This is a genomic window from Pseudoalteromonas maricaloris, assembly GCF_024746855.1.
Classification (GTDB): Bacteria; Pseudomonadota; Gammaproteobacteria; order Enterobacterales; family Alteromonadaceae; genus Pseudoalteromonas; species Pseudoalteromonas maricaloris.
In genome coordinates this window covers 3,599,867-3,657,537 of the sequence record NZ_CP024625.1, presented here as the reverse complement: position 1 = coordinate 3,657,537, position 57,671 = coordinate 3,599,867, and the positions used below count along the sequence as shown (strand labels likewise).

The 57,671-nt window shown below is 43.2% G+C and carries 42 protein-coding genes, 1 other RNA gene and 1 pseudogene (1 of these 44 cut by a window edge); 30 read left to right on the top strand and 14 right to left on the bottom strand.

The genetic code is table 11. The annotated features are described in order from the left end of the window. From rsmI to CTT31_RS16165, 13 genes are all read left to right on the top strand, one after another. Positions 1-151, top strand: the final stretch of a protein-coding gene (rsmI, locus tag CTT31_RS16225) for a 16S rRNA (cytidine(1402)-2'-O)-methyltransferase (protein WP_211858750.1). 710 nt of this gene lie to the left of the window's left edge; only the last 151 of its 861 coding nucleotides appear in the window; its start codon lies off the left edge, out of view; the stop codon is at positions 149-151. Positions 152-205: 54 nt separating this feature from the next. Next, positions 206-576: RNase P RNA component class A (rnpB, locus tag CTT31_RS16220), an RNA gene on the top strand. Between the two features lie 267 nt (positions 577-843). After that, the gene (locus tag CTT31_RS16215; RefSeq protein WP_260491596.1) at positions 844-2,046 is read left to right on the top strand and encodes a ComEC/Rec2 family competence protein; all 1,203 of its coding nucleotides are present in this window, start codon (positions 844-846) and stop codon (positions 2,044-2,046) included. Positions 2,047-2,182: 136 nt separating this feature from the next. Continuing rightward, the gene (locus CTT31_RS16210) at positions 2,183-3,586 is read left to right on the top strand and encodes an MBL fold metallo-hydrolase RNA specificity domain-containing protein (protein ID WP_211858735.1); all 1,404 of its coding nucleotides are present in this window, start codon (positions 2,183-2,185) and stop codon (positions 3,584-3,586) included. Between the two features lie 342 nt (positions 3,587-3,928). Beyond that, positions 3,929-4,267, top strand: a complete 339-nt coding sequence (locus tag CTT31_RS16205; RefSeq protein ID WP_260491595.1) for a type 2 periplasmic-binding domain-containing protein — start codon at positions 3,929-3,931, stop codon at positions 4,265-4,267. 300 nt (positions 4,268-4,567) lie between these two features. Next, entirely contained in the window at positions 4,568-6,043 is a 1,476-nt protein-coding gene (locus CTT31_RS16200; RefSeq protein ID WP_211858733.1) for a serine hydrolase domain-containing protein, read from the top strand. 468 nt (positions 6,044-6,511) lie between these two features. After that, positions 6,512-7,531, top strand: coding sequence for a tRNA dihydrouridine(20/20a) synthase DusA (dusA, locus tag CTT31_RS16195; protein ID WP_211858732.1), 1,020 nt, complete (start codon positions 6,512-6,514; stop codon positions 7,529-7,531). A gap of 179 nt (positions 7,532-7,710) precedes the next feature. After that, complete coding sequence (locus tag CTT31_RS16190; RefSeq protein ID WP_211858731.1) at positions 7,711-8,367, top strand: PspA/IM30 family protein; 657 nt, start codon at positions 7,711-7,713, stop codon at positions 8,365-8,367. A gap of 48 nt (positions 8,368-8,415) precedes the next feature. Continuing rightward, a complete protein-coding gene (locus CTT31_RS16185; protein ID WP_010376716.1) occupies positions 8,416-8,625 on the top strand; it encodes a PspC domain-containing protein in 210 nt (69 codons plus the stop codon). A 23-nt stretch (positions 8,626-8,648) separates the two neighbouring features. Beyond that, positions 8,649-8,990: a hypothetical protein gene (locus CTT31_RS16180; protein ID WP_045987624.1), complete on the top strand. Its 342-nt coding sequence runs from the start codon at positions 8,649-8,651 to the stop codon at positions 8,988-8,990. Positions 8,991-9,085: 95 nt separating this feature from the next. Further along, positions 9,086-9,610 carry a copper chaperone PCu(A)C gene (locus CTT31_RS16175; RefSeq protein ID WP_211858730.1) on the top strand — a complete coding sequence of 175 codons (525 nt, stop codon included), beginning with the start codon at positions 9,086-9,088 and terminating at the stop codon, positions 9,608-9,610. Between the two features lie 17 nt (positions 9,611-9,627). Then, positions 9,628-10,614: a DUF2333 family protein gene (locus CTT31_RS16170; protein WP_211858729.1), complete on the top strand. Its 987-nt coding sequence runs from the start codon at positions 9,628-9,630 to the stop codon at positions 10,612-10,614. Positions 10,615-10,618: 4 nt separating this feature from the next. Continuing rightward, on the top strand, positions 10,619-11,380 hold the full coding sequence (locus CTT31_RS16165; protein ID WP_010376724.1) for a TIGR04219 family outer membrane beta-barrel protein: 762 nt from the start codon (positions 10,619-10,621) through the stop codon (positions 11,378-11,380). A gap of 286 nt (positions 11,381-11,666) precedes the next feature. On the opposite strand, the gene CTT31_RS16160 is transcribed toward CTT31_RS16165, so the two are convergent. Next, positions 11,667-12,545, bottom strand: coding sequence for a TIGR03899 family protein (locus CTT31_RS16160; protein WP_017219066.1), 879 nt, complete (start codon positions 12,543-12,545; stop codon positions 11,667-11,669). Position 12,546: 1 nt separating this feature from the next. Next, positions 12,547-13,029 (bottom strand): SRPBCC family protein, encoded by a 483-nt coding sequence (locus CTT31_RS16155; protein ID WP_260491594.1) that lies wholly within the window; start codon positions 13,027-13,029, stop codon positions 12,547-12,549. A gap of 220 nt (positions 13,030-13,249) precedes the next feature. Here CTT31_RS16155 and CTT31_RS16150 point away from each other — a divergent pair, with 220 nt between their 5' ends. Together CTT31_RS16150 and CTT31_RS16145 are read left to right on the top strand one after the other, a co-directional pair. Beyond that, positions 13,250-15,439, top strand: a complete 2,190-nt coding sequence (locus CTT31_RS16150; RefSeq protein ID WP_039492878.1) for a bifunctional diguanylate cyclase/phosphodiesterase — start codon at positions 13,250-13,252, stop codon at positions 15,437-15,439. A 123-nt stretch (positions 15,440-15,562) separates the two neighbouring features. Beyond that, positions 15,563-15,823 (top strand): hypothetical protein, encoded by a 261-nt coding sequence (locus CTT31_RS16145; RefSeq protein ID WP_010376734.1) that lies wholly within the window; start codon positions 15,563-15,565, stop codon positions 15,821-15,823. Between the two features lie 737 nt (positions 15,824-16,560). On the opposite strand, the gene CTT31_RS16140 is transcribed toward CTT31_RS16145, so the two are convergent. The 4 genes from CTT31_RS16140 to coaBC all read right to left on the bottom strand — a co-directional run bounded on the left by CTT31_RS16140 (position 16,561) and on the right by coaBC (position 24,560). Further along, positions 16,561-19,473: a TonB-dependent receptor plug domain-containing protein gene (locus CTT31_RS16140; protein ID WP_211858726.1), complete on the bottom strand. Its 2,913-nt coding sequence runs from the start codon at positions 19,471-19,473 to the stop codon at positions 16,561-16,563. A 267-nt stretch (positions 19,474-19,740) separates the two neighbouring features. Next, positions 19,741-22,512 (bottom strand): S9 family peptidase, encoded by a 2,772-nt coding sequence (locus tag CTT31_RS16135; RefSeq protein WP_260491593.1) that lies wholly within the window; start codon positions 22,510-22,512, stop codon positions 19,741-19,743. A gap of 106 nt (positions 22,513-22,618) precedes the next feature. After that, positions 22,619-23,206, bottom strand: coding sequence for a nucleoid occlusion factor SlmA (gene slmA, locus CTT31_RS16130; protein ID WP_010376740.1), 588 nt, complete (start codon positions 23,204-23,206; stop codon positions 22,619-22,621). 157 nt (positions 23,207-23,363) lie between these two features. Further along, positions 23,364-24,560, bottom strand: a complete 1,197-nt coding sequence (gene coaBC / locus CTT31_RS16125) for a bifunctional phosphopantothenoylcysteine decarboxylase/phosphopantothenate--cysteine ligase CoaBC (protein WP_260491592.1) — start codon at positions 24,558-24,560, stop codon at positions 23,364-23,366. A gap of 128 nt (positions 24,561-24,688) precedes the next feature. Here coaBC and radC point away from each other — a divergent pair, with 128 nt between their 5' ends. The 3 genes from radC to rpmG all read left to right on the top strand — a co-directional run bounded on the left by radC (position 24,689) and on the right by rpmG (position 26,226). Further along, positions 24,689-25,363, top strand: a complete 675-nt coding sequence (radC, locus tag CTT31_RS16120; RefSeq protein WP_010605891.1) for a RadC family protein — start codon at positions 24,689-24,691, stop codon at positions 25,361-25,363. 459 nt (positions 25,364-25,822) lie between these two features. After that, positions 25,823-26,059, top strand: coding sequence for a 50S ribosomal protein L28 (gene rpmB / locus CTT31_RS16115; protein ID WP_010376746.1), 237 nt, complete (start codon positions 25,823-25,825; stop codon positions 26,057-26,059). Positions 26,060-26,070: 11 nt separating this feature from the next. Further along, positions 26,071-26,226 carry a 50S ribosomal protein L33 gene (rpmG, locus tag CTT31_RS16110; RefSeq protein WP_010364212.1) on the top strand — a complete coding sequence of 52 codons (156 nt, stop codon included), beginning with the start codon at positions 26,071-26,073 and terminating at the stop codon, positions 26,224-26,226. Positions 26,227-26,282: 56 nt separating this feature from the next. Here rpmG and CTT31_RS16105 read toward each other — a convergent pair whose 3' ends face one another. Beyond that, positions 26,283-28,256 (bottom strand): winged helix-turn-helix domain-containing protein, encoded by a 1,974-nt coding sequence (locus tag CTT31_RS16105; protein ID WP_260491591.1) that lies wholly within the window; start codon positions 28,254-28,256, stop codon positions 26,283-26,285. Positions 28,257-28,387: 131 nt separating this feature from the next. On the opposite strand from CTT31_RS16105, the gene CTT31_RS16100 reads away from it, so the two are divergent. Then, positions 28,388-30,211 carry an alpha/beta hydrolase gene (locus tag CTT31_RS16100; RefSeq protein WP_260491590.1) on the top strand — a complete coding sequence of 608 codons (1,824 nt, stop codon included), beginning with the start codon at positions 28,388-28,390 and terminating at the stop codon, positions 30,209-30,211. 551 nt (positions 30,212-30,762) lie between these two features. Continuing rightward, positions 30,763-32,250, top strand: a complete 1,488-nt coding sequence (locus tag CTT31_RS16095) for a hypothetical protein (RefSeq protein ID WP_260491589.1) — start codon at positions 30,763-30,765, stop codon at positions 32,248-32,250. Positions 32,251-32,500: 250 nt separating this feature from the next. Here the strand turns inward: CTT31_RS16095 and gorA are convergent, their stop codons facing one another. Next, positions 32,501-33,859 (bottom strand): glutathione-disulfide reductase, encoded by a 1,359-nt coding sequence (gene gorA / locus CTT31_RS16090; RefSeq protein WP_010376766.1) that lies wholly within the window; start codon positions 33,857-33,859, stop codon positions 32,501-32,503. A gap of 177 nt (positions 33,860-34,036) precedes the next feature. Between gorA and prlC the strand changes: the two genes are divergently transcribed. The 4 genes from prlC to CTT31_RS16070 all read left to right on the top strand — a co-directional run bounded on the left by prlC (position 34,037) and on the right by CTT31_RS16070 (position 40,270). Continuing rightward, positions 34,037-36,076, top strand: a complete 2,040-nt coding sequence (gene prlC / locus CTT31_RS16085; protein WP_260491588.1) for an oligopeptidase A — start codon at positions 34,037-34,039, stop codon at positions 36,074-36,076. 127 nt (positions 36,077-36,203) lie between these two features. Further along, positions 36,204-37,355, top strand: coding sequence for a response regulator (locus CTT31_RS16080; protein ID WP_039492853.1), 1,152 nt, complete (start codon positions 36,204-36,206; stop codon positions 37,353-37,355). A gap of 74 nt (positions 37,356-37,429) precedes the next feature. Continuing rightward, entirely contained in the window at positions 37,430-38,185 is a 756-nt protein-coding gene (locus tag CTT31_RS16075; protein ID WP_370649625.1) for a class I SAM-dependent methyltransferase, read from the top strand. A 162-nt stretch (positions 38,186-38,347) separates the two neighbouring features. Beyond that, on the top strand, positions 38,348-40,270 hold the full coding sequence (locus tag CTT31_RS16070) for a methyl-accepting chemotaxis protein (protein WP_260491587.1): 1,923 nt from the start codon (positions 38,348-38,350) through the stop codon (positions 40,268-40,270). A gap of 549 nt (positions 40,271-40,819) precedes the next feature. On the opposite strand, the gene CTT31_RS16065 is transcribed toward CTT31_RS16070, so the two are convergent. Further along, a complete protein-coding gene (locus CTT31_RS16065; RefSeq protein ID WP_260491586.1) occupies positions 40,820-42,970 on the bottom strand; it encodes a S8 family peptidase in 2,151 nt (716 codons plus the stop codon). A 544-nt stretch (positions 42,971-43,514) separates the two neighbouring features. On the opposite strand from CTT31_RS16065, the gene CTT31_RS16060 reads away from it, so the two are divergent. Next, positions 43,515-44,702 (top strand): BaiN/RdsA family NAD(P)/FAD-dependent oxidoreductase, encoded by a 1,188-nt coding sequence (locus CTT31_RS16060; protein ID WP_260491585.1) that lies wholly within the window; start codon positions 43,515-43,517, stop codon positions 44,700-44,702. A 122-nt stretch (positions 44,703-44,824) separates the two neighbouring features. Further along, entirely contained in the window at positions 44,825-45,370 is a 546-nt protein-coding gene (locus tag CTT31_RS16055) for a TnsA endonuclease N-terminal domain-containing protein (RefSeq protein WP_260491584.1), read from the top strand. Here CTT31_RS16055 and CTT31_RS16050 read toward each other — a convergent pair. Then, positions 45,363-46,528 (bottom strand): annotated as a pseudogene (locus CTT31_RS16050) (IS3 family transposase). The gene CTT31_RS16055 and the pseudogene CTT31_RS16050 overlap by 8 nt on opposite strands. A 46-nt stretch (positions 46,529-46,574) precedes the next feature. Here CTT31_RS16050 and CTT31_RS16045 point away from each other — a divergent pair. The 4 genes from CTT31_RS16045 (at position 46,575) to CTT31_RS16030 (ending at position 51,044) form a co-directional block, all read left to right on the top strand. Continuing rightward, positions 46,575-47,954: a hypothetical protein gene (locus tag CTT31_RS16045; protein WP_260491583.1), complete on the top strand. Its 1,380-nt coding sequence runs from the start codon at positions 46,575-46,577 to the stop codon at positions 47,952-47,954. A 197-nt stretch (positions 47,955-48,151) separates the two neighbouring features. Next, the gene (locus CTT31_RS16040; protein ID WP_260491582.1) at positions 48,152-49,732 is read left to right on the top strand and encodes a hypothetical protein; all 1,581 of its coding nucleotides are present in this window, start codon (positions 48,152-48,154) and stop codon (positions 49,730-49,732) included. Between the two features lie 11 nt (positions 49,733-49,743). Continuing rightward, positions 49,744-50,583 carry a M4 family metallopeptidase gene (locus tag CTT31_RS16035; RefSeq protein ID WP_138523031.1) on the top strand — a complete coding sequence of 280 codons (840 nt, stop codon included), beginning with the start codon at positions 49,744-49,746 and terminating at the stop codon, positions 50,581-50,583. A 95-nt stretch (positions 50,584-50,678) separates the two neighbouring features. Next, complete coding sequence (locus CTT31_RS16030) at positions 50,679-51,044, top strand: hypothetical protein (RefSeq protein WP_017218393.1); 366 nt, start codon at positions 50,679-50,681, stop codon at positions 51,042-51,044. A 450-nt stretch (positions 51,045-51,494) separates the two neighbouring features. On the opposite strand, the gene CTT31_RS16025 is transcribed toward CTT31_RS16030, so the two are convergent. The 4 genes from CTT31_RS16025 to CTT31_RS16010 all read right to left on the bottom strand — a co-directional run bounded on the left by CTT31_RS16025 (position 51,495) and on the right by CTT31_RS16010 (position 57,313). Then, positions 51,495-54,602: an efflux RND transporter permease subunit gene (locus CTT31_RS16025; RefSeq protein ID WP_260491581.1), complete on the bottom strand. Its 3,108-nt coding sequence runs from the start codon at positions 54,600-54,602 to the stop codon at positions 51,495-51,497. After that, positions 54,602-55,702: an efflux RND transporter periplasmic adaptor subunit gene (locus CTT31_RS16020; protein ID WP_260491580.1), complete on the bottom strand. Its 1,101-nt coding sequence runs from the start codon at positions 55,700-55,702 to the stop codon at positions 54,602-54,604. The genes CTT31_RS16025 and CTT31_RS16020 overlap by 1 nt, the downstream gene beginning before the upstream one ends. A gap of 15 nt (positions 55,703-55,717) precedes the next feature. Continuing rightward, positions 55,718-56,443: a TetR/AcrR family transcriptional regulator gene (locus CTT31_RS16015; protein WP_010605871.1), complete on the bottom strand. Its 726-nt coding sequence runs from the start codon at positions 56,441-56,443 to the stop codon at positions 55,718-55,720. Between the two features lie 207 nt (positions 56,444-56,650). Beyond that, positions 56,651-57,313 (bottom strand): alpha/beta hydrolase, encoded by a 663-nt coding sequence (locus CTT31_RS16010; protein WP_260491579.1) that lies wholly within the window; start codon positions 57,311-57,313, stop codon positions 56,651-56,653. Between the last annotated feature and the right edge of the window lie 358 nt (positions 57,314-57,671).

The window sequence follows — 57,671 nt, the reverse complement described above, 5'->3', positions numbered from 1 at the left end:
TGAGCAAGCATTAACGCCAGAAGCGAAAAAGCTGATTGAGTTACTAGAGCCAGAAATGCCATTGAAAAAGGCCTGCGGCGTGGCAGCTGAATATTTAGGGCTAAAAAAGAACGCCTTGTATAAGGCTATCATTGCTGAGCGAGAAGCGTAATACACGCAATTTATCGCGTGCGTTATTGCATTAAAGTGCGTATAATCGCCCGCCTGAGTCAGCCGGATAATCGCTGCCTGTGACGAAAATGATCAGGGGGAGGAAAGTCCGGGCTCCAATGGGCAGGGTGCCAGCTAACGGCTGGGGGGCGTGAGCCTACGACAAGTGCAGCAGAGAGAAGACCGCCTAAGTCCTTCGGGACCGGTAAGGGTGAAAGGGTGCGGTAAGAGCGCACCGGGCCACTGGTAACAGTTGGTTGCAAGGTAAACTCCACCCGGAGCAAGACCAAATAGGGTTCCTTATGGTGTGGCCCGCATCGGAACCGGGTAGGTTGCTCGAGCCTAGGAGCGATCCTAGGCCTAGACGAATGATTATCGATCTCCTTCGGGAGTGAACAGAACCCGGCTTATAGGCTGACTCACCCTATTCAAGAGAACCGCTTGATTTGCTGAAGTAAATCGAGCGGTTCTCTCAAACTACCAACTTTTAGTATTAACTTCCTAACTGACTTTGTATCTTTAAACTTAATCACTTTCATCTAACTTTTTGATTTTTGCGTCAATGCACTATTTTGCTAGTATGTAATCATAGTAATAGCAGCGTTAGATTTTGCATAGGCTATTGAGTCGAGTAAGTTAGCTCAATTTTATAAAGTAGGCTTGCTCAATAAAATGGAATAAGAGAGAGAAGTTGTGAGCAGCAACCAAACTAAACAATCAGCCCGAAATATTGTGATTTATATAGAGAGCTATAGCAGGCCGGGTGAAGGTGACAAAGTAGAGTATATTATCGACTTTTGTTGCTATCAAGATGCTCAGGCGGTAGCTCGGTTGTTTGGGCAAGAGTTGATACCTGAAGTGGCAAGGTTTTACCGGCTGACTACTCCACATATGAGACATAGCCGTCTAGCTGCTGGTTCTTTCTATAGCATGCCGTATACCTTTTTTGAGGAGTTTGAATTAGAAAATGAGGAGTTTGAATTAGAAGACGGTGAGGGAAGTGCTTTTGTCGCATACTCACTACGCACACGCTCTCATTTTTCATTCAGTCAGTATCTCACCGATACGCAATTTATTTCTCCCTCTACTCCTACTCTCCCGTTTATTAAGTTAGAGCATCAGTGGAATAGTTTGACCGTTGTTAATTGTGGCCAAGGTAATTGGAATGAAGTGCACAGCTCCGAGTATGTCTTAGTTTATGATTTTGGAGCATCTCAACGATATAGTGACAGGCAAGTGAAAGATCTCATTTCTAGAAGAATGCGTGCAATGAATGGTCGTCGCTATACCGTTATCATCAGTCACTGGGATATGGATCATTTTCAAGCGTTAAAGTTTTGCAGCCCCACACAGCTCGCTGATTGTGACGCTGTATTTGGTCCAGATAATATTCCCGATACTTTAGTTTACAGAGATACCATAGAGCACTTAGAGAGTAATAATGTTGCTATTGTATGTTTACGTTCAACAATTTCGCGAAAAGGAAGAGAAATCACGCTCAGCTCGATTTACTCTTCAGCAACGATAGATGTCTACAGAGCTAGCGCCGGCAGCTCAAGAAATCAAACTGGTATCATGTTAGCGATTAAAGGTAAAAATAAAGTGGCTCTGCTTACAGGGGATCATCATTATCCGAAGATATTGGACGCGGTAAGTACCTCCTCATTTAGTGATAGGGGAGTGATCCTAGTGACCCCTCACCATGGTGGTGAAGCGGGTTATTTAAGTGTCTCTAGGTGGCAAACTGCTTTTCCAAATATTGAGTGCCCTATATCTGTTGGCGACAATAGTTATGGTCACCCTCAGCAAAACATATCTCGTCTACAGGCTTTAGAAGGGAAAATGCCAAAGCTAACCGTGATAGCTAATGACAATGACATTGAGTATCTACTTTAATTGGTTATACCAGCTAAAACTATAAAACTCACATCTGTAACTCTTTTGATGCAGCACATAAGCAACTCGGATTTTTGTAACTAAACTTACATAAACCCAAGGGGAACTACCCCGAGCGAAGAAATGAGTAAAAGCGATGGCAACAATTACCTTCCATGGGGCTGCGCAAGAAGTTACAGGGTCTTGCCACCTTATTAGCTCGCCTTCATTAGGTGATGTACTACTTGATTGCGGTATGCATCAAGGGATGAGAGCAAAGCACCTTATCTCGCGTGAGCAATTTGAATTTAATCCAAATAGTATTGATATGGTTATTCTCTCCCATGCGCACTTGGACCATTCGGGTAGGCTGCCTTGCTTATTACATGATGGCTTTACAGGCCCAATCTATTGCACAGAGGCGACGTCGCAATTGTTGCCCATTATGCTATTTGATGCGTTAAGTTTATACGAAAATGATTTGCGTAGAGAAAACAGAAAGCGTGCACGTAAGGGGCTCGATGATATTCCCGCACAGTACACGAAAGAAGATGTACTGGATGTATTGGACTGTCTCAAGCCTATTGCTTATCATCAAGAAGTAAAAATTGCAAAAGTCGCGAGTGTGCGCTTTCACGATGCTGGGCACATTCTTGGCTCGGCAATCACAGAGCTAACCTTTGATGAGCAAGGGAAACAGAAAAAGGTGGTTTTTTCGGGTGATCTTGGTAATAAAGATACACTGTTGATGAATGATCCTACGTTGCTAGAACAAGCTGATATTGTATTAATGGAAGGTACCTATGGGGACCGTGAACATAAGTCTTTAGGTGATACACAAACCCAACTAAAAGGCATTTTGGACGATGCGTTTGCACGCGGTGGTAATGTGATGATCCCCGCGTTTGCAGTGGGCAGAGCGCAGGAACTATTGCTTTATCTAGGTAAGTTACAGCACGCCGGTGAGCTTGATAATTGGCAAGTTTTTCTCGATAGTCCAATGGCTATTGAGGTCACTGAAGTATACGACCAGTGGCTCCCGACTTTGGATTGTGAAGGCGTTAAAAAACTTCATACCGGAGAGCAAAGCTTACTCAAGAATTTCTTATCTACATTGCATTTGATGGTAGATGCCGAAGACTCAATGGCAATCAACAAAATAAGCGGCGGGGCATTAATCATCGCGGGTAGTGGAATGTGCACAGGTGGGCGGATCACGCATCATTTTAAACATCGCATTTGGGATAGTCGCAATACCATCATCTTTGTCGGATATCAGGCTAAAGGCACCTTAGGAAGGATATTGGTTGACGGCGCCCAACACATCAAATTATTTGGCGATGATATTATAGTGAAAGCAAATATCGAAACACTAAACGGCTTTTCAGCACATGCCGGGCAAGCGGCATTGATTGAATGGGTTAGCCATTTTAAAAGTTGTCCTAAAGTGATACTTGTTCACGGTGAACCCGACGCATTGGAAGGACTAGCAGAAGCGCTTAAGCTGCAACATAACATTCAGGCTGAAATTCCCGTATTGGGGGAAACAATAGAGTTTTAGCGACTATCTGCTAAAAATAGTTATATAACTAACGACACAATAATAAGTGATAGCAAATAGTAGTATGTGTCATTGCAGTGCCAACTAATGAGATTTTGAGTTTGAGACTTTGCTTTATCTTATATTTATTCAGTGTTTTAGCTTGTACTCTTGGTAGTGCAAAAGCGCGCGCGTCAGATAAGCCATTAGCACCTTATCAGGAGTCTAACACTGGCCCCTAAAACAATGCTTAATACTGACGGTGAGCCGGATGGCTATGCGGTAAAGGTGTTGCAAACATAACTTCAGCGACTTGATTGGCCGATAAAGATTGAATATTTTCTGTGGCCCAGAGTGTCATATATGGCGCAAAAAGGGCTGTGTAATATTGTCTTGACGGTACTTATGCGGCAAGATTACGCAAGTTATATGGTTTTTCAAAATCAGCCCATCCTAAATCAAAAAAACGTGATCATAGTCAGAAAAGATAGCACCATCACATTTGACGGAAACAAAGCCATGTTTTTGCGTCAACACTTAGCGAAGCATATCCAATTAACCAATACGTCCCAAAGTAGTTTGCAAATGTTGCTATTAGGGCGGGTTGATGCTGTATTTGAAAATGATTTAACTGCAATTATGGAGTTAAAAGCCCTATATCACGTTACCCAAGTTTGGGCGTTTGGCCGAACGAGCAAATGAGTTTGATGCCGCGATGCTCTCTTTTAAACAAACAGCAGCGTTTAAACAAATACAGCAACAATACCTTGCCGTTGAAAGAGAATGATCGTGCTGTATGCCTCATTATTCAACTGTTCACCGAAATCCCCTGATGTGTTCGTCAAATTCACTATTTCTTTATCTTTTTCACTATTTTGTTTTTATGTAGGCTTAACTGGAAGCAATAATTTTTAATTAAACTATTGAAAATAAAGCAAATTTAGTTTTGGCATAAGACTTGAAACTAACCATCTCATAATGTAAATGAACGATGGAACAATCATGTACAAGAACAACAAAGTTTTACTATCAACCGTGTTATGGTTTGGCACGCTTTTATGGTCGGCATTATTTTCATCCTTGGTGAAGGCTGAGTCGGTAGACAAGCTGATCAAAACCCTCATGAAAGAAAGGCATATTCCCGGATTACAGTTAGCCGTGGTTAAAGACGATAAAATCATTAAGCAAGGAAGTTATGGTTTTGCAGACTTACAGCATCAAGTGCCTGTGACTGAGCAGACGGTATTTCCGATTAATTCGATGACAAAGGCGTTTACCGGTGTTGCGATTGTACAGCTTGCTGAACAAGGTTATCTAAACATTGACGATGAAATTGGTAAGCACTTACCCGATTTACCAAAGGCTTGGCAGCAACTTAAAATTAACCAATTAATGGGTCACACCACAGGCTTGCCACCGATCCTAGCATCAAATTATGCCCTAGAAACCATTGTACCGAATGATGCGGAAGCCTCATGGCAAGCTGTGCAAAAGCAGCCTCTTCAATTTACACCTAACTCGCGTTTTAGTTATAACCAAACCGGCTATGTGATTTTGGGTAAAGTCATTGATAAATATGCACCTGAAGGGTTTCCTGCTTTTATCACCAAGATGCAGTTAGCACGTGCCAATATGCCGCAAACCGCGCAGGCAGGTTTTGATTATCTTGAACTTATGGTGCCAAATCAGGCTCGCCAATATATTCATTTAGGTGAGGGAAATTACAAAAACTTTTACGGTGAATTCCCTTATATGTTGAGAACCGCAGCGGGAATGAGTTCAACCGCAACGGAGCTGGCTAACTATGTTGTATCACTGCAACAAGGCGAGCTGGTTAAAGAGTTAGATATGCTATGGACGCCAGTTAAGCTGAACAACGGGCGTACAGAAGCCTTTAACACCAAAGAAAACGGCTATGCAATGGGCTGGCAAGTGATTCAGCGTAAATATCACCCTGCAATCAGCGCAAGCGGTGGAAATGCGACTACAGTGATCACCTACCCTGAAGACAAGGTTTCGGTGATTGTGCTTACTAACCTGCTGGGTGGATTACCCATTGAGTTTGTTGATGATATTGCCGCTTACTATATTCCCAACTTTAACGACGCTAGTAAGCAAAAGGCTTATCAGCCAATGGCATACTTAAAGCAGCTTACAGATAAACATGGCTTTGCCGACTTCGCGACTACGTTTGCAAAAGCGCAGCAAGATACCGGTGTAATGTATGATTTAGAGATCTTGGTGGAGTGGGGCAATAAGCTTGTTGAAGATGGCCAAGTTAATAATGGTATCGAAATCTTTAAATTTGCGCTGACACAAAATAACGAGCAGCCATATTACCATAACAGCATCGCGCAAGCGTATGAGTTAAATAAGCAGTATGCACAAGCACTTGAGCATTATCAGCAGTTACTTGCGATAAACCCAAACAGTCAGTTCGCAAAAAATAAAGTAGCGGAAGTGAAGGAATATCTTTAACTCACCATAAGACTGTGACGGCAGCCTAAACAAATTGAAAGCCGCAAGTTCAATTACTTGCGGCTTTTTGGTATTTAATCTGAGGTTTGGATAAGGAATGAGCTAACTCATTGTTTTTAAAATTACATTAAATTACCTCCTTGTCTAGCCAGAAAGTTTTGGGGATAACTCCGCTCTCGCGTCCTGCTACCGCCTAGGTACCTACATCCTTGTAGGCAAGGCGAATTTACGCACCAATAGCTAGCTATTGGAAGTGAATTCAACGCAGTTAGCGCAAAAACTGGCTGCTAGAAAGGCACTGATTATCCGAAGCTCAGGTTATTTACTATTGGCAATAAATTGCTGTCTATACTTAACGAAGTATTAGAAGCTGCGGTATACTACGCAATCACCTATTTGAGCTATGTACTGCTATGGACATAACTAGTACAGGTCATTGATAGTAAACCTGATTGAGAAAGTCATACCATGAGCCAACAACCTACTCCACCCTTAGAGCCACAAACACCGAACCACTGCGTTGATGCCTTTCGCCGCTTTAGCGTTGCACCCATGCTGGATTGGACGGATCGCCATTGTAGAACCTTTCACCGTAAGTTGACTAAACATGCGGTGCTTTATACTGAGATGATCACTACAGGTGCGATTATTTTTGGTAAAGGGGATTATTTGGCATTTGGTGCGCATGAGTTACCGGTGGCGTTGCAGCTGGGGGGCTCTGATCCTAAGGCGTTGGCAGAGTGCGCTAAGCGTGCTGAGGAATATGGCTACAGTGAGGTAAACCTAAACGTGGGTTGCCCGTCAGATCGCGTGCAAAATGGTCGCTTTGGGGCGTGTTTAATGGCTGAGCCTCAGCTCGTTGCTGATTGTGTGGCGGCGATGAAGGCAGAAGTGAATATTCCGGTAACGGTAAAAACGCGTATTGGTATTGATGAACAAGATTCTTATGAGTTTCTTACGGCGTTGATTGAAGCCTCGCAGGCGGTGGGCTGTGATGACTTTATCATTCATGCTCGTAAAGCGTGGCTGCAAGGTTTAAGCCCGAAGGAAAACCGTGAGGTTCCACCGCTTGATTATCCTCGTGTATATCAATTGAAAAAAGATTATCCCGATCTACATATTAGTATTAACGGTGGGGTAAAAACCCTTGAGGAATGTCAGCATCATTTGGCTCACCTTGACGGCGTAATGGTTGGCCGTGAAGCCTACAGCAATCCGTTTATGTTGTCGCAGGTTGATGAACTGCTCTATGGTGAAGCTGCGTTTACGCAAACTCGCCACCAGGTGGTAAGAAGCATGTATGACTATTTCGAAAGCGAAATGTCGAATGGCGCTAACTTCTGGCATATTGCGCGTCATATGTTGGGGATTTTTCAAAATCAGCCAGGTGCCCGTGGTTTCCGTCGTCACTTATCAGAAAACGGTCACAAAAAAGAGGCTGGCATTGAGGTGATGGAAAAGGCGCTGTCTTTTGTACCTGAAGCGTAAAATATATTGCTCCAATCCTGTGTGTGAAAAAGACGATTTTATCGTCTTTTTCACTATTTAATGTATCTCAATAAATCTATTTTTCTTTTCAAAAAACCTTAACTCAATGATTTAATTTTGTTTTTATTTTTGGCACGGCTCTTGGAATAGTCTAACTATATTATAAAAGGAGCCGAACAATGACCATCATCAACAGAATTGAAGATCTTATCAAAGCAGAACTTAACGCGTTACTAGACAAAGCAGAAGACCCACAAAAAATGGCAACTCAGTTAGTGCGTGATTTAGAAGAAGCGCTATCCGATTGTCGTGCAACGGCAGCTGAGCTTATTTGCCAACAAAAAGTAGCGCAGCGTCAAGCTGAGCAAGCAAATAAAGCTGCGGCAACGTGGCAAAGCAAAGCCGAACATGCTCTTGAAAAAGGTCGTGAAGATCTTGCCCGCTCAGCCCTTGAACAAAAGCAGCGAGAAACCGAAAAAGTACAAGAAGCACAGCAAAAAATTGATGACCTAACGCCTGCCCTTGAAAAGCTCAGCGCAGATGCGGACAAGTTGCAAAGCAAAATTCAGCAATTAAAGGCAAAAGAAAAGGCCATGTTGCGCCGCTTGGAAGCTGGTAAGGCAACGTTAACCATCAAACAAACGCTGAATAGTGACGATATGCACTCTGCAACGCGCAAGTTCGACGAGTTAGAACGTAAGGTGGCGCGCCTTGAAGCTGAAGTCGAATCCTATGACTTAGGGCAGCCCGATGTATGGCAGCGCTTTGAAGATGAGCAAAAGCAACAACAAATCGACGATGAATTAGCCCAACTGAAGCAAAAAATGGCGAGCTAGGCTCGCCCACTGCAACGAACTGAGCAATCAAAGCGAAAGGAGATAAAGATGAAAAATAGATATCAATCAACACTGTCTCAAATGAATAGTTCAAAGAAAATTGGTGGCGTATGTGCGCAACTAGCACAACGTTTTGATATGCCAATTTGGTTAACGCGTTTACTAACGGTATTGCTGTTTTTTAAGTTTCCAATGTTGGTGTTATTGGCGTATGGCGTCGCTTGGTTTGCAATGCCAAAAGCGCAATACGAAAACTAAGTAACGGCGACGAGGTAGGTACTATGAAAGTCGTGGCCGGTATATTATTAGCGCTGGTATTTTTATTGGCGCTATCTTGGGTGTCGCTGCCACTAATATGGTTAGACATCAGCGATTTGCAACTCGATATGGGATTTGACCTAGGTTGGTTTGGCTTTGAAATACTCACGTTGCTATTTGCAATTGTAGCGCTGGTGGTGCTAGGAGCACTCTTGAGCGCAGGTGTTTTAGGGTTGCTCCTTATTGTGTTCATTGGGCTAGTAATGACATTGCTATTTAATTCGCTGATAGTGCTATTTCCACTCATCTGTATTATTGCAATTGTGTGGTTAGTGGTAGACAAATCTGCTCAAGCAAAAGTTTGAGCAGTGGGTTTTTGTTGGCGATAGGAGATAAAAAACACGCTAAATTGGGATCTGTGATATAGTTATTTGCAGTTATAAATCCAAGGAAAGCCAACATGAAATCAAGTGTAATCAAAACCTTAATTTTTGCTTTATCAACTTTTATCGGCTTTAACGCTTCAGCTCATCAAGGGCATGAACATGGTGAACATCATCATGGTTCGGAGCAACTTTCTGTTCACAATGCAACCGTGCGTGCATTTTTACCGGCAGCGCCATCTACTGCGGGTTATCTCGTTATTGAAAACCCAACGCAGCAAAATAAAACGTTGATTAAGGCTTCGCTTGAAGGCGTTAAGCGTGTTGAAATTCACGAGCATGTTCATAAAGAAGACATGATGAAAATGCAACGTGTCGACGAGCTCGCTATTCCTGCGGGTAAATCAGTGACATTCCAGCCAGGTGGTTATCACTTAATGGTGTTTGAACCAGTAGAAACATTAAAAGTCGGTGAGAAGCGTAAGCTTACGCTATATTTTGCTGATGGCGATAGGATCTTCACCATGGCGGAAGTCGTCGCACTTGCAGACATGTTTGGTGGCAAAGAAAAATCAAACGCCGGACATCACTCTCATCACTAAAAACAGTGAGGTATTAAATGGGAAATCATACGGGAAAAATCATCTCTGGCATTATCGCTGTCATACTTCTGGGTTATGTTATAGCTGTGTATTGGAGTGTGGAACCAGAGCAATTTGACGTCGTCGCGGCAGCAAAAGCGGATGCGCAGACAAATGGCAATACATTAGTCACTGGATATGTAACGACACATACCTTGATTAAAGTGACGGATACGCTTTTAAATAAGCCAGGTGGTTACTTGTCGAATGACATGATGCCACCAAGTGTAATGATGGATAACATGCCTGCTTGGGAATACGGCGTGCTTGAGATGACACGAGATCTTACACTTTCGATGCGTAAAGATTTTAGTCGTTCACAATCTCAATCGACTGAACACCCAAGTTTAAAGCTAGCACAACCACAGTTTAATATCAGTTCAACAGCGTGGATGTGGCCAAGTGCTGAAGGTGAATATCAAAAAGGCAATGACTTACTGCGTCAGTATTTGACTCAAATTTCTGATAACAGTAACCGCGACAGCCAGTTTTATGCGCGTGCTGATAACTTGAGAGCTTGGCTAAAAGAAGCTGAAAAGCGCATGGGCAGCCTAAGTCAAAGATTAAGTGCAAGCGTAGGTCAAGACAGATTAAATACCGATTTAGCTGGAGATTCGGCAGCCGATCAAGCAACCATGACGCCAAGCCATAATATGGTGAAAACCTCTTGGTGGCTGATTGATGATGTATTTTATGAAGCCAGAGGCGCCACGTGGGCGTTACTACACTATATGAAAGCGGTAGAGCATGACTTTAGACCTGTGCTTGAAAAGAAAAATGCACTTGTCAGCCTACAGCAGATCATCAGAGAGCTAGAGGCGACTCAAGAGACAGTGTGGAGCCCTATGGTATTAAATGGCAGTGGCTTTGGCTTGGTAGCGAATCATTCTCTGGTTATGGCAAATTATATTTCGCGAGCCAATGCGGCTCTCATCGAACTTAGTGAACTTTTAGCGCAAGGATAACATCATGAAAAAACACTTTTTAGCAGCGGCATTATCTCTCGCTTGCTTAGCACCTGCTGCACACGCAGACACGGTACTCGGGCTTTATGTCGGTGCAGAAGGGTGGGATACCGAAACTGAAGGTAGCTTTGCTGAAAAAGGCAATATGCAAACCTTTAACTTTGACGATGAAACTTTTACGAGTTTCTATGCTGCACTTGAGCACCCAGTACCGCTGGTACCAAATATCAAGTTACGCTATACCGAGCTTGAGCTAAATGGTCAAACGACGTTAACAGAGTCTTTTGACTTTGGTGGCCAAGTTTATACGGTAGGTACTGATGCGACAACAAACGCAGATCTAAACCACATCGACTACACATTGTATTACGAAGTGCTAGACAATGACTTGTTGACGTTAGACTTTGGTGTGAACTTTAAGCAGTTTGACGGTTCTATCATGGTAACTGGTACTGCAAATGGTCAAACTCGCACAGAAGAAGTTGAATTCTCAGGCTTTGTTCCTCTAGGTTATTTGCGCGGTGAAGTGGGTTTACCACTTACAGGGCTAAGTGTTTTTGCCGAAGGCAGCATGCTTGCAATTGATGATAGCAAAATCCAAGATTATCAAATTGGTATCGCTTATGAGTTTATCGACAATATGGCTGTTGATGTTGCGGTAAAAGTGGGTTATCGCTCTATGGTACTTGAGCTAGATGATATCGATGATATCTACACTGACTTAGATGTCTCTGGTCCATTTGCAGGGATCCAACTACATTTCTAAGATAGTGTAGTTTACTCCTTTAGCGGCTTGGTGCGAGTGATCGGCCAAGCCGTTTTGGTTTGTGTTGAGTAAATAACCTGAGCTGCGGATAATTAATGCCTTTCTAGCAGCCAGTTTTAGCGCTAACTGCGTTGAATTCACTTCCAATAGCCAGCTATTGGTGCGTAAATTCGCCTTGTTATCCCTAAAACTCTCTGGCTAGATAAGGAGAAAACTAAGTTGTGCTTTAGCAACAATGAGTTGGAACATTCCTTATCCAAACCTCAGGTTAAATAGAACAACTTCCTTATCTATCTTCCCACTCGAGAGAAAATTCGCTTTCAAAGGCCTTTTCTACAAGTTGCTTGTATTGTTTATTGATTGGGCTTTGGAGTAGTTTTTTTAGCTCGTCCCCGGTTTGCGTCAGCTTGTAATAGCTCAGTACCAAGTCATTGGATTTGGCCGTTAAGGTCATTTTTTTACGTAAATAAACCAGCTGCATTGACTGTCCTTTTTGTAGCGATGCGGACTCAATTTCTTGCCGGTAAAGGATATTAATATCCATCAGCGTAAGTATATTTGGGAAGTTCAGCCCAGCTTGACTTAAGTTGATGGATTCGGTGCTGCCTTTGCGTAGCAAATCAAAAATAGACGGCTTTTTATAGTAGCCATGAAGAATAAGGTAGCTGTCTTCTTTTTCTAAGTAGCCACACAATGGTGCACATCTTTGTAACGCGGTTGCTTCACGCTGGGTCATCATCTTTAGGGTTTGCAGACTTTTAATTGAAAAAGTGCCGGGTGTAATACTTTCACCCACTAATATCTTTGCCCACAACTTTTGCATAGAGTGATTGGCAATGTCTTCTGCAAGGGTGATGAAGTGCTCCAACCAATCGGGGTCGGGGCGACCTCGGGCGGTGACCTCGGGGCATAAAGTCAGTGCCATGCCCATAATGGCCTCAAGATTTTGCTGGCGCTGGATTTTGATTAATTGTTGGCGCTTTAGAGCACGTTTTAGCGTGCCGTGCTCAGTTCGCACCGTGTATTGGTTATCTTTATTTTTATCAGACTGATAACGGTCATTTTGAGTGACAAGCGGTGTGATCCGTTTCACCATAGGGTAGCCGAGCTTTTCTTCAATCGAAAGCGCTAAAGCTGACTTTACTTGTGCATTTTTGACTGCCATATCAAGCTCGTAGTTTATACAGTGTGTGCATATGGTTCACTGCAGAGTTAGTTAGTTGCTGTAAATACTGCTGCATAAAAAGTGCGATAAAACTGCCAATAAACGGCGTATTGGCTCTTCCTTCAATCGTGATGGTCAGTTTTTTATCGGCCTGAACGGTCAACAAATTAAGGCTGATTTTGGCTAAATGTTCATCGTCTACATGTAATGACAGCTCTAAACTCTGTTCGTTGATTTTGGTGATGGTCATTTCAGCTTCTCCCCAAGGATGCACTAACACAGCTGAGCCTCCCACTCGTTGCTTTTTTGGCAAAATACGAAAGTGGATGTCTTCGGTTGCTTGCCAATTAAATAATGCTGGCCAATGGGATAATACCAATGGAGAGAGTGTTGTGTTATTTGCAGAAATATCGGTGCTTTTTACCACTTTATAATGGTGTGGCATCGCTAAACCAGCAATCACAATGATAAGTGCCAAAATCATCAGCATTCTAATAGGAGTAGATAAACGTTTGATACAGAATCCTCTTTGGTAAAAAGTATGCTAAATCATCTATTTTGTTCTATGCTCGACTATAATATTTCATGTATGTTAATCAAACAGAACTGTAATAGTAAAAATGTACCATATTTTGTAAGATGGTAAACACTGGAGTGAATCAGTGCCTATAATTAAAGAGTAGTGCGGATTTAAAGGGTAAAACATGGCACCTGAGCAAGAAGATTATTTGTTTGCAGAGCACGAAGAAGTTACTCAAGAAGAAGAAACGACAAGTGCTTTTTGGGATGTGTTAGTCGTTGATGATGACCCAGAGATCCATTCTGTTACTAAACTTGCGCTGTCTAATTTAGAGTTTTGGGGCAAAAAGCTCAGGTTTTTTCACGCCTATTCTGGCAAAGAAGCCATTGAGATTTTAAAAGAACAAAATAATATCAGTATCCTTTTACTCGATGTGGTGATGGAAACCGACGACGCAGGTCTTAATGTTGTGCGTCGAGTGCGCGAAGAGATCAAAAATATGGCAGTACGTATTATTATGCGTACAGGTCAACCGGGTTATGCACCGGAAGAAAAGATCATTCGTGAGTTCGACATTAACGATTATAAAATGAAGACAGAACTCACCCGCAGCAAACTGGTTACTTCTTTACTTACTGCTATCCGTTCTTATCAACAAATTTGTGAGCTCGAAGCGCAAAGCCACGCACTAGAGCAGATCCTTTCAGCTTCTCGCGCCATACTCGGCCATACCGATATGGGCTCCTTTGCAGCAGCGGTCGTTGCCCAATTGGCAAATATTTTAGATGCGTCAGGCGAAGGCTTAGTGAGTGGCTACCTAGATGATGATATGCATTTAAGGGTGTTTGGCGGTAGTGAGCAGTACCGTGAATTCTTTGGTCATGGTATAGAACAGCTTGATAATGGTCGTGTCATCATGCAAGTACAAAACTGTATTGATACCGAATCCCACCAATCTACCGCACATGACATTACCTTCTTACTTGAAAGCAAAAACAAAAAAGCAGCCATTTATTTAGAACTAGAGGCTGAGCCATCGGAAGCGCAATTGAAGTTTGCTGAGATATTCCTGACTAACGTTGGTGTTGGTCTTGATAATATTAAGCTATTCAACGAATTACGTGAGGTTGCTTACAAAGATAATCTCACCAAACTGCCTAATCGCGCTAATTTTATCGAGAAAATAGAGTCTTACTTTAACCAACAACAGTCGCTCGTTTTTATTCTTGTTGATATTGCTCAATTTTCTGACATCAATAACGGTTTAGGCCAAGAAGTTGGGAACTTGTTGTTATTAGGAGTTGCTGAGCGAATTAGTATTGAGTTTCCTGAGGCCCAGTTAATTTCACGTATAGGTGCGGATGTGTTTGGCTTTTTAATGCCAGAGTCGCAGTTTGATGAAGAGTCTTTTATTGATAACTTGTGCGTGCCCTACCATGTCGGGGAGCATTTGTTGACTATGCACTTTCATATTGGAGTGTGCCGTCAAGAAGACTTTCAACCGCAAGGAATAGAGACCTTAAAACTTGCGTATATTGCGCTTAACCAAGCAAAACAGTCGAGTATTCCACTGGATTGGTATACCCCAGATTTAGAAGAAAAAATGGCTTGGAAGCTGGGGTTAATAAGACAGCTCAGGCAAGATTTTGAGATGAAAAAACTCGAGGTCTGGTATCAGCCTCAGTTTTCTATTGCTGATCGCAAGGTGATTGGCTGTGAGGCTTTGTTGCGTTGGCCTTCTGGAAACGGGAATTATATTTCCCCTGCGATTTTTGTTCCGCTTGCGGAAAATGCAGGGCTTATTGTCGAAATTGGCCAATGGGTATTAGAACAAGCCTGTCAGTTGCAGGCAACGTTGCAGCAACAGGGATTCGGTGAGCTTAGCATTGCTGTTAACGTCTCTGTGCCGCAGTTTAAGGTGCCAAACTATGCACAGCAGGTTAAGGACACTATCTTGTCGTTTAATGTGGAGCCTAAGCATATTGAGCTTGAAGTGACAGAAAGTGTAGTCATGGATGAGGTAAACTCGGTGATCAATACACTCCAAGAGTTACAAGAATTTGGTGTTGAGGTGGCCATTGATGACTTTGGTACTGGATTTTCTTCTTTGAGTTATTTGCAAAAGCTTCCTTTAGCACGGCTTAAAATTGACCGTGCTTTTGTCAAAGACATCCCGCATGATGACAGCGGTGCAATTGCCGATCTTGTCATCTCTTTAGGTCAGCACCTTGGCCTAAAAACCATTGCGGAAGGTGTTGAGACAGAAGAGCAAATGACTGTGCTACAAAAGCTTGGCTGCGATGAGGTACAGGGATTTTTATTAGCAAAGCCAATGCCTGAGCAAGACTTACTTGAATTTTTAGAATCAAATTAGTCAATTGTGTTGTGAAAATCGGTGCAATTGCTTTTCTTTGTAATGTTGATTAGACTAAAGTTTGAACACTCCGTTCTTAAATGTACTTAGGTACTTTGTATTATCAATAATAAAGGATTTGCTATGAAAATCGCAGGAGTTTGTGTTGTCCTATTGGTGCTTCTGACGGGTTGTAATTCAACGACCGAGTCGGCAAAAAACAATAATGAGAGCACGATAGCTAAGAATCAAGATGATTTATACTGTAAGCAAGATATCATCACTGGTAGTAAGTTTACAAAACGAAGATGTCGTACTAAAGACCAGATCGAGCATGATCGACGTGCGGCGAAAGACATGCTTAACCGACAGCAGAGTACTGTTGGCGTTCAGGGCGGTCAGTAAATTTCGCTTTGTTAGGCTAGCACGAGCAGTCTAATTATTTGCTCTAATTGAGGAAACGGTTGCGAATTGCGCTGAAAACTCCTCTTTTAGAGCAATTACCTTTCTTTCTCTCAAATTTAAATTACGCTTTATCTTTCCTGACTATCTCCACTTATTTAACCTGAGGTTTGGATAAGGAATGAGCTAACTCATTGTTTTTAATAACACATTAAATTATCCCCTTATCTAGCCAGACAGTTTTAGGGATAACAAGGCGAATTTATGCACCAATAGCTGGCTATTGGAAGTGAATTCAACGCAGTTAGCGCTAAAACTGGCTGCTAGAAAGGCATTAATTATCCGAAGCTCAGGTTATTTAATTGTGATTACGATGTATGAACGTTAGTGGTGATAGATATTATTGTGTGCATGGTATCTCATGTTTTAATACCAAATAGTCTTAATACCCACTCGATGTGAGAGAAAAATCTGACGCTAACTGCGTTAAAAACTTCTTTTTTAGAACAACTAGGTGCCTTGCTGCTAGCTGGATGCGGAGCAAGCGACAAGACTTTCTAACCTCAAAAATAGCTCACCTTATTAAAAAGCTTTGATGTCAGATGAGTAGTTAATAGATATTTGCCCTCTAGGCATCATGATTAAGCAGTGGTGTGAGAGTGACGTTAAACTAAAAAAAGCCCCCGCAGCTTTAAACTTGCGGGGGCTCATAGTTACGACTAAATCTTGCGGGCTTTAGACTACAGTCTAAATGTGAAACCTGCGAAGATATAGCGACCCAAAGAATCATAGAAACCAGGGTAAGTGTTACCATTTGCTGGGCCTGCAGGACCATTTGGTACTAGTGGAGCAGTATTATCAAAGATATTATTTACACCACCGCGGAATTGCAGGTTATCCGAAGCATTCCATGTTACTGCAATATCAACGTAGTCACGCGCAGTCATTGGAACTGGTCCATCGATTACTTGACCGTCGTCATTTCGTGCGAATTCCTTCACTTCACTTACATAACGGTAGGTTGCTGTAACGTTTGCATCCCAAGGTGTTACCCAAGTTGTTGAGAAGTTTGACTTAAAGTCAGGAACTGGGTATTCACATACCGCTCTATCCCAACGACCAGCACAATCGTCAATATCACCACCTGGTAAGTTTTGCGTTGCAAACTTATCTAGCCATGTACCGATTAGCTTGAAGCGTAAAAGACCCATATCATCAGGTAGGTTATAACGGTAAGATGCATCAAAATCGATACCGCTTGTTTCTACGCTACCAATGTTGGTATCAATCGCAGTGATCGCATCCTGGCCTAGCCACAATGAGCCTGTTGGACCACGGTTAATAAGTCCACAGAACTCGTCGTTACCATTAATCGCACATTGATTGAAGATTGTTGCTTCAGGGATTTCTTGAATTGCGTCTTCAACAGTAATGTCGAAGTAGTCAATCGCAATGTCTAAACCTTCAATGGCTTCAGGAGATAATAGAATACCAAACGAGATAGTATCTGATTTCTCAGGCTCTAGGTCTGGGTTACCACCAGTGATACTATTGTATTGACCTGCTGGGTTGATTAGTGCGTTAGAACCATATTTAGATGGATCAAGACCTGTTCTGGCACACTGCTCAACAGTTAAAGTTGGATTCGCGCCACCACATGGATCTTCCCAGTTAAACAAACCTAAACCAGCAGATCTGAATAGGTCACGTACGTTACCTGCACGCACTGCGCGTTGGAAGCTTGTTCTCAAACCAAGTTGGTCATTAACGCGGATATCAAACGCACCTTTATAGGTGTTAGTTGTTTTATCCGTTGAATAATCAGAGTAGCGGTAAGCTAACTCTAAAGTAATATAATCAGCAAATTCAGAGTCTTCAACTAAAGGTACGTTGAATTCAGTAAAGAATTCATTGACGTCAAATTCACCACTTACGCCAAGAACTGGACCACCTTGACCTGCACCGTCACCCGACTGGAAGCCTTGATCCGGATTGAAGTCTAGCGACTCTTTTCTGTGCTCAAGACCAAATACCACGCCCACACCAGTGGAAGTCCCAGGTACTACAACACCGTACTCAGTAAGGTCACCAGTAACATAACCACTAATTTGTTTTGTTCTCGTGTCACCACGAGCAAATAGAGGCATAGTTAGATAGTCAATTTGCTCTTGAGTGATGTTCGCTGGATCGAAAATATTCCAAGGAATACAGGTTGGATCGCTACCATCTACAACTGACTTACATACCACGTTACCGTCATCATCTGTTGTTGCTTGTAATGAACGAATGATTCTGGTTGTAGACATGTCGTTTTGGTAAGTCTGAGCATATGATACGTTACCAAAGTTCATATACGCATCATAACTCCAGTTGTCATCGATTTCACCGCGAACACCTAGTACAAAACGAGTTGAGGTATGGCGAATATCGTCTTGACGAGGGCCACCTTCAACATTACGTTTACCGATGAAAGCACCCTTAACAACACCATCTGTTGCAACACCATCAGGTCCGCAAAGCGTATTTCTTTGTGAAGCTGAAAGTAGTGGGTTATCACAGCTAATATCAACTTGATTCAGGAATGAACCAGAAGGTGCGATCTGAGCCACTGTGCGGTTGTCCATGTAGTTAAACTCAGCATAAAACGTATGGCTGTCGTTAAAATCATAGTGACCTAGTAAACCAAATGTTTTACGTTTGTCTGGACGTTGGAAATAGTTTAGTGGGCCGTAGTTGTACACTGTGCCAGCTGTAGGAACGAGATCGGTACCAGATACTTTGTAGTCATAGGTATCGAAATCGGTAATACGGCCATCTGGAATTGTTCCTGAACCACCACAAATACGTGTACCTGTCGCGTTTATATTCATAGCACAGGCACTGTAGTCACGGTTATCTTGTGTCACCTCTTCGATATCACGCCAAGTCGCGTAACCTGTGATGTTAGCACGGCCATCTGCAGAGTTTGCACCAAAAGTCAGAGAGATATCATGGGTGTCGCCATCCCATTGACTTCCGTCAGGTACCGGGAAGCCTCTATCTTTTAGTGCTCGTTGCATGTCTTTGTGGTCGTTATCATGTTGATAAACACTACCTTGATACTCAACTTGGAAGCCTTCAAAGTCGTCTTTCATGATAAAGTTTACAACACCAGCAACAGCGTCTGAGCCGTATGTTGCTGACGAACCACCAGTTAACACATCGACACGATCAACTAAAGCTGCTGGGATTTGGTTAAGGTCAGCACCGATACCACCAGCAACAGGAGAACCAGAAGGCAAGCGACGTCCATTAACGAGTACCAATGTACGTTCTGTGCCTAAGTTACGAAGGTTTACTGTTGCGGTACCTGTAGCTCCATTTGCTTGGCCTGAAGTTTGGTCAGCAAAGATTGCAGGCATATCGTTGAGTAGATCTTCTACCCTAGTAATACCTGCAACTTTAATGTCTTCGGCCGTAACACTTGTTACAGGGCTCGCACCGGTCATGGCAGCTCGCTTGATACGAGTACCAGTAACCTCAATTCGTTCTACGCTATTAGTAGCGTTGGCATCTGTTTCTTCAGCGTGGGCGATACCTGATACGCCTGCAGTCAGCGTTGAACAAGCCAGTAGAGATAGCCTGATCGTTGCTGATAGGTTAGAAAGTTTCATCTTATTTCCTTATTTATTTATTTATTAGCAGAGTAGGAAAATGTTCCTGCAACATAGAACTTACAACGCATCTACTGAAAGTTCAATGGTTCGTTTGTAAAACCGTCAAATGTAATGGAGATATGAGCTTTTTTATAACGAAATTATACGGATGAAAGTTGAAACAAAACATTTCTAGATAAAAGTAAAACAAAGGAATGAGTAACTTGTTGCCAAAAAAAAGGACACCGTGATGGTGTCCTTGACGATGAATACCTGTGGAGTTGCTTACTCTTCCGTGATAAATGCTTCACCGGATTGAATCCACTCTGCTGGTGGCAATCCTTTCAGGTGATAATCAAAGTATTCTTTCATACGAATTGAATAATCTAGCTGATTTGGCAGCTTTTTCAGATGGTGCGGTTCACCTTCGTATTGCAAGAAAATAGCGTCTTTATCATGTCTTCTTAAGGCTAAATAGTATTGAATTCCTTCTTGCCAAGGCACTGCGCCGTCGTTATCACCAAACATGATCAAAATTGGCGTGTTTACTTTATCTGCGTAAAACACTGGAGAGTTTTCTATATATAATTCAGGCGCTTCTGTTAGCGGTTTACCGATACGGCTTTGGCCTTTTTCGTACTGGAACTGTCTTGCAAGACCCGATTCTAAACGGATCCCACTGAACGCAGAGGTCATATTAGATACTGGCGCGCCAGACACAACCGCTTTAAACATATCTGTCTGTGTGATCATAAATGCACTTTGGTAACCAGCCCAAGAGTGGCCTTGTAAGCCAATTTTATCCGGATCCGCAACACCTGTATCAATCAGCGCTTGTGCTGCATTGATCATGGTTTGTGTTGAAGAGCGCCCTGGGTGGCCGATTTCAAAACGAATATCAGGCAAGAATATCGCATAACCGTTTGAGGTATACATTGGCAGGTTTGGTCTGTGATTTAACTCCATTTTCGGGAAGTCATACATGCGCTGGCTCATATAGCGGTAGAAGTAAATCACCACTGGCACTTTATCACCGGCTTTATAATCAGCAGGTTTAATTAACACGCCTTGAAGATCTTCGCCATCGTAGCCTTTGTACTTCACAAGTTCAGGTTTTTGGCCCCAAGCAAATGTCTGCTGCTGTGGATTTAAATCTGTGAGTTTTGTCGGGTTATTAAAGCTGCTATCTGAGACCCAATAATCAGGAAATTCTTGATAAGACTGTCTTGTGAAAATATAAGTTTCCGCCTCTTTGGCTTTTCTCACTACACCATATTTAGCTTCGCCAGACAAAACAGTTTGCAACTTGTTATCTTGTAGGGAAAGCGTTGCAATATGCGTTTGTTTATTTTCGAGGTTGTGCGCACTTAACAGTAAGGTATCGTCTGGGTTAAAGCCTAGTTTGTCCTTATCTTTATACTCAATGCGGTATTGTGTTTGGGTCTTATAGCCGTCAGTTAGTCGAGTTGCTTTTGCCGTTTTGGTATCAAATGCCCAAATATCATATTTACTGTAGGCGTAGAGCGTCGAACCATCGAGCTGCCAACCAGCAAATCCAAACCCTTCGTTTGGTTCTGGTTTATCATGTTTATCATCAGCAAACAGTGCGTTTTTAACCGCTTTGCTGACCGGGGTAAGCTGTTGTGTGGATAGCGATTTCAACCAGACTTGTTCACCGTCGAAATAGGCCGCATGTTTACCATCAGGCGCGACGGTAGGGCGATTTGAACTTTCTTTAACAATGAGTTGTTTATCACCACTGCTGATATCAACGCTGTAGTAGTCGCGATAAAAGCCTTTGTACATAATCTGCTTTAGGTAGGGAGTATCGTCGCTGCCCAGCACAAAATTTGCGTTTGTGCGCAGTGAAATAGCAGGCACCTGAAGGTTTTCAAGCTGTACTACACGCTTGCCATTAATATGATAAACCGCTTGATAATGTTGATCTCGACGGCTTTCATTCCATGTTTTTATTTCTCGAGTTTTGATTTCAGGATCGGCATTGTGCCAAACCTTTAAGCCTTTTTGCTGGCGAATGGTATCGTAATCAAAAAGTGAGCTTTCATCTGTGTATTTAAGCACTTTGGCTTTTTCTTCAAGCTGTGGACGATTTTCAAAAAACAGTCGTGAGCCATCTTCAGACCATTTGATTGATGCTGTCTTACCTGAAAACCAACCGCTTGGGTTGTGGATGTCGGTTATTTTATTGCTTGTTGGAGACCATAATTTGAGTTGGTAGTCGCGGCGGCGCTTGTCATCGTTGACATAATTACCTAAATAAAAAGCGACATGTTGAGAATTGGGTTGCCAAGCAATGTCTCCTAAAGTCACACCGGGCTCATCAATAAGACTTGTGATTTGATTGCTTGCTAAGTCAATAACGGCCACACGGTTTTTACTGCCGTATTCACTGCGCTGATTGACCAGTATCGCGTTACTATTTGGTGCTACTTTGTATGCTGCGATGTCGTCATAGCGAGTGCTCTCATTGTTAGAAAGATTCAGCACTACAAGCGTTAAGGTTTCGTCGCCTTTATCTGCACTGATTTTGAGTTCATTAGTTTGCTCGTCTGTATTCGCTTTTGCGTCTGATTTGTTGTCGCCTTTTTTTGCATCCTCACGATACACCAGCCATAGGCCATCATCTGAAAGTTGATAATCTTTAACCGAGCTAAAGGTTTGCTGGGCCTTAGTTGTGGTATTCACCAACACTAAGTTGTTTTTTAGTGTTTTTTTCTTCTTTTTATCTGCCGTTTCTTTTTCAAGTAGGGTAGGGCGCTGGGTAAAGCCAACCCATTGACCGCCTTTATTGATAACTGGATTCGTGCCACGGGGAACCGATGCAATCAGTGCTTTATTATTGAGAGAATACACTTGGCCTTCGCTGTCACCACGGTAAGGCTTGGCACTTAGGCCGAGGAATGTGCCTTGTTCGGAGATCACCGTACCCTGAGGGTAACGAAAATCAAAAACATCTTTAAATTCAAGGCTGGGTTTAGCTGCTAAGCTGCTTACACTAAAAAGTGCTGCGCTTAAGAGAGAGAGTTTTAGAGTCATATTTAGAGCATTTTAGTATGTATTTATGATGTTTTTATCACTTTTAACGGTGAAACTAAAATGCTCTGCGGTGTGCGGATGTATTTAAGCGGCTAGCCGCAGGTGCTTAAAGCCAGATTTTCTCAAGCTCAACCCACTGTTTATCGAATTGCGCGGTTGGTTTTGCTTTAAAGTCACTTCTGACAAACTGATTCATCTTACCCTCAACAAAAGCTAAGAATAGGTTAGCCAGTACACTTTCTTCGCTCGTGAATGCCTTACCTTCTCGTAGTTTACGCTCTCTTAATACTTGTTTGAATTGTGTCTCAAGCTTTTCAAATAAGCTTTGTACTCGTTCACGTAAGCGTTCTTGCTCACCTTGTAGTGCATCACCCGTTAAAATACGTGTGATCCCAGGGTTTTTCTCTGCAAAGGCTAGGAGTAGAGTAAGAATGTTGTAGATCCGGTTACGGGTTTCTTTTTCGTTTTCTAGGATTAAATTAATGCGTGACAGTAACGTATCTTCGATGAACTCAATAAGCCCCTCAAACATTCTCGCTTTACTTGGAAAGTGGCGATAAAGCGCAGCTTCTGAAACCCCGACTTCAGCAGCGAGTTTAGCTGTGGTAATACGCTGTCCCGGGCTGGTTTCCAGCATTTGTGCGAGTGATTGAAGAATTTGCTCTTTGCGATTACTACGTTTTGTCGCTGGCATGAAATTTCCCTTATTTTTCTAATTGTTATATTGTTTTTGCCGGGTTTATTAAGCACAGAGAGTGATGCGCAGAAGTGCAAACCCCGACTCGTTTACACGTTATCGGGGTATCATGTTAATGTTTTATTCAGTTTCTTTCCAGTCTTTTACATGAAGGTTATTTTATCTTTTCGGCAATAGCTTGCATGACAGTAAGTGCTAACTCTTTTTTGCTAGAGTGAGGGAGTTCAAGTCGGTCTTTTTTCCAATATAGGGTCAATGTGTTGTTATCAGAATTAAAACCACCTGTGCTATCCGACACATCATTTGCACAGATCATATCCAACCCTTTATTGACCAATTTTCCTTGCGCATATTCGGCGACATTCTGTGTCTCAGCGGCAAAGCCAACGGTATAAGGACGAGATTGTTTTAGTGCTGCGACAGTGGCGATAATATCGGGGTTTTTGACCAGTGTAAGTGTGATTTCATCGCCTTGCTTTTTAATTTTTTGCTCGGCAACGGTGGCTGCACGGTAATCAGCGACCGCCGCGCAGCCGATAAAGATATCCGATTGTACGGCATACTCGAGTGCGGCTTGTTGCATCTGCTCAGCACTTTCTACATCAATTCGAGTAATTCCAGTGGGGGTATTCAGTGAAACCGGGCCCGCGATCAGATTTACGCTTGCACCCAAAGCCTTTGCCGCCTCAGCAAGGCTAAAGCCCATTTTTCCTGAACTGTGATTGGTAATAAACCGCACCGGATCTAATGCTTCGCGCGTCGGTCCTGCAGTGATAGTTACCGTTTTTCCTGCTAATACTTGCTCAGTAGGGCGAAGTGCAGCTAAACACAGTTGCACCAACTCATGGGGTTCAAGCATGCGTCCTGCGCCTACATCTCCGCAGGCTTGCTCGCCTTTACCGGGTCCCCAGATTTGGACATGGCGTGAAGCTAAGGTATTGAGGTTTGCTTGAGTCGATAGGTGCGCATACATCTGTTGATTCATTGCCGGCGCTACGGCAACAGGCGCGGGCGTTGCGAGCAGTAATGTGGTCAGTAAATCATCTGCAACACCCGCCGCCATTTTGGCGATGATATTCGAGGTCGCAGGAGCAACCAGCACTAGGTCTGCCCATTTTGCAAATTCGATATGGCCCATTGATGCTTCTGCTTGTGGGTCAAGCAAAGAGTCAGAAACGATTTCACCAGAGACCGCCTGCATTGTCAGTGGCGTGATAAAGTGCTTGGCAGACTCTGTCATCACCACTTTGACATCTATTTGCTGTTCTTTTAGGCGGCGAACGAGTTCTGCGCATTTGTAAGCAGCGATACCACCGCTGATCCCAAGTAAGAGGCGTTTATTTCTTTGCATGTTTGTTTTATACGATCACAGTATCAATAAACTAAAGATATCACAGTCTGTGTTTGCTTTTGAATAATCGTGATCACCCACTAAGCTTAATTTAGTCAAGGAGACATACAAAGATAAGGAATAGTAGGATGCAAATATCAGCCTTACCCAAATCTGCACGGCCGAGAGAAAAGTTAATTGAGCAAGGCCCTGAGGCGTTATCCAATGCCGAATTATTGGCTATCTTTTTACGCACTGGGATCAAAGGATTAAATGCCATAGAGCTTGCCGAATCCTTGTTACAAGAACAACAAACGTTACAGCGCTTATTCAATGCCTCGTTAGAAGAGTTTTCAGCGTTAAAAGGCTTAGGCGTTGCCAAATACACGCAGTTACAGGCCGTTTTGGAGCTAAGTCGGCGTTATCTAAAAGAAGAGTGCTTAAGAGAAACGGTATTTCAAAACCCGACAGCGGTACGTGACTATTTGAGTGCTCAACTGCGGGGGCTTGGGCATGAAGTGTTTATGGTGCTGTATCTAGACAACCAAAATCGCCTGATAAAAGATGAAGTGTTGTTTCACGGTACAATTAACGCGGCTTCGGTTTATCCAAGAGAAGTAGTAAAGGCGGCACTAAAATACCACTGTGCAGCCGTGATTTTTGCCCATAACCACCCATCGGGTGTGGCAGAGCCCAGCGAAGCGGATAAACTCATCACGAAAAAATTGCAGCAAGGTTTGGCACTGGTCGATATTAATGTACTTGACCATTTAATCGTCGCCGGAAGTCATTGTATTTCGTTTGCCGAACGAGGACTGATTTAAGCTGAGTTGCTGTTTTATCGGGTGGGTTTCGCTTTCTCAAGCTGTCCTTTTGAACTGAGCAAAATAGAATGGAGCTTGATCACTCAGCTTTTACTCGAAGTGTGAGGTAGCTGGTGGAGTGTTGCTGCCCAAATATACGTATAAGCACGAAAATTAAACAGTGAAAATTACGATGTAGAAAGGGCCAAAAAAGAAATTTGCTCGTTAAATCAGCATATTTGTATAAATTTTATAAATTAGTTCAATTTAAATGCAGTTTTTACTTTCCTAGTGGGCTTCGGATCATTATAATTGGCCGCTATCAAATTTACCCATGAGCTGATTTCAGTAGGATCAGATCCTTGATCTCTGCCTGTAGATACTGTATAAAGAGCGCCCTTTGATTTTACCTAGGGCACGCAGTTAAAAGGCCTTTAAGGGAAAATTAAGCTCGAGCGAAGTTATTGGAGATACATAGACATGTCTAAAGTCTGTCAAGTTACAGGTAAGCGCCCAGTGGTTGGTAACCACCGTTCGCACGCGCGCAACGCTACTAAGCGTCGCTTCCTACCTAACCTACAAACACACCGTTTTTGGGTTGAAAGCGAAAAGCGTTTCGTTTCTCTACGCACTACTACTAAAGGTATGCGTATTATCGATAAAAAAGGCATCGACGCGGTATTAGTAGATATCCGTGCTCGCGGCGAAAAAGTTTAAGGAGCTGAATCATGCGTGATAAGATCCGTTTAGTTTCAACTGCTGGTACTGGTTATTTCTACACTACCGACAAGAACAAGCGTAACATGCCTGAAAAAATGGAGATCAAAAAGTTCGACCCTAAGGTTCGTAAACACGTGATCTTCAAAGAAGCGAAAATCAAGTAATTCGTTTCAAGAATCAATAAAAACCCAGCCTCGGCTGGGTTTTTTGTTTTTGTACTTTAATTTTTTACGGTTAATTGCCAAAGCTCACCACTTGGTTGCTTCAGCTCACTGAAAACCACATCGCCATTTTGCAATATATCAAACTGTCCAATAAATCGTTGTGGCGGGGTGAAATACAGCTTTTCTTGTTTAGTCTTCAGGTCAAATCGCCAGATACTTTTGTCTTTTTCATAGTAAAGCGCATTATCTCTGAGCCGCCAATTCAACCAATTTCTCACCGGTACATCCGTCACAACTACAGACTCTAGCCCGTCTTTCAGTTGCCAAATTCCGGGCTGTGTAAACTTGGTAAAATACAACACATTATTAAGCTTGTAGCCGCTGTAGCCACCTTGTGTTGTAAGTTGCTGATGTTGGTTTGTTATTAGATTTAAAGACCATAACTGCCAACTACCAGAGCGTTCACTGCTGTAAATGATTTCATTGTTATCTTGGCTGTAATTGGCAACGTAAGGCTTAAGCTCAGAGCCTATAAGTTGTGTTGTTTTTTGGCTGTTGATAGCAAACTGGTAAATGGCGTCTTGATATTCAAAAAGTATTTTAGAAGCGTCATTGTTGAGTTGATAACGTTGAAAGTTAAAAATGTGAGGCAAGTCAACTTGAGTGTGTTGTTGTGTTTCAGTGTCGATAGACCATAAAGCGGAATGCGCGCCATGATCTGAAATATACCAAACTCGCGGCATTTGATTTGCGCGAGGTAAGCGATTCAATGCCTGATTATCAACAAGTGGTACAAAGGTTTGCTCCGATACGTCGAAAAGGTGAATTAGGCTAGTTAACTTATATTGGTTAAAGAGCAGGGTTTCATTGCTATCTTGTAATACTAGGCTTTCGATTGGTGCTGTGAGTTTGTGAAGCAGTTCTGCTTTGCTCGATTTTATATCGGCGCGATAAATGCTGCTGCCTGCGCTAAAGTAAATCGATTGCCCGCTAGCAGACCAAGTTAGTGCCGTGAGATTATAAGGTAACTTAACGGTGCTCTTTACTGACATGCTTGGGTAATCGTACACCGTCAGTTCGTGTTTATCTTCTCCAAGGTAGCGTGCGGCGGCGAGCTGGCCTCTAGTTGTGGATAAACTAAATAGGTGGTCGCCTCTGAGGTTTCCTGAGATTGGAGGAAGCGTTAGCTGGATATGTTGTTTTGTATTCAAGTCGAAACGGTAAAGGCCGTATCCACTATGTATATTTGTACGTTTTCGATAAATGATGTCGTGCGGATTTGCGCCCCATATTAGTTTAATGTTTTCGATAGGCTGGCAAGAGAATAGCGTCGTGTGCTGTGCCTGCGTGATATCAAACTGTTTTACGGTACAGCCATTATCATCGTCGATATAGGCAATGTGTTTGGCGTCTGAGCTTAAGGCTTGTGCGCTGATGTTGCCTGAAAACAGCTTTCTATGTTGCTCGCTGTGATTGAGCCACAACTCCGCCTGCTGAGTGTTCGTAGGATGCAGGTAACTAAAGCTTTTATATTGAGTCGCGCTACTTAACTGCAGTTCAATACCGCTCTGGCTCGTTAATTTTTGGGGCGCGAGTGGTTCGTTATTTTGCGCAGGCTGCATGAACTGATAGGCAATAAATGCACATACGCTGGTAATAAGTAGTGAAGCACCTAAAAGTGGCGCGATCCGGGAGCTGGTCTTATTTATTGTAGCCGGAGTATGACTTATGGCCGCGGGAATCAATCGGTATCCAAGGGTAGGGATAGTCTCTATATACTCAGTTTTACCATCTAATTTATTCATATACTGGCGCAACGTCGACACGGCTTTATTGATTGCGCTTTCTGTGACTACGCGACCTTGCCACACTTCTGCAATGAGCTTATCGCGCGAAACAACATTACCATTTGCTGCAATTAAGGTTTGTAGCAATAAGTAAGGCTTAGGCTCAAGTCTGATGGAGTCAGTGCTACTCGTCAGCGTTCGATTAACCGTATCAAACCGAATGGCCGCAATCTCATAGCGCATTTATTATCCCTTTGATTATATTGTTTATATTTATTGGTAAGGAATTCCTCACAACGATTTCATGTGAATTCGTCGCGCCCTTTTTCAAAGTATTTAGAGTACATGAAAACAATAAAATAGGAATGGCCAACATGACAAGTCGAATGTTTTTAAAACAGGCGTTAGGTTTAACACTCGCAGCTTTAGTCGCGGGCTGTGGCAGCAGTAGCGACAGCAAAAAGGCGTTAAGCAATGACGATGGTGTGTTAAAACCCGTAAATGGTTTTGAGGTCCATCAACTCAATGAGCGTTACTATTATATGAAGCCGATTGAAAAGCCACATAAAGCGTACAAGCTGATGTTGGCTTTTCATGGTTCTGGAGGGACTGCTTACGGTATGGCAAGTTTAACCAAGCTACATGAGCAAAACGATGATTATATTGTTGTTTATCCCAAATCAAAAAATGAAGAGTGGAATGAAGGCTGTGGTTGTAACAAGGCACATCGTTTAGGTGTAGATGACTTAGGCTTTGTTGATCAGATGATTGCAGAAATAAAAGCCAAATATGATGTCATTGACGGTGAAATTTACGCGACTGGCTTTTCTCAAGGCGGGTTATTTGTACAAAACCTATTATGTAACCGTTCGGAGACGTTTAATGCGATAGTAACGGTTGCCGCACCTATGTCCTACCAATTAGGTGATAGCTGTAATTTTTCGACACCTACAAACTACCGAATTATGCACGGTAAAGCAGACTCAGTATTGCCTTATAATGGCAAAAGTCACGCAAATTTTGGGCTACTCTCGTCACCTCAAGCGATTAACATTATTGCTAATCTAAACTATGAGGCTGCTTTATCTGTTGATGAAGAAATAGCGGAAGGCGTGACGTTAACTCACTATCCTAATCGCAATATTCAAACGCAGCTAATTAGTGTAGGCGGGGCTCATCATAGCTGGAATTTACCACCTGTCCAAACCACCGAATCGATAATGACATTTTTTGAATCGACAAGTCGTTATGCACTGCCCCAAGGTTCTGATCTTATCGCAGTAAACAACGATTATTACCATGTTCGACAATTAAAACAGCACGCTGATAAACCAACTGTGGTCATGCTCTCGGGCGCGAATATGCATTTTCATAGTGACAGTGCTTGGTTCGCGTTACTACAGCCTTACTTGGCAGAGAGTTTTAATGTTTACGTCATTGATAGGCTAGGGCAGGGATTAAGTAGTGTTGATGACGCGCCTTCCATGAATAAATTTGCACACGACCTCCCTGTACTATTTGAAAAGCTCAATCTCAATGATGTGCATTTGTTGAGTTACGCAAATAGTAACTCGGTGCCGCTAATTGCGATGCAAAAATCACAGGAGTTTCAACAAAAGATAGCAAGCATGTTGTGGTTAGACCCTGATATTTTACTGCCACATTCTATTGCTCAGTATCAAGGTTACCCAGTTGATGTTTATCGTCAATACGGACAAGATTTGATTGATCATGTTGCTGCAGGTAATTGGCAAGAAAAAATGGATAGAAAAATAGCTGAAGAACAGGCGCATATTGAAACACTACTTGAAGGAAGCGAGTTTTCAGCTTATATGGATTGGCAATATTTTAATCTTATTATGCAAACCCGCCATAGTGTTGAAGCTCAACTTACTCGGGTGCGCGAGATGATGAATTACCACGATGACTTAGAGCTGGTAAAAAATTGGCAGCCAGACAGCAGCATTCCAATTTCAGTGATAGACAGTGAGTTTGAAAAACTAGATATCGCCAATGCAGACTCTGAAGAAGCGAAAGCCAATCTAATAAAATGGGAGGCTGAGGGGAGAAAATGGTCACAAGAAGTTGCTGAAACCAGCGGTGGGCAGTATTTACCAATATCATCAACTGAGCACCTGATCCCATTTACCCATCCTGAGCTTATTAAGCAGGCATTGACTGAGCTTGCGAACCAATGACGTCTATCCAATTTGCTCGATGAACGCTTGAAGCGTTGAGTTAACATATAGAAAACGCGAGGTAGTAATCGACTCGCGTTTTTTATTTTTAAAACCTAATGAATTAAATCAGTCTATTACCTCATAGTAAAGCATTACCGTCACACGTAGAATCTGGAAGATTTCTGTAAAGCCTTTAGTTATAAGGGCTATGTGTGTTTTCCAGAAAAACAGCAAATTTCCATAATTTCTCCCGAAAAAACAAATCGCCTATCGTATTTTCCAGACTTTATATGAGCGGCTTTCGTCCTATAAGCTGGATACTTAATCATTTTTCTTGAAGTGATAGACTTTAATCTCATCACCTTTAACTTTCATTGATGATATCAAATTATGCTGTAAACAGATTAGCAGTAGTGCGTATGCTATTAGTGCTTTTCGCCTTGTTCGATCTACTCAGTGCAAACTTCTATTAATTGGCTATATTTACAAGTTACTCAGGGGGCTTGGTGCAATAGTACCACTTTCTAACTCCCTAAAAACAAGTAGGATAGTACTTAGAAGGGTTTCTTATGCTGATATACGTAAACAATTTCATTCTATCAGGAAGCAATGTTACAGACAAAGTGTTCTCGACAATTGTAGGTTGGCTAAAGTATAAAACTAAAAGCCACTTTTCTATAGATAAATTAAAAAGTGGTGAGTCATTTGATATCGATAGAACTAACATATCAACGTTTGTATCAACTAAATTTGAACCTGAACTGTATTGTGTTAAGTTCAGCCACCCGGACAAAGAAGTCTATGGTCGTTTTTGGCAGACAGAGATTACAATTAAAGTTGAAAACGCTGAAACCCATGTATTTGTGATGGTAGAAACAAATGAAACTAGCACACAAGTTACTGAGCTCCCAACTAGCACACGCCCCCTGTTTGTAAAATTCTTATTAGAAAACGTACAGCTATCTGGGTCGGTGATAGGTTTACGAGAAAAAATATTACCTAATAATCACGATGACTTTAGAGGGTTAAGTTACGAAATAGAGAATGAAAGTAGAAAGCATCCGCTAGTTATACTTAGTTGCTTAAAAAACGGTAAGTCACTTGTTGATGCTAAGGTTCTACAAGAGCAGCTGGCTGGTCTAGCCCAAGTAATCTATTTGGATAATTCAATAAATAGCTATGACTTAGCTAATGAGTTAGGTGAAAGGTATTCCGCATGGGATGGAGCTATCAACATAATTTATCCTAAAAAAGGGAAAAATAACTGTCATAATAAGTTACTTTCTAGATTGGCTATCGAGGAAATTGAAAATAATGGGAAAAATATAGTTTATGAGGTCCTATCTAATGTCACTCACCTAACCAACGGACCAAACCGAAAAGTACATATAAGCTCTGTAGACGTCAAAGCCAAACGACAGAGAGATTATCGTTTAGAACTTAAGCGAAAATTTAATGAGCTATCTAGTGACAGTGAATACAAAGAACTAGCAGAACAAGCCTTTAACTATCTAGACAGTCAAGAAGAAGCTTTTGAGCTGAAAAAATGCGAGCTGGAAGAGCGCTTATTGAGCACTGAAACCTTATTGGAGGAAGCTAATCAGGATAAAATAATTTTACAGTCTAGATTGGATGGCTTTTTAGAGAATAGTAAAAACTCAGGGAAAACATTACTTGCTTTTGGTATAGAGAAAGACCTCTATCAGGATGAAATATTGTCAATGGTTTTGGAACTAATTAAAGAGAAGCGTTCAAACGCCAAAGAACACTCAAGAATGTGTGATGTGCTAGACGACGTATTGAACGCCAACCAAAGTTCCGACTACAGGAATGATCTAAAAGATGTATTTAAAAAAACTTTTAGTAACTACCAAAGAGTAACTTCTCAATCTAAATCCGAGTGGCGGTCCATGGGTTTTACGGTATGTGAAGAGGGGCAGCATCATAGTCTGAAGTTTGAACATGATAAACGCTATAAGGTGACTTTTGCAAAAACTCCAAGTGATGCACGTGCAGGAAAAAATATTATATCCGAAATAAATAAAACGTTTTTCTAACGCGCGGTAGGTCGGTATAAACGCAGCGCCATCTGACGTTGTACCGCATGTATTAACTGTTTTATCCAATGGGCGAAATAGGGTATGTAGTGCCTACTTTTATTTTTTGGGGGAGTTACAAATTGACTGAGGTGTTTTGGTATTCATCCACTTTGATAAACCCACACATCGGCTTGTTCACGGATAATTAAGAAAAAAGCGAGTGTTTTGACACTCGCAGAATTATTTTAAATTCAAATAAGTCAATTGCTTATCTCATAGTAACAAATTCCTCGGAGCCGGTTGGGTGTATCGCGACTACCGAGTCAAAGTCTGCTTTGGTTGCGCCCATCTTCATTGCGACGGCGAACCCTTGGATCATCTCATCTACGGCAAAGCCGATGCCGTGTAGGCCTACTACGGTTTCTTCTGGGCCTGCGCACACTAGCTTCATACGACACGGTTGGCGGTGCTGAGTGACCGCGGTGTACATTGCAGCAAAGGTAGAGGTATAGACCTTGATGTTGTCTTTACCGTACTTTTCTTCCGCTTCTGGCTCTGTTAGGCCAATGGTGCCAATTGGTGGGTGGCTAAAGACGACGGTAGGGACTAAGTCGTAATCCATTTTTGCGTTTGGCAATTCTGGATTGAATAGGCGCTCGGCTAGCATTCGACCTGCTTTCACGGCAACAGGTGTCAGCTCTATGCCACCATCCATAATATCACCAAGCGCGTAGATACCTTTGGCTGTGGTGTTTTGCCATTCGTCGACTTTAATATGGCCGCTAGGCGTGGTTTCTACATCTGTCGCAGCGAGGTTGATAAGATCTGTCATTGGTTCACGGCCAATTGCCCAGATCAGTTTGTCTACGGTATAAGACTCACCATTTTCAAGGTGTAAGGTGACTGAGCCATCCTCTTCTTTGGTCACTGACTGTGGTACTGCGTGAGTGTGCAGCGTTGGGCCTTCTTTTTCCATTACCTCAGTTAAGGTTTCAACCAAGATAGGATCAAAATTACGAAGTGGAGCATGCTTACGAACAAATAGATGGGTTTCTGTGCCCAAGCTGTGCAATACGCCCGCAAGCTCTACCGCGATATAACCCGCGCCCACAACCGCTACGCGGCGAGGTTGCTCTTTAAGCTCAAAGAAACCGTTTGAATCGATACCATGCTCAGCGCCTGGAATATTAGGGATCGTTGGGCGGCCACCTACGGTAATGTTGATATGATCGGCAGTGTAGTGCTCGCCGTTGACCTCAATGGTGTTGTTATCAACAAACTTAGCAAAGCCATTGATCACGGTGACGCCATTTTTCGCTAGGTAGCCGTTGTAACCTTGGTGAATACGGCCAATGTAGGCTTCGCGGCTTTCTACCAGCTTACCCCAATCGAAGTTCTTTAGTTCAACATCAAAACCATAATCTGGTGCGTATAGTTTAATGGCTTCAGCAACTTGAGCGCCGTGCCACATCGCTTTTTTTGGAACGCAGCCCACGTTTACACAAGTACCGCCTAAGTGCTTTGCTTCTATTAATGCCACCTTGGCACCTCGCATCGCCGCTCGGTTTGCAGATGCGATCCCGCCGCTACCGCCACCGATTGCGATATAGTCAAAATGTTGAGCCATAAAAATTCCTCGCCAATTATTTGTTTTGCTTAAACCCTACTACTTTATATTAAGTAAATAGCAAAAGTGCACAACCGAAGACCGATATTAAGCAAAAATCTGTTCAGATACTTGTAAATGCGGTCATTCACCCTTATTTCAACCTCAATATTAGATTAGAAAATAAAGAGCGTGCCCATGAGTAACCCATTAATCGGGCTAGAAGGATTGCCTCCTTTTTCGAAAATTAAGCCTGAACATATTGTTGAAGCATTAAAATCTGCCATCGCGCACTGTCGTGAAACTATCGACACTGTTTTAGCGCAATCGAATTATACCTGGGACAACTTTGTACTACCGCTAGAAGAAGCGGACGATAAACTTAGCCGCATGTGGTCGCCGGTATCGCATATGCACTCAGTGGTCAATTCAGAGGCGCTGCGCAAAGCGTATGATGAGTGTTTGCCATTAATCTCTGAATATTCGACTTATTGTGGCCAACATCAAGGACTATATGAAGCCTATAAAGCAGTAAAAGAGTCAGCTGAGTTTGGTAACTTAACGATTGCTCAGCAAACGTCGGTGGATAATGCACTGCGTGATTTTCAACTTTCTGGTATTGCGCTGGAAGCTGCGAAGCAAAAGCGCTATGGCGAAATTGTGGCACGACTGTCGGAGCTGGCATCAAAGTTTGGCAACAACGTAATGGATGCCACTCAGGCATGGCAAAAACATATTACTGATGAGTCTGATTTAACTGGGCTACCGGAATCTGCCTTGGCACTTGCCGCTCATACTGCCGAATCCAAAGGATTAGAAGGCTGGGTATTTACGCTAGATATTCCTTCTTACCTTCCTGTAATGACCTACGCAGATAGCCAAGCGCTCCGTGAAGAGGCTTATCGTGCGTTTGTAACCCGTGCTTCTGATCAAGGGCCTAATGCTGGCGAGTTTGATAACTCAGCGATTATGCATGAAGCACTTACGCTTAGACACGAACTGGCTCAGCTGCTTGGCTTTTCTAGTTTTGCAGAGAAATCACTGGCAACTAAAATGGCTGAGACACCAGAGCAAGTGTTTAAGTTTTTAAACGACCTTGCCGCTAAGTCAAAACCACAAGCCGAGCAAGAAGTGGCTGAACTACGAGACTTTGCGAATAAAGAACACGGTGTAAGTGAGTTAAAACCTTGGGATTACGCATATTATGGCGAAAAGTTAAAACAAGCTAAGTATGCGATTTCTGACGAAGCGCTACGCCCTTACTTCCCTGAGCATAAGGTACTTGCCGGTTTATTTGAAACTGTAAATCGCCTGTTTGGGATCCGTGTGAGTGAAGTTAAAGACGTTGATACTTATCATCCAGACGTACGCTTTTTTGCTATTCACGATGATCAAGGTGAGTTGCGTGGTCATTTCTATCTCGACCTATATACCCGTGAACATAAGCGTGGTGGTGCTTGGATGGATGACTGCATGGGCCGAAAAGTACGCGCAAATGGTGAGTTGCAGACTCCTGTCGCTTATTTAGTGTGTAACTTTAATAAAGCCGTTGGCAATAAGCCTGCGCTATTTACCCATAATGAAGTAACTACTTTATTCCATGAGTTTGGTCACGGTATTCATCACATGCTAACGCAAGTGGATGCAGCGCCAGTTGCTGGTATTAATGGTGTGGCATGGGATGCGGTTGAGCTGCCAAGTCAGTTTTTAGAGAACTGGTGCTATGAAGAAGAAGCGCTGAACTTTATTTCAGGGCACTATGAAACGGGCGAGCCGTTACCAAAAGAAATGTTAGACAAGTTACTGGCAGCAAAGAACTTCCAATCAGCCATGCAAATGCTACGTCAGTTGGAGTTTTCGTTGTTTGATTTTCATATTCACGCTGACTTTGAGCCAAACACAGATTGCCAAATTCAAGCAACGCTCAATGCGGTGCGTGAGCGCACAGCAGTTGTTAAAGCACCCGAATTTAATCGCTTCCAGCATAGTTTTAGCCACATTTTTGCTGGTGGCTATAGCGCGGGCTACTACTCTTATAAGTGGGCAGAAGTGCTGTCTGCGGATGCGTTTTCTAAGTTTGAAGAAGAAGGGATATTCAATCCGCAAACCGGACGTGAGTTTATGCATCACATTCTTGAAAAGGGGGGGTCAGAAGCGCCGATGGTACTGTTTACTCGCTTCCGTGGTCGAGAACCAAAAGTAGATGCGCTATTACGCCACAGCGGGATCGCCGCCTAGTACTTTTTCCATTCTATAACGCCTTCTTCTGAAGGCGTTTTTTTTGTCTTAGAAAGTGTGACTTTTTGTTAGCAAATTCAATATCTCTGACTATTCTATAAAGATATGAATTAATAGGGAAAGCCACATGACGAAACTGGTTCTTGCCATTGATGATGACAAACTCGTCCATCACATTGTTGATGAGGCGCTATCGCGTACGTGCAAAATATTACATGCGAAAAATGGCGAGGAAGGCTTACGGTTGGCTAAAAAATATCGTCCGGATATTATTTTGCTTGATGTCGAGATGCCTGGACTGTCGGGCTTTGAGGTATGTGAGCAACTCAAAAAACTAGAGGACACCACTGAGATCCCAGTTATGTTTTTGTCTTCTCGTGCCGATATTTCAGAGCGGATGCGGGGCTATAATGCCGGCGCTGCGGACTACATAGTCAAACCCTTTAACGCCGAAGAATTACTAGCGCGTATTAATGTCCTTGATGACTATAGAAAAACCTCGTCGCAGCTCAAACAAGACGTACAGCGCGCCCAAACCACAGCCGAAATAGCCATGACTGACTCTGGTGATATGGGTCGTATAATGCGCTATGTTGGGCAATCGTATCACGCGCATGATCTCAATACTTTGAGCGCTCATTTTTTAGAGTTTTTTATGCCGATGGAGCTCGATGTTGCGGTGGCTTTTTGGTATCACCAAGACGCGATGTTTTACTCCAGCGAGGGAGCTATTCAACCGATAGAGCAAGAGCTATTTGAGAAACACAAAGATGGCAGTCGCTTTGTTGATTTTGGCCGTAGAACTATCATTAACTATCCTAAAGTCTCTTTACTGATTAAAAACATGCCTGTGGACGATGTTGCGGTTTATGGTCGCTATAAAGATTTGTTTCCGCACATACTGGAAGCCACTGATGCCAAAATCAGAGACATGGAAGTCAGTGAAGATGCGCTTAATAAAGTGGAACATATCGGACAGGTATTTGCTGAGCTGAGCGATCATTTAAGCGGCGTTGGCGATCATTACAGTGGCAAAGTTGCTGAGTTTCAGACTGTGCTGGAAAGCGACAAGCTTGCAGTCTTAGAACCAAGCGAAAGAGAGCGGTTGCAAGAGCTCTATGAGCATTTCACTTATTTAAGTGATGAGCTAACCATAATTAAATATAAGTTAGGAGAAGTGACTGAGGTACGCCAGCAGCTTATAGAGAGTTTAAACAAAATAGCGAAACCTTGGGGTGAGGATGAAGTGGCGTCGCAAGCAGATATTGAACTGTTTTAAGCCACTGGATAATCAAAGACACTAGAAAGGGAAAGGGGTATACTGCCACGGTTGGTAACCCTTGGGAGCTTAGCTTGTACATTCACACCCCTTTTGAAGAAAACAGATCCTACCTAGATACGCTAACTAAGCTGTTTAATTTATCCGCGCTTAATATTAACGAGGCGGAGTTTCAATTGGTTTATGATGAGCTAGGCTTACAATTATTCAAAAAAGATGAGCCAAAACTCGGTGCTATCCGAGTTGACTTTGTGACTGGCGCAGTTGCTCATCGACGCAAATTTGGTGGTGGTAAAGGGCAAGCAATTGCAAAAGCGGTTGGCCTAAATAAAGGTGCTGTGCCTACAGTATTGGATGCAACTGCGGGACTTGGACGCGATGCCTTTGTGCTTGCGTCTATGGGTTGCAAAGTCGTGTTACACGAGCGTAATCCGGTAGTCGCAGCGCTGCTATATGACGGCTTGCAACGCGCCTATCAAGATGCTGAAATTGGCGAATGGGTGCAGTCAACTATGCGACTGGAATTTGGTTCCAGTCATGACTTGCTAGAGCAAGCGGGTTGGCGTCCAGACGTAGTGTATCTTGATCCTATGTTTCCACATCGTGAAAAATCGGCGCAAGTGAAAAAAGAAATGCGTGTATTCCAAGACTTAGTTGGCAATGATTTGGATGCGGACGCACTGTTACCTTTTGCTTTGCAGTTAGCCACTAAAAGGGTGGTGGTAAAACGTCCAGACTACGCCGGCTTCTTAAATGATAAAACGCCAAGTATGCAAATAAAAACCAAGAAAAACCGCTTTGACGTTTATGTTAATGCCGCGATGAAATAGTACACCACTACCTGATTTAATTTTGTGCAGTAGATATCTAGATGGATATACGTAAAAAGTATGATTTTGTACTATTGCACAGAAAAGGTAACCAGATTTAATCAAGTTGTCATAAATCCTTAATACTCTTGCGGAGCATTTTGATAAAGGGGTTGTGATTCTATGCGCGTGTCTACATTTACTCGGCTATTGGCAATATTATTGACCACTGCGAGTATTCTACTTGGGGCGAGTCTGTTTTGGGCGAGCCAAGTATTAACAGAGCTTGATGTGCAAGACGCCGCTTACAATCAAGTTAAAAATGCGGTGATCATCGAGCTTGAGGGTACAGTAGAAGATTACTTGAGTGCGGGCGACAGTCAGTATTTAAGTAAGGCTGATGAACAAATCAAAGCATTACAGCAAAGTGTGGAACAGTTGCCACCAGCGCTTGCTGAGCAACTTAAAACTAAACTCACACAACTACAACAGGATATTGCAGGTAAATATCGAGCACTTGGCAAGCTCTCAGGTAATGAACTTGCGCTGTTGGATAATGCACTTAGGCAAATGTCAGGTTCAGCATCGAGCCTCGTTAAGTACGCAATTAAAGCACAAGATAGTGCCGCCAAAGAATCCTACTTTAATCTCGCTTCAGACTACTTTAGCGAAGTCTCGAATTTGAGCTTATATACCTACCAATTAGTTATGGCTTACGAACAGCAAACCGAGCAGAGTTTGATGTCGAGCTTAAGCCGTTTGCAGGATATTGCCGCGCGAATAGACCGACTCGAAAACTTAGGGGTAATGAGTGAGGTAGACGAAGACGAGCTATTTTTAGGTGCCGAAGCCGAAGACTTAGCGTTAGAAATAAAAGCAGAGCTTGTGAGCTGGCCTAAACGTTATGCCCGCGACTTAGAAAACACCTTGCAGCAGTCCAAACAACGTCAAGCTGGCATGCTGGCACTGCGAGGTGACATTAAAGCAATCTCAGAGAATATCCTACAAGCAGAAACCAACTTAAAAACAGAGCAGGCTGACGTAAAAACTAATGTATTTATGCTGTTTGGTGTGGCGATTGGGTTACTCGTACTGCTTGCGGGTGGTGTGTATTTTGTACAGTTCAATCAAGTATTAACTCCGCTAAGACAACTACGCGATGGCTTTGCTCAGCTTATCGAAAGCAATGAGTTACGCAATATTGAAAGTAAAAACCAAGACACTGAAATTGGCGAAATTGCGAGTTACTTTAACCAGTTAATCGATAGGCAGCGAGCAGAAGCGGACGAACGCTCAGAAATGCTGAGTGTGATCAACACCTTTATGGAGGAGATGAACACTAACTTGGCGCAGATCTCTGCACAAGCTGGAGGCACGTTTGAGCAGGTGGAGCAAAACCAAGCACAGCTTGACTCACTTAGGGCGCTTGGGGCGGATGCCAATCAAATCAACGCGCAAGTTGCCGACAATGCAAATAACACCTTTGAAGCAATGACACAAAGTGTGTCCTATGCGGATGCTATGTTGAGTGCTTCATCTACCACGCAAAAGCGCGTAGAGCAGGGATTAGAGAGCTTAAATGAATTACTTAATGGTGTTTCAGATGTGAGTAAAGTGATTGATATGATCAGCTCCATCGCAGAACAAACGAACCTACTCGCGCTCAACGCGGCGATTGAGTCGGCGCGCGCAGGTGAACATGGTCGCGGGTTTGCGGTCGTTGCGGACGAAGTACGAAAGCTTGCACAGCAAACACAAGCCTCACTGACTGATATTCACCAGCAATTAAATGTTTTGAGTGATAATTCAAACAAAGTATCGACACAAATCTCGGCTTTGGCAGATGAGGCACAGCAGCAAACAGGCCATGCACAAGAGTTGAAACGCAATTCAGAAGGTGTGGCAGAGAGCGCACAAAGCGCCAACCACGTTGCCGCCCATGCAATGGATCTTGCCAATCAGCAATCAGATCTACTAGATACCTTTGGCCACGCCATGGACAGCATGAAAGGTCAGGTTAATAGCTCACATGAGCAAGTTCTGCAAATTCAACAAAGCCTTAAAGAAAAAATGCGGGAGATCAGGGGCACTTTAGGTTTGCAGTAATCAAGATTGTGCCGTAGGTCGAGATTTATCTCGACAGCATAAGCCAAAACGTAGCAGCCGCTTCACGCGGCGAGCAGTTAAAAGATCGCGAGGTAAACTCGTTCCTACCAGCGCGTTTTGTAGGTCGAGATTTATCTCGACAGCATAAGCTAAAACGTCGGAGCCGCTTCACGCGGCGAGCAGTTAAAAGATCGCGAGGTAAACTCGTTCCTACCAGCGTGTTTTGTAGGTTGAGATTTATCTCGACAGCATAAGCTAAAACGTCGGAGCCGCTTCACGCGGAGAGCAGTTAAAAGCTCGCGAGGTAAACTCGTTCCCACCTGTAGGTCGAGATTTATCTCGACAGCATAAGCTAAAACGTCGGAGCCGCTTCACGCGGCGAGCAGTTAAAAGCTCGCGAGGTAAACTCGTTCCCACCAACGCGTATTGTAGGTCGAGATTTATCTCGACTACTGTAAGCTGAACCGCTCTAAAAAATAATTAAAAAAGGCCGCAAATGCGGCCTCTCGTTGGGGAAAGAAGACTCAATCTGAGCCTACTAAATTTTGCTTATGGCTTGTACTGCGCGTCTAACGTTAGGCCAGAGAACGTACGGTAAGCATTAACGCTTAGGTGCCATGTACCCGCTTGCGGATTAGTGATTACACAAGTCTCGGTATTACCATTTTCATATGGACGACAGTCATAGCTGCTTGCTGTAGGTTGAGAGCCAAACTTAACGAATAAGTCAGCGTCACCTGAGCCACCAAATGTTTTCACGGTGAAGTCGCTCATACCCTCTGGCACTTCGATTGTGTAGTGAACCCACTGACCGCTTGAAGCTGAAATATCTTCAATTGTACCGCCACCTGCTTGTGGACCACCTGTGCTAGAGCCCGAAGTTGCAGCAACTAAGCTTACGCCTGAATAAGCTTTATAACCGTTAATCATTACATGGTATGTACCAGCTTGAGGTGCGTCAAAGCTACAAACTTCGGCATTACCGCCTTCATAAGGACGACAATCATAGCTGCTTGAAGTTGGTTGACTGCCAAGTTTTACATAAAGGTCAGCATCACCAGTACCACCGCTCATGGTGAAGGTAACATTGGTTTTACCTGCAGGTACATCAAAAGTGAAGAACTGATCACTACCAGCTGCACCACTTAAGCCTGTTTTCGCTACACCATCTTCAAGCGTATTACCTGTAGGTGGCGTGACAACATCGCCTAAAGCTTCATTTACCGCAGCGGCTGCATCAACAACACCCGTACCACAGTTTGAACAGCTACCAGCGAAGCTACGTGTAGTGTTTTTCAAGATAGTTTCTACTTCGTCAGGCGTAGCAGATGGTTTAGCTTGCTTGATTAACGCAGCAACACCCGCAACGTGAGGTGCCGCCATCGACGTACCTTGTGAGTAATGGTAGCTATCATTTGAAGGTGCACCAGAGCCTGAGTTATGCGTAGACAAGATACCTTCTGGATCATCAGCAAAACTTTGCGCGCCACCCGGAGCGGCAACGTCGATGTTTGCACCATAGTTTGAGTAGTAAGCACGGCTACCATCACGACCTACAGATGCTACGTTTACTACGCCATTACAGTTACCTGGGTTGTAGTTTGCTGAGTTATCGTTATCGTTACCTGCCGCAATAACAATGACTGTACCGTTGTTACGTGCTTGGTTGATTGCATTTTGTGTGGTTGCGCTACATGCACCGCCGCCACCTAAACTCATGTTGATAACATCAGCAGGGTTAGCATTTGCAGGCACACCAGATACAGAGCCGCCAGATGCCCAAATGATGCCGTCAGCGATGTCAGACGTTAAACCACCACATTTACCAAGAACACGTACAGGCACTACCTTAGCGTCGTAAGCAACACCAGCTACACCTTCACCATTATTTGTTACCGCAGCAACTGTTCCCGCTACGTGTGTACCATGCCAGCTTGAGTCTTGATCCGCACGTGGTACAGGCTGACCTGAAGAGTCAGTTCCACATTCACCACGAGTGACTGCATCACCAGGGTCACGAGCATCGTTGTCACGTGCGCCACCATCGTTAGCAACAAAGGTATTAGAGATCATGTCATAGCCAGGCAGAATGTTGGCATCTAAGTCTAAATGTGGGCGATAACCTGTATCTAGTACCGCAACTACCACACCTTGACCTGTTGCTTTATCCCACGCAGCTGGGGCATTAATACCAGCAGCAGCTTCGTAGTAATGCCATTGATCGTTATAACGAGGATCGTTAGGCGTTGCGAATGGTTTTAACATCTGGTCGATTTCAATGTATTCAACATTACCAGAAGCCATCACTTCGTTCATGAATGCTTGTGCTTCTTCTGCTGAAAGTTTTTTGTCAGTACGCATAACGTGGTGATTGCTAAGTGCCATTGGGCGTACGTATTGAGCGCGAGCACTCGCTTTACTGCTCTTAAAGCCTTGTACAAAGCTTTCTGCACGTTGTTGCATTTTAGCAGGAGCAAGATCCGCAGCTGAAAGGCCCATCATTTGCGAACCAGCATCTTTGTACTTGATGATGAACTGTGTACCAAGCGTGCTTTGTGATGATAGTTTTTGTGCCGTTGCTGCAAGCGCTGCATCTTGGCCGATTGATTGTGCTGGTGCGGCTGTAACTGCTGTTGCAGTGAATAATGCGCTCACTGCGACGCTTAGTGCAGCGCGCTTAAAGTTTTTATTGATTGTCATAATGTTTCCCTAGTTTCTAACTTGTTGTTCAGCTGTTAATAAAAAGCTGATGGTCAGTGAAAGTAAACTCCTAGTTAAAAAAAAGAAAGCGCTGTTTTGTTATTTGCACTAATTTTTTAGTTATATGTGGATGGATAAATGGCTATAAAAAATTCTTACTGTATTGTTTTTAATCGATATTTTTCACTTTTGTGAGAGAGCGAATAAATTTCAGTTACATTGTAAATGACTGTAAACAAAATAGTGTTTTTAACTTTGTGAAGCTTTTGTAGCCAATAGAGTGGATACTTTTTTAGTATTAAAGGGTGGGTTTGTTGTGGTGTGCTAGTTGTATTTTCTTGTTTTTGAAGGTGTGAGAAATGATAGCGCTGACATAATGTTTACAAGTGTTTAAAAGGTATGCGAGTGGCTATTGATATTCGCAGCTGTGATTAGATAAAGAATCTAGGTATAATTTTCGCTTGGTCGCGATTTTGCCGCTTAAAGCTAAACTGTTGGCAAAACGGTAAGTGTAGAAATCTTAGATAAAAAGTAGAGTGAGTTTATGCAACAAATAGAGGTAGTCGTTATCGGCGCAGGTGCTGCAGGGTTGATGTGTGCTGCACAGGCTGGATACCGAGGGCGACAAGTTGCAGTGGTTGATATGGGAAAAAAGCCTGGTCGTAAAATTTTGATCAGTGGCGGTGGTCGCTGTAACTTTACCAACGAAAATGCTTCACCTGCTAACTATCTATGTAAAAATCCACACTTTATAAAGTCGTGCTTGAGTCGCTATACCCAACATGACTTTATTGAATTGGTAGACCGCCATGGCCTTGCTTATCACCATAAAACACTTGGGCAGTTGTTTTGTGACAATAGCGCGCAAGACATCGTAGATATTCTTCTTACCGAATGTGACTGGGCGGGCGTGTCACTCCATTTACGTCAAGAAGTATTAGCGGTTGAGCATCAAAGCGATGGCCGCTACTTAGTCAAAACCACAACTCAAACCTTCAACTGCGAGTCAGTGGTGATCGCCGCTGGTGGCCTAACCATGCCAAAACTTGGCGCAACGCCAATCGGCTACAAAATAGCGGAGCAATTTGGCTTAAAGGTATTACCAACCACGGCAGCGCTTGTACCATTTACACTCCATGATCACGACAAAGCACGCTTTGATGGTTTGTCTGGTATTAGCGTAGATAGCCTGGTGACTAGTGAAAGCGGTATCCAATTTAGAGAAAATATTCTCTTTACCCACAGAGGCTTATCTGGCCCTGCAATTTTGCAGATCAGCTCATTTTGGAAAGCAGGTGAGTTTGTTAGCATCAATTTACTACCTGACTTAGATGTGCAAGCACAATTTCATGACTGGCGCAGTGAGCAAGGGCAAAAGAGCCTGAAGAACTTGCTTTCGACCATCTTACCAAAGCGTTTTATTGAAGCCTTAATCAGCGACGGCAGCATTCCAGATAAAAACGCCAACCAACTCAGCCACACAGAGATTGAAAAGCTCACCGCAATTCTCACTAGCTGGAAAATAAAACCAAATGGAACAGAAGGTTACCGTACCGCAGAGGTTACGTTAGGTGGTGTAGATACCGACGAATTAAGCTCAAAAACCTTCGAAGCTAAAAAACAAAAAGGCCTGTACTTTATCGGCGAAGTAACCGATGTTACCGGATGGCTCGGGGGCTATAATTTTCAATATGCATGGAGCTCTGGCTGGGCATGCGGACAGGCTTGTTAGCTGTTTTCGCATAATAAAGTTTGTACATTGAATAAAAAGTTTGTACATAACTTCAATTTGGAATAATAAAGTTTGTACATTAATCTATACTGGTAAAACAAAGATACAGTGGAACCAGCAACTTGCCCCGCTTCAGAGAAATAAAAACGTTCAATGATTTTCAAAGAGCGCTAAAGAACAAGTATGGTATTGGCGAAGGTGAAAACTATAAGCCTTGGCTAAGAGTTCAGGATGTCCCCTCGCATGGTAGCAGCGCGAAAATTCAAGGTATAAAGATAGACAGAGAGCACCACACTTTGTCGGAAGGTGAGAGTTCGTTTTTATATCTGGCTGAATTTAGGGATAGCGTTATTGATATACGAGAGCAATTTCCTCTTCTTCCCATTGATCTCTCAATCAAGATTGCAAACACATTAGATTTGCGTCATCCGACCATTCCTGATTCTAAAGTTCTAAATGTTCTGACTACGGACTGCTTACTAACGTGCTATGACAAGCATAAGGGTGTTTGGTATGAAGCTGTGTCTGTGAAATCTAAGGCTGAGGACTTGGCAGACAAGCGTACAGCGGAAAAGCTAGATATTGAGAGAGTTTGGTGGGAACTGTTGGGGGTACCCTTTCGTGTTTATATTAACACTCCCGAAAATCAAACTGTAGTGGTCAACTAATTTTGGCCACAGTTTTAGAATCTTGGTATCTAACCTCAGATTCATTTGGCGCTAAACCAGCATTATAATGATGAGGCCTAACGTTGTTATAATATCCGTTGATATAATCACTCACACCATATTTAGCATCTTTAAAGTTTTCGTATCCAACCTTTGGCATCCACTCCGTTTTAAAGCTTCTAAAAATCGCTCCATTGGCGCATTATCCCAACAATTTCCGCGCCTGCTCATACTTTGTGTAATTTTATAGCGCCATAAACGTTGGCGGTACTTCAAGTTTGTATAATGGCTTCCTTGGTCTGAGTGAAACATCAATCCACTTGGTTTACCTCTGCTTTCATACGCGAGTTCAAGCGCTTTTAGCGTTAAGTTAGTATCTGGCGACAACGACATTGCCCAACCAACGACTTTACGTGCAAATAAATCAACAACGACCGCTAAATAGGCCCAGCGATTGCCTGTCCAAATATACGTCACATCACCGCACCCTATTCGGCTCAACAACATCAAACTGCCTATCTAGCAAATTTGGGATTTCAAGATGCTCATTACCACCCCTTTTATATTGATGTTGTGGTACTTGGCAGCTCTCTAGTTTTAGTTTAACCATTAGCTTAGCGGCGCGATAACGGCTGAATTCAAAATCGTTATTCGTTGCGATTGTCCGTGCCCCAGCTGAACCGCCGCTCATTGCATGTATGGCTTTAACTTCAGCTTCTAGCCTTATTTGCTCTGGTGTAGGCGTTGTATCCCGTATGGCCCAATATTTATAGCTGCTGCGATGCATATTGAATACGCTACACAACACGCTAATTGGGTAACGCTCTCGTTGATTTAATTTCTCAATTAACGAGAATTGTTCAGGGAGTCGGACATCAAGAGAGCGGTAGCCTTTTTTAATATATCCTTTTCTAATTCAATACGTTGGATTTGCTTTTTAAGTTCGCGGATTTCAATTTGTTCGGGTGTCATTGGTGAAGCTAATGGGGACTGGCCATTCCGTTCTTGCTTTAATTGAGTTACCCATTTACTTACAGTTGATTTACCAACCCCCATAGCTTTGGCTGCATCTTCTTGCGTGTAGCCTTGATCAACTGCAAGCTGAGCTGTTTCTAATTTGATTGCAGCAGAATACGTTGCGCGTTTTAATTTCGTCATTTTTTCACCCAAATTTGTATGCAAATAGCATAACATTTCTTTCTTCATGGGTGGCCAAATTAACTATGCCACTACAGACAGACTTGAATCTTTGCTTAATATGTATGATTTGGAGGAGTACTACAACCATGAAGAAAGAAAGAAGCAGCAAAATGAGTTTGATGAAAAAGTGAAAGTTTTGCTCAATGAAGAGCAACAAGAAAAATATAGGTGGTTGTCAGGGCTAAGTAACCATAGGGAGGCTTCATTTAGCAGAAAGTGGGCGCAACGGTGGGTTTGTAAGAGGGCTTATGAGTTTGGCTGGAGTGATGAACTTTTCTCTGGTTTTGAAAAATTTTGCTCTTATGGGCGAGGCCACAGTCTTGGTGGTGGAGCCATGGAGCGTGTAGGGAAAAAGTATCAATGGATGGCTTTTCATGAATTTCTAGCTAGACTTTCAGATACTTATCAATGGATTAATAGAGGTTATAGCGACCTTCCCGATGATGATTATGGAGGCCCATGGCAAATAAATTTAAGGGATATAGATCCTACAATTTGGGCTAAACGAAATGGTGAATATAAAACCTATCATAACGAGCACTGTACTTGGTGGCAGCCCTATAACTTTCCGTTTCCAGCTGAAGATGATCCAAAAGCTAAGGCTGGCTTTCTTTGGGATGAAAAAACTATACCTGAATTCTCGAAAATACTTAAACGGAATAACCCTGAAGAAGAGGGGGAATGGGCTGTTTTGAGGGGGTTCTGGTCTGAGAATAAAAAATACTCTGCTGATGAGTTAGATAGCCCTTATCTAGATGGATGGTTTAGGATTAATGCAATTTGTATACGTAAAGGAGACTTTGATTCTTTGCTCAAAAGGCTTAAGGGGCAAACATTATGTGACCCATCTCTTGTCAGCGTGCCATCAACGCAACATGAAGGTTTTTTTGGTGAGTATCCATGGCACACAATTTACAAACATTTATCAGGATGGCAAGAGCGGCAGGACAATTCTAGAGGCAGAATACCCGTTAAACACTTTGTCCCATACGCACAGTATGAATGGGAAAGTGGTGGTAATGACTATTCCATTGATAGTTCACTTCGCTTCAACGTTCCCGCTAAAGAATTAATTCAAGAAGCTGAGTTAAAAAGGGCACAGGGGAAGTGGGGGTGTTGGGAGCATGGGGGAAAAGTAGTGTTTTCGGATCCTAGTATAGAAGAATACGGGCCATCTTATGTCTTAATGAGCACAGATTTTCTTCAAAAATGGCTCAGTGATAATAATATGGAGCTTATTTGGTTGATTGGTGGAGAAAAGCAAATGTTTTCTAATGAGGGCGGCGAATTCTTTGGACGCTTAGTTTTCAGTGGCATTTATAGGTATGAACAAGGCAAACCTACAGGAAGCATGAGGTTTACAAAGGAACAAAGAGACGGATAGACATATCCGATCTGACATACTCTGTTGGCAGTTTAGACTCGACCTGACAGGCAGATATGAGCGAAAAAGTGACAATCATGAAGTAGAAATTTGGACTGCCGACCAAAATATCTCACATACGATGAGATCTCTCCAAGCCTTATCACAATGATCTGCTAAAATAAACGAATAGACGCGACCAAGTTAAAGGAATGAGTATGAAACTGGTAAATATTGTGGCTTTGTCATGCATTGTTGCACTGAGCGGATGCGAATCAACTCCCCAAGAAAATAACAGTTTACCCACCGGAAGTAAGTATGCCTCAACGAAGTTTTCACCCAAAGCAGTAACAGCTAGGGTAGAATTTTCAGCCCAATGCAAATTCAAAACCGATAGGCAAGGCATTAGCGAATTCCTCGGCTTGTTTGTTCCTGCCGCTATCGAGCTGGCTGTAGATAGTTTAGTCGGTGCAGTACAAAAAGCCGGGGAAGACAAGACCAAGTCTTTATCAGCTTACACCGACAAACACTTTTACCGGGTTAAAACTGGTTTAGACGGCTATGATTCCAACCCAGCCACCTCATGTATGGCATTATTCATTCCCAACAACGATCCCAACGCAACGACTTTTTCCAACCAATATGCTTTATATAGTGCAGAATTTGGTGCCTATAGTCTGACCGCAGAACCTGCATTTTTCATGGAAATGTTTGTGGAAAAATCAGCAGACGGCAAGATGTTTAGATTGCACCCTATATTTTTACTCAAGACCAAACATCTGCACGGTTCAAACAGCGGGAATGTTAAGGATATGGTCATCGCCCTAGATTTTAGAAAACCGAGTGGCACCGGGGATAGTGATACCTTTGCGACGTCGTTAATTGAACTTAGTGATCTGCAACTGGGCACCATTTATGACAGTGATGCATTAAAAGGTACTGTGACGCCCTGGATGAAATTACCAGGTGTCGAAACCGAAAGAAGTCAATTGATTGAAGACTTAAAATCCTCCATCTCGGAAGTCAATGCTTTGCAGCGTGAACTGTGTCTCGACGCTTATCACTATAATCTGTATCCGGATGTCCGAAAAAACCATCAGGTTACCGATCCGTATTTGAAGAATCTTGCCACCAATATCAAGTGTCAGGATATCCCCTGGAAGGATGAATCTCATGTCGCGATAGCAACCTATGACACCGCCTATAAAAAGGCTAAATTTTCAACCGAAGAAACCCTTAAACACTCGCTGGTAGTCAATCAGGCTGGCAAAGAAAGCGAAGCGGAGAAAAAACTACTCAAGCTTACTGATACTTCGACACGCAATGCCGAATCTTTTGCAGCCTTAAAGGCAATTGGTCCCAAAATGGATTCTCTTGAAAAGCATGAAAACAAAGTAACTCGTGTCAAAAAGAAAGTAAGCGAAGTCGCTAAATACGGCGGCCATTTTGAGCTTTTTGCTGAAATCGTAGAAGTCAAAGAAGGCAATAAGTTTTTCAAAGCACTTGGCACTATTTTAGGCGCATCAAAAGACCCACTGAAAGATTATCTCAAAGGCAAATATGACCCTGCCACCAAGGCTGCGGCTGCAGCGACCGCAGCGACAGAGAAAGAGACTAATACACAAGCCAAGTTCGATCTGAAGGTAAAATTGTTTGAAGCGGAAAAGCAAGTTGAGCTGGCAACCATTGCAATTGGCAATGCCAAAGATGCCACTGAACTGGCCACGGCAAACGCAAACTTGCGTAAAGCCCAACTTGAAGTTGAGGAGTATCAGCGACGCCTGGCGCTATTGCCTTAGGATAAAGCTGCTTGGATATTAATATTTACAACCTTTATCAAAGCTCTCAATACAGCGATGCGGTATTGAGGCGCAAAAAAGGCTGGCCGAAGGCACAAGCAGCCGAAGTCAACTTTGCTTACGAGAGCCTTGAATACGGTGAGGCATTTTTCGAATCCGAATTGAATGTCGATACAACAGACGTTGATGTCAAATGTTTAGTTAACTATGACATTTTCAGCAATGTTGCCATGTGGGATAAGCCTTACCTGGTGCTTGGCTCAGGTGACACCAGCTTAAATAACATGGCATTTGCTATTGATGTCATTGTGCATGAACTTACCCATATAGTGCTTGAGAAAGACAGTATGCTCAGACAAGGTCTGGAGCATCAGGGTATTAATGAACACATTTGTGATGTTATTGGGCTGACTTGCCGGTATTACGCCTATCAGACACCGCCAGAAGATTTCACTTGGTTGATAGGTGACCTGATTGCCAAGGATAATCAACGAAGAGCAATACGGGATCTTGCCAATCCCGGTAGTGCCCACCCAAATGATCGGCAGACATCAGATCTTGCGAGCCTCATGAGGCGGCCCAACTGGCAACTCGATACTTCGTCGTATGATCTTCTTGGGCCGCTTAACTACCTTTTCTTTGTTGTCGCCAGTAGTGGTATCCGCCCCTTGGAAGACTACGGAAAAATTTGGTGGGAAAGTGTCAAAAACGTTCCGGCTCACAATGCCTTGTTTCATTTCCTGAGTAACCTAAAAAGTACACTCGAAGAGGAAAGAACGCAATTTTTCAGTGCCTGTGAACAAATAGGATTGGCACATATTCCTAATCTTGAACAACTACTTAGAGCGTAAATTGAGACAATGCTATGACTTCGATAACTATTAACTGGGACCTCATTTTCAGTTGTTTAATGATAGTGATCATTCTATCGATGTTGGTGGAGAGAGTGCTCGCATTACTATTTGAGTCCCCGCTTTTTATCGGCATGGTGGAAGATAAACCAGACAACCTGCTTACCATCAAACCACTCATTGCCTCAGTGCTGTCAATCGTCACCACTTACTATTGTGATATCGACCTGTTACAGGCCATCCGAAATGCCCCTAGTACTCATCCATTTGGTTTTGTTATGACCGGGCTATTGATTGCTGGAGGTAGTAAAGGCTCAACAAAACTGTTTCGCGACTTAATGGGATTACAAAGCAATACGTTCAGAGACTATCAGCAACGCAAGCGAGACAAAAGAATGGCCTCTGATATACCGCAGGCCGTTCTGCAAGCATCCCGTCAGTCTAAAAGTTGTGTGAAATAGTACACCGAAGGGTAGTGTTCAACTATTTGTGTAAATGGCTTTCTTTACTCGTTGAAAGGAAATGTTGAATGCTAATATGAGACAAATTCATCGTTCAGCTCCTTGGCGGTTTACCCGAAAACCCCAGTACAACTGTGTATAGTGCACCAAATTGGCCATTCATTGTGTTACGTGAACTGGAAAAAACAATGTGTAATTTGCAACTATGATTCTATGGCTTGCTCACACAGAATAATAGTTGCTATACGGGGATGTATAAAAACGTAAGGACAAACTCTATTGTTTTAAAAGCCGCTAACGGGCAAACTTTATTGTCTGTTCACAGCCCAAATCACGATCAAAAGCGGCTATAGATTGAAATAAATTGTAGCTTATCAAAAGAAAGGTTTTTACCAATTTAAAGGGACACTAAGCATGGCACTTAGTGTCCTTTTGGTTATTAGCCAGTTATCACGTCATACTGACTTTGCCTACCAATTGCGCTTCTGGGTAGGTTTCAATGGTTTCGGCTTCGCCACGGTGATCGCTGGCTAGCTTTTCATAAAGCAGCGGTAAGACAATCAAAGTGAAGAAAGTACCGATGAGCATGCCTGCGACTAATATAATACCTATGCTGTTGCGCGCTTCTGCGCCTGCGCCAGTTACTAAGACCAACGGGAAGTGACCAAGCACAGTTGCACCTGTAGTCATCAATATAGGTCTCAGTCGTGTGGCCGCAGCCCCTTTTACGGCTTCAAATTTCGATTTACCTTCAAGCTGTAAATGGTTCGCAAATTCAACAATCAAGATGCCATTTTTGGCTATTAAACCGATGAGCGTAATTAGGCCGATTTGGCTGTAAATATTGACTGTTGTGAGTGATAAAAACGGCAGCATCAATGCACCAGCGAGTGCCAGCGGTGCGCAGCCGAGTAGTACCACGAGCGGATCTCTAAAGCTGTTGAACTGGATAGTCAGTAAGAAAAACACCACTATCATGGCAAACAAAAGTACGCCAACCATGGTGTTGCCTTCTTTTCTTAGCTGTCTTGATTCACCTGCGTAGTCAATGGAGTAGTGACTAGGTAAGACGTCTGCTGCAATTTCTTCTACCTGTGTGAGCGCTTGCTCTTTGGTTATGTGTGGCAGTGTGCCTGCCAATATTCTAAACGAGTTTTGCTGATTGAATGAGCCAAGCACTCTAGGGCTTGTAAAAGTACGTAAGGTAGCAAACGCTGAAATTGGAATAAGATCGCCAGCATCCGTCCTTACTTGCATATTGAGAATGTTCTCAGGATTGTACCTTTCGCCATCGCCGACAATGGGAATGACGCGGTAGGCTTTGCCTTCTTTATTGAAGTAGTTGGCAAAATTATTCGACATATAAATGCTAAGTTGCTCGTTTACCGACGACAAGTTTAGACCTAAGTCAGCAACCAGCTCTCGGTCGATTTCAAGTTCGGCTTGCGGCAGGTCGATTTTTAGGTCGGTATTGACGAACATAAAGCTGCCACTGGCGGTGGCGCGTTGAATAATCTCATCGGCGTACTGCTTCATCGCGGTTGGGTCGTCACTGGCACGGAATACTACTTCAACGTCAAACTGTCCTGCGGTAGGAAGCGATGCTGGTAGAATAGGGAATAAACTTAGTCCAGTCACGCTGCCTAACCGGCCGTATAGATCGTATAGTAAGTCGTGTACTGAATTTTCTCGCTCATCAAATGGTGCAAGCTCTACACCACCAAAACCTGCTGCCGCCGTAATAATCTGCCAAGTAAACTCAGCGCCTTCAGTGGCGTTCATGACCTCGGCTGTGTCATTCATTTTCGCTGAAGTATAAGCTTGAGAAGACTCAGGTGGAGCTTCCACTACGACTTGGATACTGCTTTGATCTTCGATGGGCGCTAGCTCCTTTTGTGATAACAGGTAAAACGGCACCGACAATAAAGAGAACACGATAGCGACAAAAAAGACCTGTGGACGCCACTTAAACAAGGTATCGAGCGCACGAAAATAGAACGCTTGTAATCGATCAAAATAGCCATTGACCTTTTGCGTTAATTTACCTTCTTTACCGCCTTCAGGGTTAACGTAAGCACTCATGATGGGCGATAAGGTAATAGCAACCAATCCAGAAATTAACACCGCAATGGCTAGGGTGAACGCGAACTCTCTGAATAAGAACCCCGTTAAACCTGTTAAAAATCCGATTGGCGCGTAGACCGCTGCAAGGGTCAGCGTCATGGCAATTATTGGGACGAGTAATTGACGTGAACTGATAAGTGCCGCTTGTAATCTGGGTTTGCCTTCGCGCATATGACGCGCAACGTTTTCAACCACCACGATGGCATCATCCACTACTAAACCAACAGAAAGCACGATAGCCAAAATGGTCAGTAGGTTGAGTGAAAAGCCCATTGCTGAGATCACCGCGATTGCGCCTAAAATCGAGATAGGAATGGTAACCAGCGGCACCATGGCGGTTCTAAACGAGCCCATCATGGCGAGTACAACAATTCCTACGAGTAGGACGGTTTCCCCAAGCGTGGTGAAAATTTCTTTTATGGAATCACGCATATAAAGCGTGCCATCGTAGCCAATTCTTAAATGCATGCCGTCGGGTAAGATGGTATTTATCTCATCAATCTTTTTATACAGGGCATCACCAATATCGATTTCATTGGCACCTGGTAATGCCCACACCGCTAAGAATACTGTATCGTGGTCATCAAGGCGTGCAGTTACCATGCCTTCGGCTTCACCGAGTTCTACCGTGGCGATGTTACCAAGCTGGAGTTGCGTGCCATCGATTTCTTTTACCACTAGGTTGTTAAAATCAGCTACCGTTTTTAACGAGGTATTGGCCATCAGGTCGATGCGTTGTCTGTTATTTTCACTGTAACCTAAGGTGGCAATGGTATTGTTTGCTTGTAGCGCGGCAAATACATCGCTAGCACTTACGCCATAAATAGCGAGTTTTTCGGTATCAAGCCAAATTCGCATTGCTGGATCGCGGCCACCTTCCAGTGTCACTTTTTGCACACCGGGAATATCAGACATAGAAGGGACAACATTACGGATCAAATAATCGCTCACGTTATTACGTGGCAGACCCTGAGATTCCACATCGAGATAGAATACCGCATATGGGCTGTCGGCACGCACAATTTGAATGGCTGGATCTTCCGCTCCGCTGGGTAACTCAAACTTAATCTGGTTTAATCGGGTGGTCAGCTCAGCCAAGGCGTCGGTGGTACTGTGATTAAGTTCAAGCCAAGCGGTAACTTTGCTAAGTCCCGAGGTAGTTATTGAGTCTACATAGTCTACACCCGGAACGGTAGAGGCCACTCGCTCGATGGGCTCGGTAACATAGCCTTTTACAACGTCTGCGGCAGCGCCCGTATAGACAGTGTTGATCACCAGTGAGGCACTTTCTATTTTTGGATATTGCTGCACCGATATATCTCGGGCGGCATTAAAACCCGCTAGTACAATAAGCAATGACACCACGATCGCTAGTACCGGCCGGTTAACAAAAATATCCATGATAGACGGCTTATTTTCGTGTAATGCGCTCATTACTGGCCTCCGTTATTGCCATCAACAGCAGCAACCTGATCAGTATAAACCAGTAAGTTTTCTTGTAGCTTAAATGCGCCTTCAGCAGCAATAAATTCACCACCGCTAAGGCCTGATAGCACAAGTTGCTGATCGTTGACCTTATCGCCTAATGTGATTTTTACCGGTTTTGCCCGCCAGTTTTGGCTGTCGTCCTTTTCAAGTACATAAACAAATTCGCCAAAGTGATTGCGCGTAATCGCATTGGTTGGCACTACAGCGGCGCTCACGACCTCGGTTGGTACATTGACTAACACCATTTGATTGTGGCTGAGTGTGCCATCGCTGTTTTGTAGCTCAGCACGATAACTTTGTTGACGCGATGCGACATCGACCATTGGCATTTTGGCTGATACGCGAGCAGGCTTTTGGCCGCTGGTATTAGAAATTGCCACGCTAACGTCTTCGTCTATATTAGGTTGTGGTAAGGTTTGTGGAATTTTGAAATCCACCCAAATGCTGTCGTCTAACCCAACCAAGAAAGTGATTTCGCTATTGGCATCAAGTAATTGACCAACCTGATATTGCTCTAACCCCGTTTGACCCGGGTAAGGTGCACGAATGGTTTTTTTCTCGATTAATGTGGTTAGTCGTTTTACGTCTGCCTGATTAATTGCCACCTCGGCTTCGGCTTTGTCCACCTCATCTGGGCTGATCCGTTTTTGTTCTAGTAATTTGGCAACCCGTTGATAGGTTGATTTAGCAAGCTTTACTCGAGCTTTAGCCGCTAATAGATTCGCCTCATCAATGCTGCTATCTAGGCGTAGTAATACTTGGTTCGCTGCTACTTGCTCACCGGGCTGAAAACCGACGAAAGTGATAAGACCGGGATACTCGTTACTAATGGTAACGGTGCGCTTGGCATGGAGCTGACCTACAACCTTAACCGATTTAATATGCTCAGTGGTTGATACATACGTGCTTTTGACCGAAGCCGAGGGCTCTGGGAAAGATTCCCCAAAGGCGATTGCCGCTTGGATTTGTGTAAACTTCACAAAACCAAGGCTGGTAATAACGATGAGAATGATGACAACGGCCATAAGCCAACGTTTGATGTTCATTGTGATTTCCTTAAGTTAACGAAGCTCGAGCGCTTGCAATTCTTTCTCTATACGTACCAGCGAATCTTGAGTGATAGGTTGTTGCCATGGATAACTGTTAAGTAATCGCACGGTACTGCGAATAACAGGGTCATTAAGCTCAAGTGGTGCGAGCAATGAAGCCGTGCCCTCAACAATTTGCTTAGTTTGTTGCAAGCGCAGTACTTGCTCATATCCTACGGTAAGCGCCCATCCGGTGATGATGATTTCTTCTATCATGTCGTGTAGATCTGGAGTAGCTTGCAACTCACCTGCTTCAATGCCATCAATCAGCGCCTGTTTAAACACGTTTTCACAACCACCACAGGATTCGATAATTTTATTGGTCCAAAACTCAGAAGCCCTTTTGATCACCGCCTCATTGGTAGAGTAGGACTGCAATTCATAATCAAAAGAGAAGCGTTTTAGCTTTTGTGGCGAGATAAGACACACTGCGAGCATGCGTTCTGGCGTGCTAAGTGGTAAGGACAACACTTGCTTAAAAACACTGGATGTATGGGTAAAAGACTCATAGGCCAGCGCCATTACTAGGTCTTCTTTGGTCTGCACAAATTTATAGATTGAGCCCATAGACAATCCTGCAAGCAAAGAAACTTTTGCCATTGTAAAGTCAGTGACTGAAGACTCATTAATACATTGTTCCGCAGCGTTTAAAATCATGCGTTGCTGAGTTTCTTTATCATATTTAGGTGCCGGTGCCATCGTTTCTCCTTAGGGTTTGAATCTTGTTCGAATATCATTCGAATAAGGTTCAATTATAGAGAGCAATTTTAAAAGTGCAATAAGTAAACCGGGGGGGCTTGCTTGAAAATGCGATTTAAAGATATCAAAGGGAGTAGAATGAATGCGCTGTACGGCGTTCCTCTGAAAGAACGCCACGCTAATTAACCGAAGCTCAGGTTAATTTATTTAGTGGTTTAAAATCCAGCTTTTAACTGGCTTTAACCATTCGTCTCTCGGGAGATAAAAAGCGCCGTGTTCCTTACCGGTTGAAATCGAAATCTCTGAAAAGCTTTTGAGGTTTGCAGAGCGTGCTTTCACAAAATCGCAAGAACCCACTTGATCTGAGGTTTCGTAAACCGACAACACCTTGCCGTAGAGTTTAATCTCGGTTTTACTTTTGATAAGCCCAGCGCAGCCTGCTAGTACCACGTAGTGAATGGCATCATTTTTTAATGCATCACTTGCCATTATCGTTAACGCTCCACCGCGAGAAAATCCCACGAGTGTAATGTTGCTAGCACTGACGCCCGCGTCCAGTAACTTGTGAACCTTGCTAACCAAGGTTTTTGTATACGCGTCTGGTGCGACGCCTTTAGGGCGATGCTCAGCAATTAGCGTATAAGTATCGTCGCTTAATGCTTGTTTGATGGCTGGAAAGTCATATTTACCCCAGCGCTTATGAATAGGCGTTTCATTATCACCTTCAACGATATAGCCATGAGAGTAAAAAACATATTTGGCAGATGGATTAATCTGCTCAGGTATATCTGGGAAAACTGCTTTTGCAGAGGCGATTGATGCCACGCAAGCGGCAAAGGAGGCGCATACAGCGCGTAGTAAAGGATTCATTTTTTGAGTCTTTTTAGTTGATGTAGCGAGATGGTAGCCAAGCTTTGATAAAAGAAGCAAGCGTAGCGCGACGGGTTATTTTGTATGAGAGAGTTGTGAGAACGAGTTTATTTTGTGAGATCCGACTCATTTTGTGGGAGCAGGCTCATGTTGTGGGAGTGAGTTCACCTCGCGATCTTTTTACAGCTCGCGCATAAAGCGGCTCCGACGTTTCAGCTTATGCTGTCGAGATAAATCTCGACCTACAAAACGCGCTAGTGGGAACGAGTTTACCTCGCGATCTTTTCACAGCTCGCCGCATAAAGCGGCTCCGACGTTTCAGCTTATGCTGTCGAGATAAATCTCGACCTATAAAACG

Excerpts from the sequence above, each read along its gene's own strand:
- CTT31_RS16210 (WP_211858735.1), top strand. The coding sequence starts at position 2,183 with ATGGCAACAATTACCTTCCATGGGGCTGCGCAAGAAGTTACAGGGTCT.
- CTT31_RS16205 (WP_260491595.1), top strand. The coding sequence starts at position 3,929 with ATGGCGCAAAAAGGGCTGTGTAATATTGTCTTGACGGTACTTATGCGG.
- CTT31_RS16200 (WP_211858733.1), top strand. The coding sequence starts at position 4,568 with ATGTACAAGAACAACAAAGTTTTACTATCAACCGTGTTATGGTTTGGC.
- dusA (WP_211858732.1), top strand. The coding sequence starts at position 6,512 with ATGAGCCAACAACCTACTCCACCCTTAGAGCCACAAACACCGAACCAC.
- CTT31_RS16190 (WP_211858731.1), top strand. The coding sequence starts at position 7,711 with ATGACCATCATCAACAGAATTGAAGATCTTATCAAAGCAGAACTTAAC.
- CTT31_RS16185 (WP_010376716.1), top strand. The coding sequence starts at position 8,416 with ATGAAAAATAGATATCAATCAACACTGTCTCAAATGAATAGTTCAAAG.
- CTT31_RS16180 (WP_045987624.1), top strand. The coding sequence starts at position 8,649 with ATGAAAGTCGTGGCCGGTATATTATTAGCGCTGGTATTTTTATTGGCG.
- CTT31_RS16175 (WP_211858730.1), top strand. The coding sequence starts at position 9,086 with ATGAAATCAAGTGTAATCAAAACCTTAATTTTTGCTTTATCAACTTTT.
- CTT31_RS16170 (WP_211858729.1), top strand. The coding sequence starts at position 9,628 with ATGGGAAATCATACGGGAAAAATCATCTCTGGCATTATCGCTGTCATA.
- CTT31_RS16165 (WP_010376724.1), top strand. The coding sequence starts at position 10,619 with ATGAAAAAACACTTTTTAGCAGCGGCATTATCTCTCGCTTGCTTAGCA.
- CTT31_RS16160 (WP_017219066.1), bottom strand. The coding sequence starts at position 12,545 with ATGGCAGTCAAAAATGCACAAGTAAAGTCAGCTTTAGCGCTTTCGATT.
- CTT31_RS16155 (WP_260491594.1), bottom strand. The coding sequence starts at position 13,029 with ATGATTTTGGCACTTATCATTGTGATTGCTGGTTTAGCGATGCCACAC.
- CTT31_RS16150 (WP_039492878.1), top strand. The coding sequence starts at position 13,250 with ATGGCACCTGAGCAAGAAGATTATTTGTTTGCAGAGCACGAAGAAGTT.
- CTT31_RS16145 (WP_010376734.1), top strand. The coding sequence starts at position 15,563 with ATGAAAATCGCAGGAGTTTGTGTTGTCCTATTGGTGCTTCTGACGGGT.
- CTT31_RS16140 (WP_211858726.1), bottom strand. The coding sequence starts at position 19,473 with ATGAAACTTTCTAACCTATCAGCAACGATCAGGCTATCTCTACTGGCT.
- CTT31_RS16135 (WP_260491593.1), bottom strand. The coding sequence starts at position 22,512 with ATGACTCTAAAACTCTCTCTCTTAAGCGCAGCACTTTTTAGTGTAAGC.
- slmA (WP_010376740.1), bottom strand. The coding sequence starts at position 23,206 with ATGCCAGCGACAAAACGTAGTAATCGCAAAGAGCAAATTCTTCAATCA.
- coaBC (WP_260491592.1), bottom strand. The coding sequence starts at position 24,560 with ATGCAAAGAAATAAACGCCTCTTACTTGGGATCAGCGGTGGTATCGCT.
- radC (WP_010605891.1), top strand. The coding sequence starts at position 24,689 with ATGCAAATATCAGCCTTACCCAAATCTGCACGGCCGAGAGAAAAGTTA.
- rpmB (WP_010376746.1), top strand. The coding sequence starts at position 25,823 with ATGTCTAAAGTCTGTCAAGTTACAGGTAAGCGCCCAGTGGTTGGTAAC.
- rpmG (WP_010364212.1), top strand. The coding sequence starts at position 26,071 with ATGCGTGATAAGATCCGTTTAGTTTCAACTGCTGGTACTGGTTATTTC.
- CTT31_RS16105 (WP_260491591.1), bottom strand. The coding sequence starts at position 28,256 with ATGCGCTATGAGATTGCGGCCATTCGGTTTGATACGGTTAATCGAACG.
- CTT31_RS16100 (WP_260491590.1), top strand. The coding sequence starts at position 28,388 with ATGACAAGTCGAATGTTTTTAAAACAGGCGTTAGGTTTAACACTCGCA.
- CTT31_RS16095 (WP_260491589.1), top strand. The coding sequence starts at position 30,763 with ATGCTGATATACGTAAACAATTTCATTCTATCAGGAAGCAATGTTACA.
- gorA (WP_010376766.1), bottom strand. The coding sequence starts at position 33,859 with ATGGCTCAACATTTTGACTATATCGCAATCGGTGGCGGTAGCGGCGGG.
- prlC (WP_260491588.1), top strand. The coding sequence starts at position 34,037 with ATGAGTAACCCATTAATCGGGCTAGAAGGATTGCCTCCTTTTTCGAAA.
- CTT31_RS16080 (WP_039492853.1), top strand. The coding sequence starts at position 36,204 with ATGACGAAACTGGTTCTTGCCATTGATGATGACAAACTCGTCCATCAC.
- CTT31_RS16070 (WP_260491587.1), top strand. The coding sequence starts at position 38,348 with ATGCGCGTGTCTACATTTACTCGGCTATTGGCAATATTATTGACCACT.
- CTT31_RS16065 (WP_260491586.1), bottom strand. The coding sequence starts at position 42,970 with ATGACAATCAATAAAAACTTTAAGCGCGCTGCACTAAGCGTCGCAGTG.
- CTT31_RS16060 (WP_260491585.1), top strand. The coding sequence starts at position 43,515 with ATGCAACAAATAGAGGTAGTCGTTATCGGCGCAGGTGCTGCAGGGTTG.
- CTT31_RS16045 (WP_260491583.1), top strand. The coding sequence starts at position 46,575 with ATGGGTGGCCAAATTAACTATGCCACTACAGACAGACTTGAATCTTTG.
- CTT31_RS16040 (WP_260491582.1), top strand. The coding sequence starts at position 48,152 with ATGAAACTGGTAAATATTGTGGCTTTGTCATGCATTGTTGCACTGAGC.
- CTT31_RS16025 (WP_260491581.1), bottom strand. The coding sequence starts at position 54,602 with ATGAGCGCATTACACGAAAATAAGCCGTCTATCATGGATATTTTTGTT.
- CTT31_RS16020 (WP_260491580.1), bottom strand. The coding sequence starts at position 55,702 with ATGAACATCAAACGTTGGCTTATGGCCGTTGTCATCATTCTCATCGTT.
- CTT31_RS16015 (WP_010605871.1), bottom strand. The coding sequence starts at position 56,443 with ATGGCACCGGCACCTAAATATGATAAAGAAACTCAGCAACGCATGATT.
- CTT31_RS16010 (WP_260491579.1), bottom strand. The coding sequence starts at position 57,313 with ATGAATCCTTTACTACGCGCTGTATGCGCCTCCTTTGCCGCTTGCGTG.